This is a genomic window from Paenibacillus camerounensis (assembly GCF_000723885.1).
In the GTDB taxonomy this organism is placed as follows: domain Bacteria; phylum Bacillota; class Bacilli; order Paenibacillales; family Paenibacillaceae; genus Paenibacillus_AQ; species Paenibacillus_AQ camerounensis.
Window position 1 is genome coordinate 1 of sequence record NZ_CCDG010000060.1, and the last position, 55966, is coordinate 55966.

A 55966-nucleotide genomic window follows, 5' to 3' on the forward strand; every position below is an offset into this window, starting at 1 on the left:
AGTAGGACGCTGCCAAGCACTTGAAGTCCACTGTTGAGTAATCGACAGTGGACTTTTTGCGTCCGGTAGAGGCTGTGGAAAAGCTGTGGATAATTCAGAAAATATCCGGAAAATTACACACATGTGGATAGCATTTTTTTATTGCTGATAGACTGCTATTTATGTGGATGGAAAGCATGTTTATGTGGACTAGTCAAGGAAAATCACTAGTAATGCACTGAAATTGTGGATAATTAGTGGAATATGTGGATAGCGTTTGCATAATCGGGGATAAGTATTTTGGGCCGGAGCGTTTTGCTCCGGTTTTTTACGTTGCTGTGTTTATTTTGTGGATAACTAATGGGGACGCACATGAAACCAAGCAAGATATTAGCATACTGCTAACGGGCTTGTTATACTCTCATTAAGCATAAAAATATGTTGGTGAGGTGAACTGAATTGGAACTAAGGCAGCTGAGTATGGAAGAATACGAGTCAAACCTAATCCTTTCTGAATATGCTTTTCAATACAAAGTGTCCGCCGGGGACCGGATAACCGGTAAAGAAAAGTTTAAGCCGGACAGTGTATGGGGCGTTTTTGAGGATAAAGAGCTGAAAGCGGGACTGACGCTGCTCCCCTTAGAGGTATATATTCAGGGAAAAGTCTATTCTATGGGCGGCATTGCCGGAGTAGCCACATGGCCGGAGAACCGCAGACAAGGGTATGTCGCTAGGCTTTTAAAGCATGTTTTGCAGGTGATGAATGAGAACGGCCAGTCACTGTCGATGCTGCATCCGTTTCTGATTCCCTTTTACCGCCGGTTTGGGTGGGAGGTATACTGCGAATTTAAAAAATACACAATTCCTGTTGGAAAATTTCCGGTGAAGACCGAAATAGAAGGCAATGTGCGGCGCGATGCTGAAGATGTGGACACGCTGGATCAGCTGTACGGCCGTTTTGCAGCCCGTTATAACGGAACCTTGAAGCGGAGTAAGGAATGGTGGAAGGAAACGGTTCTCCGTCAAGATATGCACCACGCTGTGTTCAGTTCAATTCAAGGCGAACCTGAAGGGTATGTGCTTTATAAACTGGAGAGCAGGGAGCTTGTTATCAACGAATTTGTTTTTTTGAATGAACAAGCGCGCCGTGGCCTCTGGACGTTCCTCGCCAATCACGATTCAATGGTCACAGGCGCTTCTCTAAGTATGGTGCCTGCTGATGATATGCTGCCGTTTCTGCTGCCGGACCCGCGGATTGCCCAGGAGAATTATCCTTATTTTATGGCACGGATTGTTAATGCTCAGACCTTTGTGGATTCATTTATGTTCAACGAACAGGCAGAAGCCCGGAAATTCACGCTGTACCTTACAGATGAGCATGCCCCATGGAACGACGGAAGCTGGGCGTGGACGGTGAACACAGATGGAACAGCATCGCTAGTCCGCTCTAATGCTGCAGAAGGGCAGCATGATCTGAACTGCAGCATTGGAACGCTTACCGTCCTGTTAATGGGATATAAACGTCCTCACGAATTAGCTAAATACGGGAGCCTGACGGGCAGTCCGGAAGCTCTGAAGCAGCTGGAAGCGGCGATCCCGCAGGCGGATACCGCATTGTTTGACTTCTTTTGATGAACCAAAAGCTCTGCCGCGGTGCGGGCAGCGGCAGAGCTTTATTATTACATAAGAAAAATCCTGGTGTAACAAGAATTAACCGAATACATTGGGCGGAATGAGTAAAAAATAGGAGTAACCCCTTGGCATTCAGTGAGAATGTGTTATAATATGAAAAAAGTCAAAGAAAGTCAAAGTCAACGAAATTCGTTGAAGCTTTTTTTTAATATCTTTAAGGCTGAAATGTCTGAAGCAGAGGATACGGACAGGAAGCATGTGCCAGAGCCGGTACAGGATTCGTACCTACCCTCTCGGGTTAATTTTCTTTAGAGGTTGCTAAGGACGGATGATCAGCAAAGCTGAATACTATTGCATTAAGCACTGGAGGATGAGTGATGCGTAATATCTCTGATATTATCGAACAATATCTGAAGAATATTTTGCATGAAAGTCCCGAAGGTACGGTGGAAATCCAGCGCAATGACCTGGCGGACCAGTTCTCATGCGTGCCGTCACAGATTAATTATGTCATCAGTACACGTTTTACCTTGGAGAAGGGTTATGTGGTGGAGAGCAAGCGCGGCGGCGGAGGCTATATCCGGATTCAGCGTTATGAGCTGCCCCAGAGTGTGGCGCTGTATGCCCATCTCAAATCTACAATCGGAAATGATATTGATCAGAATTCCGCAGAAGGGCTGATATATCAGCTTGAGGAAGCCCGTTTCCTAAGCAAACGTGAAGCGTGTCTCATGCGCGCCGCTGTTTCCCGGGAATGCCTGACGGTTAATCTGCCGTACCGGGATGAGATTCGTGCCAAGATTATGAAGGCGATGCTAATCTCTTTGTTGGGCAAATAATGGTCATCATAAGGGAGGGACTCCGCGATGCTGTGTCAGGAATGCGGCGTCAAACCGGCAACTCTTCATTTCACTAAGATTGTGAGCGGAGAGAAGACGGAATTTCATATTTGTGAAAGCTGTGCTCGTGAAAAAGGGGAGCTGATTCCCGGAACGGCAGGAGGCTTCTCGATTCACAGCCTGTTGTCCGGATTGCTTGATCTTGAGGGGGCAGGCAAGGAGAAGACAGCAGCGACCAAGAATGTGCAGGGTCTGCACTGCGAGAATTGCGGTATGACCTATTCGCAGTTCAGCAAGCTCGGCCGCTTCGGCTGCAGCTCCTGTTATAAATATTTTGACAGCACGCTGGACCCGCTTTTCAGAAGAGTGCACGGCAGCACCGCACATGTGGGTAAGCTGCCCAAACGTGCCGGTGCACAGATTATGTGTAAGCGTCAGGTTAATGAATTAAAGCAGGAACTGCAGGAGAGTATCATCCAGGAAGAATTCGAGACTGCAGCGCAGCTCCGGGACCAAATCCGCAAACTTGAAAAAGAAATGGCACAAGAGTAAAGTCTTTCATATATAGGGGGGATACGACATGTCAAGTCTCCGGTTTACCGAACAGGCGCTTAGCAACTGGATGCGCTGCGGCGGCAGCCACTCTGAAATTGTAATCAGCAGCCGTATGCGTATCGCCCGCAATCTGGAGCATCTGCCGTTTCCGCTGCTGGCTTCAGCAGAGCAGGCCGAGGAAGCGCTGGAACAGCTCGCACCTGTATTTCAGGGGGAAGCCGCTGAAGGCTTTGGCAGCTTCGAGCTGCTGCGGCTGGACGATCTTACAGAACTGGACAAGAAAGTGCTGGTGGAGAAGCATCTGATCAGCCCCAATCTGGCCAATGATTCCCGCGGAGGCGCAGTTATCCTGAATGAGGATGAATCGGTCAGCATTATGATTAATGAAGAAGACCACCTGCGTATCCAGTGTCTGTTCCCCGGCCTGCAGGTCAAGGAAGCCTGGGAAAGGGCTACAGCGATTGATGATATTTTTGAAGCCTCAGTCAATTATGCCTTTGATGACAGGAGGGGATATCTGACCAGCTGTCCTACTAATGTAGGCACGGGCCTAAGGGCTTCAGTGATGCTGCATCTGCCCGCGCTTGTCATGACTCACCAGATTAACCGGATTTTATCGGCTGTTAATCAGGTTGGGCTCACAGTAAGAGGAATTTACGGTGAAGGCAGCGAAGCAGTAGGTAACATCTTTCAGATATCCAATCAGATCACACTGGGGCAGACCGAAAGTGAGATTATTGAGAATCTTCACAGTGTAGTCACACAGATTATCGAGCATGAACGTAATGCCCGTGAACGGCTGCTTAGCGATTCAGCACTGCGGATTACCGACCGGATCAAACGCTCCTACGGTATTCTCGCCTATGCAGCTGTAATGGAGCTTAAGGAATCGGCGCAACGGCTCTCCGATCTGCGGCTGGGCGTAGACCTTGGCATTCTTGAAGGTCCCTCCATCTCCGTATTGAACGAGCTGAACGTTAAGACGCAGCCGGGATTCCTGCAAAAAATGTTCGGTGATGAGCTCTCGGCCACTGAACGCGATATGTACCGGGCAAAGCTGCTCCGGGAAACACTGGGAACACAACATTAATTATAGATATTTATTATCCGTGGAGGTGCAGGAGATATGATGTTTGGAAGATTTACGGAACGCGCACAAAAAGTGCTGGCGCTGGCGCAGGAAGAAGCTGTACGACTGGGACATAATAACATCGGTACAGAACATATTTTGCTCGGACTGATTCGTGAGGGAGACGGCATTGCCGCCAAGGCACTGATTGGACTGGGTCTGGGTCTGGAGAAAATTCAGGATGAAGTGGAAACGCTGATCGGCAGAGGACAGGAACAGCCTACCAACATCGCGTATACTCCACGTGCCAAAAAAGTAATTGAGCTGTCGATGGATGAAGCGCGCAAGCTGGGTCACACTTATGTCGGCACAGAGCATATCCTGCTTGGCCTGATCCGTGAAGGCGAAGGTGTCGCAGCCCGTGTACTTAACAATCTGGGAATCAGCCTTAATAAAGCCCGTCAGCAGGTACTGCAGCTTCTGGGCAGCAGCGAAGCTACTTCAAGCCACAGCGGAACGCCGGCAAATGTCAGCACACCTACGCTGGACGGCTTGGCCCGCGACTTGACAGCTTATGCTAAAGACGGCAACCTTGACCCTGTTATCGGCCGCAGTAAAGAAATCGAACGCGTAATTCAGGTGCTTAGCCGCCGGACCAAGAACAATCCGGTCCTGATAGGTGAACCTGGGGTAGGTAAAACAGCAATTGCTGAAGGCCTTGCGCAAAAAATTATAAACAATGAAATTCCGGAAACGCTGCGCGATAAACGCGTTATGACCCTGGATATGGGCTCTGTCGTAGCCGGAACTAAATACCGCGGTGAATTTGAAGACCGCCTCAAAAAAATCATGGATGAAATTCGTCAGGCCGGCAACATCGTGCTCTTCATCGATGAGCTGCATACTCTGATCGGAGCAGGCGGCGCGGAAGGTGCAATTGACGCCTCTAATATCCTGAAGCCGGCTCTGGCCCGTGGTGAACTGCAGTGCATCGGTGCAACGACCCTTGACGAATACCGCAAATATATTGAAAAAGACGCTGCCCTGGAACGCCGCTTCCAGCCGATCACGGTGGATCAGCCTTCTCCGGAGGAAGCCGTACAGATCCTCTACGGACTGCGTGACCGTTACGAAGCCCACCACCGTGTGAAAATTACGGATGAAGCGATTGTGGAGGCTGTGAAGCTGTCTGACCGCTATATCCCGGACCGCTTCCTGCCTGACAAAGCGATTGACCTGATTGACGAAGCCGGTTCCAAGGTAAGGCTGAACTCCTATACTATTCCGCCGAACCTGAAGGAACTGGAAATGCGTCTGGATGATATCCGCAAGGAAAAGGATTCGGCTGTACAGAGCCAGGAGTTTGAAAAGGCGGCTGCGCTGCGTGATACCGAGCAAAAGATCCGTGAAGAGCTCGATACAACCAAGAACCAGTGGAAAGAGAAGCAGGGCCGTACCGATTCCCAGGTTACACCTGAGGATATCGCACAGGTTGTAGCCAGCTGGACCGGTATTCCGGTCAGCAAGCTGAAGGAAGAGGAGACCGACCGTCTGCTCAACATGGAGGCTCTGCTGCATGAACGTGTAATCGGCCAGGATGAAGCTGTCAAGGCTGTCAGCCGCGCGCTGCGCCGGGCACGTGCAGGTCTTAAAGACCCTAAACGCCCAATGGGCTCATTCATCTTCCTCGGGCCAACCGGGGTCGGTAAAACGGAGCTGGCGCGTGCACTTGCCGAAGCGATGTTTGGTGATGAGAATGCCGTTATCCGCATCGACATGTCGGAATATATGGAGAAGCACTCCACATCCCGGCTTGTAGGGGCGCCTCCAGGATATGTCGGATATGAAGAGGGCGGACAGCTGACCGAGAAGGTTCGCCGCAAACCGTACTCCGTAGTATTGCTGGATGAAATCGAGAAGGCGCACCCTGAAGTATTTAACATTCTGCTGCAGGTGCTGGAAGACGGCCGCCTGACCGATTCCAAAGGCCGCGTAGTCGATTTCCGCAACACCTTGATCATTCTGACCTCTAACGTAGGGGCACAGGCAATCAAGAAAAATTCAACACTCGGCTTTACAGCTGTACAGGATGCCGGTGCAGACTACAGCAATATGAAGGGCAAGGTAATGGAAGAACTGAAGAAGAGCTTCCGCCCTGAATTCCTGAACCGTATCGACGAGATTATTGTCTTCCACTCCTTGGAAGAGAAGCATATCGCTGAAATCGTAACGCTTATGTCCGACGAGCTGCGTAAGCGGCTGCGGGAGTATGACGTGGACTTCGAGCTTACCGATGGCGGTAAAGCCTTCCTCGCCAAAGAAGGATATGATCCGGCGTTCGGTGCACGTCCTTTGCGCCGCGCTATCCAGAAGCATATTGAAGACCGCCTCTCCGAAGAGCTGCTGAAAGGCAACATCAAGAAAGGCGATTTGCTTAAGATTGATGAAGTGAACGGCGAGCTTGTAGTGACCACAGTGGTTGTACCTGCAGCCGCGCTGGAGCAAGAAGCCGAAGCAGACAATAAATAAGTAACGCTGAAACAAAGCTGCCGCTCCTCCGTATAGAGGAGCGGGGCTTTTTTTGTTGAACGGCTGTTTCTTTTCTTGCTCAAATGATTAAACTATCGCTGATTCAGGCAGGTTATAGATGCCAACCAAAACTAGAACCTAAGGAACCTTCCGTTCGGGGGACAGAAATGGTAAACTTTGAATAAGCGTAATTTATCCGCAATTTAAGTAACCTGGACCGTAAGGAGACCACATGGCAAAAGCAAAAACGAAATTCTTCTGTACCGACTGCGGCTACGAATCGCCAAAATGGTTCGGCAAATGCCCGGGCTGCCAGGCATGGAACACCATGGTGGAGGAAACAGAAAGCGTAGTCAAAACTCAAGGAATGAATGCACCTATTTTTCAGAGTAAAGAAAAGGCGCAATCGATCATAAATATAGAAAGTGACAAAGAACCGCGCATCCTGACAGGTATCGGTGAACTGAACCGTGTGCTTGGCGGAGGCATTGTACCCGGCTCTCTGGTGCTTGTCGGCGGAGATCCCGGAATCGGAAAGTCGACCCTCCTGCTGCAGACCTCGCACGCGCTGACTACACAGGGACTTCGTGTGCTATATATTTCGGGTGAGGAATCGGTACGCCAGACCAAGCTCCGTGCTGACCGCCTCGGAGCGTTGTCAGCAGAACTGTACGTGCTGTGCGAAACCAATATGGAGAGCATTGAAGAGGCCATTGAGCAGATTCAGCCCCAGTTCCTGGTCATCGACTCCATTCAGACAGTATTTATGCCTGAAGTAACGAGTGCGCCCGGCAGTGTCACACAGGTACGGGAATGTACAACACGGTTTATGCGCATTGCCAAAATCCGCGGAATTGCGACAGTGCTGGTTGGCCATGTTACCAAGGAGGGTGCTATTGCCGGCCCCCGGATGCTTGAGCATATGGTGGACTGTGTATTGTATTTTGAGGGGGAACGGCATCATACCTACCGGCTGCTGCGTGCGGTAAAGAACCGCTTTGGCTCTACGAATGAGATCGGGATTTTTGAGATGGGTGAGATTGGCCTTACGGAAGTGGAGAATCCTTCAGAGCTGTTCCTGTCAGAGCGGCCGCTGGGAGTCGCCGGTTCTGCCGTTGTGGCCAGCATGGAAGGAACCAGACCGGTGCTGGTTGAGCTTCAGGCACTGGTAGCTGCGACTCACTTCCCTTCACCCCGGCGGATGTGCACCGGGATGGACCATCAGCGGATGGCGCTTATTATTGCAGTTCTTGAGAAGCGGATGGGCATGTTCCTGCAGAATCAGGATGCTTACCTCAACGTTGCCGGAGGTGTAAAGCTGGATGAGCCGGCTATCGACCTGGCGGTTGCGGTCAGCATTGCCTCCAGCTTCCGTGATATATCTACCAAGCCCTACGATGTCTTCTTCGGCGAAGTCGGGCTCACAGGCGAGGTAAGAGGTGTCTCGCGTGCCGAAACGCGGGTCAAGGAGGCAGCTAAGCTGGGCTTCCGGAGGGTAATAATGCCAGAGAAGAGTATGAAGGGCTGGAAGCATCCGCAGGATATCCAGATTATTGGCGTCAGCACCGTAGCAGATGCACTAAAGGTCGCGTTAGATTAGGGGGCTAATAAGGAACATGAAAGAATATACTCAATTAGAAAATATGAACGATCTGCTGAGGATGGCAGCGCCGGGAACACCCTTCCGCGAAGGATTGGAGAATGTGCTGCGTGCCAAGACGGGGGCACTTATCGTAGTCGGTTACAGTCCTGAAGTGATGGAGGTTGTAGACGGAGGCTTCTCCATCAACTGCGATTTTTCGCCCAATTACTTGTATGAGCTGGCGAAGATGGACGGCGCCATTATTCTCAGCGAGGATCTTAAGCGGATTTTGTACGCAAATACCCAGCTGATTCCCGATCCGTCCATTCCTTCAATCGAGACAGGAATCCGCCACCGGACTGCAGAACGTGTTGCCAAGCAGACCGGTAAGCTGGTCGTATCCATTTCCCAGCGGCGGAATATCATTACGCTGTATCAGGGATCTATCCGGTATGCCCTCAAAGAAATCGGAGCCATCCTGGCTAAAGCCAACCAGGCTATTCAGACGCTTGAGAAATACAAAGCAGTACTGACCCAAGGGCTGACTAACCTTTCGGCATCAGAATATGAAGGGCTTGTGACTGTCGCTGAAGTTGTGGGTGTAATCCAGCGGGTGGAGATGGTGCTGCGGATCAAGATGGAAATCAAGCGTTACATCAATGAGCTGGGCAATGAAGGCCGCCTGATCAGCATGCAGATGGAAGAACTGGTGGGAAATACAGAGGAAGAAGCATGGCTCCTGTACAGAGACTATGCAAGAGAAGAGCAGGAGGACAAAATCCGTGAGATCATCGCAGGGCTCAAGCGCAGCAGTGATGATGAGCTGATGGATGACAATCATATCGCCCGTCTCCTGGGCTATTCTTCGACGGCAATCGCCTCAGAAGAAGCGGTTACACCGCGCGGCTACCGTCTGCTGAACAAAATCCCGCGTCTGCCTAATGTTATTATCCATAACCTGGTAGAACGCTTTGAAATGCTGCCTAATCTGATGACGGCCAGCATTGCAGAGCTTGATGAAGTTGACGGAATCGGAGAAGTGCGGGCACGCAATATTCAAGACGGCCTCAAACGTCTGCAGAAGCAAGTTCTTATTGACAGGCAAATGTAAATAACATACAATCACGTAATATTGAAGACTGTAAGGTTCAAAGTAAGCAAACAGAGGTGAAGAAATGATACAAAAATCAATTCCGAGTATTTTTACCATTGGTAATCTGATGCTTGGAATGTTTGGTATCATGATGGCGTTAGACGGCAAGCTCAGCATGGCCGCTATCATGGTGATTATCGCTATGCTTTTAGACGGACTGGACGGCCGGGTCGCTCGTGCGCTTAAATGTGAAAGTGAATTTGGCAAGGAGCTTGATTCTTTATCCGATGTTGTCTCCTTCGGGGTAGCACCGGCGCTGATTATGTATATCACCAGCCTGCAGGATTTGAACTCCGCACTGGGCTGGACGGTCACCGCAATCTTCCCGGTATTCGGGGCGCTGCGGCTGGCACGCTTTAATGTCCGTCCGGGAATTCCCGGATATTTTATCGGATTGCCGATTCCTGCAGCAGGTGGCGTGTTAGCCACACTGGCTCTTTTTCATAAAGATGTCTCTGCTCCGTTCATGATTGTTGCTACCTTGCTCTTATCCTATCTCATGGTCAGTACTGTTAAATATCCTAACTTCAAGAAAGTCGGCCTGCCCAAAAAAGCGGTGCTGATCGCACCAGTAGTCATTGTTGTGGCAGTAGCCGTGGCTGTGATTTTCCCGGAGCAGATTGCCAAAATGATCTTTGCACTGCTGGCGCTATATGCGCTCTATGGCTTCAAGCACAATATTGCCCGGCTGACGGCACGCCGCCGCCACCGCCGCAGAAGACGTTCGGAAGACAAAGTGTATCAATCCAAGAACGGCTAACCGGACTTTTTCCATGATCATACATTCCCAAAAAGGCTTTGCCCTCACTGATTCCAGTGAACGGCAAAGCCTTTGCTGTTGATAAGCCGGAAGCATGACGAAAGGTCAGGATAAATTAAACAGTCCAAGTGTGGCGCATTTCTGTGATTCCTTGGCGACCACCTCGTCCATATTGATGTCAAGCAGATTGCAGAGGGCAGACATATAGAACAGCTCGCGCCCCAGCTCAGAGGCTACCACCTCACGGCAGTTCTCGCACAGCCCACCTTCCAGATGAGTGCCTGCCAGTTCTTTGGCCTGCTCAAGCCCAAGCGACGGTTCGAATACCTGTTTGGTGGCATGCAGCTGGATACAGCCGCACTCCGTAATGGCCTTGACTACAGCACGGTTGACGGAAGCGCTGCTCTGGCCGTTTTTGGACATGACATCCAGCAGACTACGGTGACGGAGCAGCAGTTCGGAGACTTGATCCTGAAAGGCCTGTAAACTTGGTGCGCTCATTTTCCATTCACCCCTGGGTTCTTGATTGAGTTCATTATATGCCAGTACCCCCTTGTTTTCAACGGGAATAAGAGTTCCTGACAACCATGACATTACCTGTAACTTTTTTCTGCATAAAATAAGCGTACCTGCGATTACCGTCCCGGAAATTGGAACATACTGGTGAGGAATACATCATTTCAGGATGAATAAAAGGAGGTGCGTAGGGTTATGTGGAAAAAAATTGTTTTGACGCTTGCCGGGCTGCTTGGAGCCTGGTCCGGTTATTCGCTATACCATACGGCAGAAAGAGGATTCCCGCAGGGGATGGATAAGCTGGCGATGGGTCTGCCTGTGGAAGGAAGCATTTTGTTTACGGTGCTGGGTGCCATTATTTTTTTGATTGCGGGGACTTTATGCGCGGAATGGGGAGGTTCAAAGCTTCGTGAGGCGGTAGTGTACTGTTCGCGTATACCGATGAGTGAGATGGCCGCCGGCGCCGCTGGTCTGACCGGAGGGCTGCTGCTGTCTTTGCTGCTGTATCCGGCGATGGACTGGCTTGGTAAAGCGGGGGACTTGCTGCAGGTAGGGGTTACGCTGGCGCTGGGTTATATGGGGCTGCGAATCGGACTGGAGAAAAAAGAAGAGCTTGGCTCGCTATGGGCAACCGGACGCTGGGGGCAGCAGGATGAGCCGGAAGGGCGCGGTCCCCAGGAGCATAAAATTCTGGATACCAGCGTCATCATTGACGGACGGATCGCAGATATTTGCAAAACGGGCTTTATTGAAGGGACGATTGTCATTCCGGAATTCGTGCTTGAGGAGCTGCAGCATATTGCCGATTCTTCTGACCTGCTGAAGCGTAACCGCGGGCGGCGCGGGCTTGATATCCTCAATAAAATCCAGAAAGAGCTGGATGTGAAGGTGCTTATCTATGAGGGTGATTTTGAAGAAATCTCCGAGGTGGACAGCAAGCTGGTTAAGCTCGCTAAAGTGCTGCGAGGCAAGGTGGTCACGAATGATTTCAACCTGAATAAGGTTTGTGAGCTGCAGGGTGTCTCGGTGCTTAATATTAATGATCTGGCCAACGCGGTCAAGCCGGTCGTACTTCCGGGTGAGGAGATTATCGTGCAGGTAATCAAGGATGGCAAGGAGCATGGCCAGGGGGTGGCTTATCTGGACGACGGCACCATGATTGTCGTTGAAGGCGGGCGCGAATATATTGGTACAACGATGGAAGTGCTGGTGACTAGCGTGCTGCAGACTTCTGCCGGCAGAATGATATTCGCCAAACCGAAGCTGCTGGAAAAGGCGCAATAAGCGTCAAAAGGGAATCCTGTAAGCCTTATGGGTTGGAAATGCCCGCCAAACACGTTATGATGAGGATATACGTGAAGGACAGGAGCCTAAGAACATGTCAAACAGTGTAGGCGCCGTGATTGTGGCGGCAGGCAGAGGGACAAGAATGGGAACCGCAGAGAGCAAGCAGTATCTGCTCCTGCAGGATAAACCGGTTATCGTTCATACGCTTGAGGTGTTCCAGCAGCATGAGCTTATCTCTGAGATCGTGCTGGTAACCGGAGAAGCGGATATCGTCCGCTGCCGGGAATGGGTACAGGCCTATAGGCTGGATAAAGTAAAGGCTGTCATTGCCGGTGGGACGGAGCGGCAGCATTCCGTGTACAAAGGTCTGCAGGCGCTAGAGACAGAATGGGTTATGGTTCATGATGGTGTCCGTCCGTTTGTGCAGGCTGCAGAGATCAGTGCCTGTTACCGGATAGCTGTCCAGTCCGGGGCGTCAGTGCTGGCTGTGCCGGTTAAAGATACAATTAAGCAGGTGAACGGTGCGGGTCAAGTAGTGTCCACACCTGACCGGCGAAGTCTGTGGGCGATTCAGACCCCGCAGACTTTTCGTCTGTCTGAGCTGATGGCCTCCTATGAAGCAGCGGAGCGCGACGGATTTATCGGTACAGATGATTCCAGTCTGGCAGAGCGCAGCGGGATCACGGTCTCTGTGGTGGAAGGGAGCTACAGTAATATCAAGCTGACGACACCGGAGGATCTGGATTTTGCTGAATTCACACAAAGAAGCAGGGGAGAGGGTTAACAGATGATAGCGGTAGGACAGGGCTTTGATGTACACCAGCTGGTGGAGGGGAGACCGTGCATTATCGGCGGGGTTACAATTCCTTATGAAAAGGGGCTGCTGGGCCACTCCGATGCGGATGTGCTGCTGCATGCAGTCAGCGATGCTATTCTTGGGGCTTTGGGGCTTGGCGATATCGGCCGGCATTTTCCCGATACTGATCCCGCATTCAAGGATGCGGACAGCCTGAAGCTGCTTGAGCATGTATGGAGTCTTGCCCGCGAGCGCGGTTATAAGCTTGGCAACATTGATTCCACTATTATTGCACAGAAGCCGAAGATGGCTCCTTATATCCCGCAGATGAGCGAGATTATTGCCAAAGCGCTGGGTGCTGAGGTCTCCAAGGTTAATGTAAAAGCAACAACGACAGAACAGCTCGGCTTTGCCGGACGCGGTGAGGGGATTGCGGCACAATCTATTGTCTGCCTGCTCCAAGATGTGATATCATCTTGAGATGGCTGTATACGGCCTAATTTTAACCATTTTGAAGCGGAGGGATTTACAGTGGCGGATCAAGTCCGGGTGCGTTATGCACCGAGCCCTACGGGACATTTACATATCGGAAATGCCAGAACGGCATTGTTTAACTATTTGTTTGCCCGTAATCTGGGAGGCAAATTTATTATCCGGATCGAAGATACAGACGTAAAGCGCAATGTTGCCGGCGGTGAAGAAAGCCAGCTGAAATATTTGAAGTGGCTGGGCATTAACTGGGATGAGAGCGTCGATGTAGGCGGAGAATACGGACCGTACCGCCAGACGGAACGTCTGGATCTGTACCGCGTATACTGGCAGGATCTGATTGACCGCGGCCTTGCTTACCGCTGCTACTGTACGGAAGAAGAGCTGGAAGCAGAACGCGAAGAACAGACCGCACGAGGTGAAACGCCGCGTTATTCCGGCAAACACCGCAATTTGACTGAAGAGCAGCGCCTTGCCTTCGAGGCAGAGGGACGTGTAGCCAGCATCCGTTTTCTGGTGCCGGAAGACCGCACGTATACCTTTGATGATATCGTCAAGGGCAGCATTTCTTTCACTACGAAGGAAATGGGTGACTTTGTTATCGTGAAGAAGGACGGAATTCCGACCTATAACTTCGCCGTTGCCGTTGATGATCATCTGATGGAAATCTCCCATGTTCTGCGCGGGGAAGACCACATCTCCAATACGCCCCGCCAGCTGATGATTTATGAAGCGCTGGGCTGGGAAGCTCCGCTGTTCGGCCATATGACGCTGATCGTAGGCGATGACCACAAGAAGCTGAGCAAGCGCAACGAATCCATTATTCAATTTATTGAGCAGTATGACCAGCTTGGCTACCTGCCTGAGGCACTGTTCAATTACATCTCTCTGCTCGGCTGGTCGCCGGAAGGGGAAGAGGAGATTTTCAGCCAGGAACAGCTGATCTCTATCTTTACAGCGGACCGTCTGTCCAAGAGTCCGGCAGTGTTCGACAAGAACAAGCTGGCGCATCTCAACAATCATTATATCAAGCATGCAGATCCGCAGCGGATCGCACGCCTTGCCATTCCGCATCTTCAAAAAGCAGGCCGGCTGCCTGCAGAGCTTAATGAAGAGCAGCAGACATGGGCAGAAAGCCTTGTAGCGCTATATCAGGAGCAGATGACTGCTGCATCGGACATCGTTGCGCTGTCTGAGCTGTTCTTCCGCAGCCACCTGGAGCTGGAGACTGAAGCCGCACAGGTGCTTGCTGAAGCGCAGGTTCCGGAGGTGCTGTCCGCGTTCCTGGCCAAGGTAGAGAGCACCGGGGAATTTACCGCTGCGAATATGGCAGTGCTGATTAAGGAAGTGCAGAAAGAAACAGGCCATAAGGGGAAAGGGCTGTTTATGCCGATTCGAGTCGCATTGACCGGCCAGACCCACGGCCGTGATCTGAATGTGACCATTGCCCTTCTGGGACGCGGCCGGGTTATTGAACGGCTGAAGTCACAGATTAAAGGGGCTTAGGCTGTATTAAGCAGCGTATAACCCTTGTCAGTCCAGGTTCTTTTCGCTAAGATAGAAACATATTGTAACAGCTGTGATCAGGAAAAGTATGCGTATAGGGACAATTACCAGAGAGAATAACCGCGGAGGAGAGGTTCACTCCGTGGCTGGGAGTTATTCACTTGTCTTCCGCAGAATATGCGCCTGTGAGCTGTGCGGCTGAGCGGTTCCGTTAAGGAGCGTTAGGCTGTACCGGGAACGTTGCCGTTATTAACGCAAGAGGGATCAGAGGAAGCTGCGGTTAGAAATGGCCGGAGCAATGAAGTATGATCCAAGCAGAGTGGAACCGCGGTTAAACGCCTCTGCAGCTTTGAGCTGCAGAGGCGTTTTTTGTCGAGAGATGCCGGATAAAGACTGCCTGTGCCGCTGCTATATTCAGCAAGGGTGCTTGATAATACCTTCGCCCGGCGCACCTGTTAACAGGAGGCGGCGAAGCCAAGAAGAGGGGAAACGTGATGTTTAAGCATATAAAGTCGGATATCCGGGCAGTATTCGACAACGATCCCGCGGCGCGGAGCAAATTCGAGGTTGTTTTTACTTATGCCGGACTTCACGCGATATGGGCTCACAGAATAGCCCACTCCTTTTACACACGCCGGTGGTTTACACTGGCCCGGATTGTTTCGCAGATCAGCAGATTTATGACCGGTGTTGAGATTCATCCCGGCGCGCGGATCGGCAACCGGCTGTTCATTGACCACGGGATGGGTATTGTCATCGGTGAAACCTGTGAGATCGGTGATGATGTTATCATCTATCAGGGAGTGACTCTTGGCGGTACAGGGAAGGAAAAAGGCAAGCGCCATCCGACGGTAGGCAACAATGTTGTTATTGGTTCCGGGGCAAAAGTACTGGGATCGTTCCGGATCGGCGATAATTCCAATATAGGCTCCAATGCGGTCGTGCTGAGGGAAGTGCCCAACAACAGTACAGTGGTCGGCAACCCGGGGCGTGTAGTCAAACGTAACGGTGAACGGGTGACCGACCGGCTGGATCATACCAAAATGCCCGATCCGCTTATCGATTCCCTGCGGTTTTTGCAGAAGGAAATTGAGGAGCTTCGTGAGCAGATGGGTAATGAGGATAAACAAAAGGCGGAGCAGCGGAGGCTGGAAAGCCAGCAGTATATCGGAGATTATGAAATTTAAAGCTTACCGGTATTCAAATGAATCCGGGGACAACAGAAAGGATTGGGAACAGAAATGGCTTTGCAAATCTACAACACTATGACGCGTGCTAAAGAGGTCTTTGTGCCGCAGGAGCCGGGTAAGGTCAAAATGTACGTATGCGGACCTACGGTTTACGGTTATATGCATATCGGAAATGCCAGACCTGTTATTGTATTTGATATGGTCCGCAACTATCTGGAGGCACTCGGCAATGAAGTCCGTTATTTGACCAATTTCACCGATGTGGATGACAAAATGATCCGCAAAGCGGAAGAGATGAACATCACCGTAGCTGAGGTTGCGGACATGTTTATCGCTGCCTATCAGGAGGATCTGACCGGACTCGGCGTGAAGCCGGCAACGATGAATCCGCGTGTTACGGAGAGTATGGACAAGATTATTGAGTTCATTAAGGAGCTTGAAGAGAAGGGCTACGCCTATGAGAACGGCGGCGATGTATATTACCGTACCGGTAAGTTTGCTGATTACGGCAAGCTGTCCCGCCAGAACCTGGAGGAACTGCGCTTTGGTATCCGTGTCGAGGTAGATCCCCGCAAGGAAAACCAGGAGGATTTCGTGCTTTGGAAGGCAGCCAAGCCAGGTGAAGTGCATTGGGCCAGTCCGTGGGGAGAGGGACGGCCCGGCTGGCATATTGAATGCTCGGCAATGGTCCGCGAATATCTTGGCAAGACTATCGACATTCATGGCGGCGGAGAGGATTTGAAGTTTCCGCACCATGAATGCGAGTGCGCGCAGACAGAAGCACTAACGGGCGCGCCGCTGTCGAATTATTGGATGCACAATGCATTCTTGAATATCGGTGACGAGAAAATGTCGAAATCTCTTGGGAACGGCTTGCTGGTGAAGGATATCCGTGCGCGCTTTAAGGCGGGGACTATCCGTTATTTCATGCTCTCCAGCCATTACCGCAATCAGCTCAATTTCACGGAGGAAGCGCTGCTGTCCGCCGAGAAGAGCGTGGAACGGATTACCCTTGCCGAAAGTAATGTGAAGCACCGTCTCGAACTGGCTCCTGAAGGGGCGGACGGAGAAGTGAGTGCAGCTGTTTCTGAGCGGCTGGCTGCTGTTATTGGCAGCTACCATGCCAGAATGCAGGATGACTTCAATACGCCGGATGCTATCACTGCTGTATTCGACTGGGTAAGCCTGGCGAACCAGACGCTGGCCAGGGAAGACGCGGCGGCTGCTGATTTTGCGGCGCTGCTGAAGACTTTTGGCGAAATGAATGCTGTACTCGGCCTGGCACCTGAGATTGAAGCTGAGGCTGCAACGGAAGAAATTGAGCGCCTGATTGCTGAACGGGCAGAAGCCCGCAAGAACAAGAACTGGGGCCGTTCCGATGAGATCCGTGATGAGCTGAATAGTCTCGGTATCCTGCTGGAGGATACTCCGCAGGGGATGCGGTGGCGGCGCAAATGAGCGGCGGATTTAACTTAGACGAGGCTTGGTTCCCGTATGTACCATCGAAGCCGGCAAGGCTGCTTTCGCCGATTGTACTGGCTTATGCCGGTGATGCCATTTATGAAGTGGCGGTACGGCAGTATCTGATTTCACTGCCGAATCTGCGGCCGAATCATTTGCACCGCACGGCCACCGGCCTCGTATCTGCCAAGGCGCAGAGTACGATTCTTGCCTATCTGGAACCGCAGCTGACTGATGAAGAAAAGGATGTGGCCCGTCAGGGGCGTAATGCCAAGTCGGGAACCATTCCCAAGAATGCTGATGTCCTGGAATACCGCCATGCAACAGCATTTGAATGCCTGATCGGACATCTGTATTACACAGGGCAGCAGAAGAGAATTCAGGAGCTGGTCCACAGCAGTATCGAGTATATGATGAACCGGTCCAAGTGAGGCCGTGTACAGCTATAGAACAGGAGGCAACAACATGGAAGAACTTAGGACGGAAGAGGAAATACTGGCAGGTAAGCATTCGGTGCTTGAAGCGTTGCGTGCCGGCCGTACATTGAACAAAATCTGGATCGCCGAAACGGCACAGAAGCATTTGACCGCGCCGATTATCGCTGAAGCGCGCAAGGCGGGTATTGTAATTCAGCATGTAGACAAACGGAAGCTAGATCAGCTTGCACCGGGAGTGCAGCATCAGGGGGTAGTGGCACAGGCGGCACCTTTTGCTTATACCGAAGTGTCAGATATTCTTGCTGCGGCTGAAGCTAAAGGGGAGCCTCCGTTTCTCATTCTGCTGGATGAAATTGAGGACCCTCATAATCTGGGCTCCATTCTGCGTACTGCAGACTGTACCGGAGTACACGGCGTAATTGTTCCAAAGCGCCGGTCTGCACAGATTACTGCCACAGTCTCTAAAACCTCGGCAGGTGCGGTAGAGTATGTTCCGGTTGCACGGGTCACTAATCTCGGGCAGACTATAGACCGGCTCAAAGAGCTTGGCGTCTGGGTAGTGGGTACAGATGTTGCTACTGATCAGAATCTGTATGAATCAGACATTTTTACAGGACCGGTAGCTGTTGTAATCGGCAATGAGAATAAAGGCATGGGCCGGCTGATCCGTGAAAAATGCGATGTGCTGCTCAAGCTCCCGATGGCCGGCAAGATCAACTCCCTGAATGCATCGGTTGCCGCCGGGGTTATTATGTATGAGGTGCTGCGCCGCCGGCATCAGCAGGGATAGCTATGGCTGACTGGCGCGATGTGCTTCTGGTGGATGGTTATAACATGATAGGCGGCTGGCCGGAACTTGCGGCTCTTTCGCTGACAGGCATGCAGGAAGCGCGTGACCGGCTCCTGGATATGCTGGCTGATTATCAGGCATTCACCGGACGGCGCGTTATCGCCGTGTTCGATGCTTACCGTGTCCCGGGACTCGGGAGGTCTTTTGTGCAGGGGAAGGTTCAGGTGGTCTTCACCAAAGAGAAGGAGACAGCGGACGAATGCATCGAGCGGCTGGTCGGCGAGTTCAGCCACCGGCGCCGGCAGATCTATGTGGCGACAAGCGATTATGTGGAGCAGCATGTCATTTTTGCCCAAGGGGCACTGCGCGTCTCCGCCCGGGAGCTGAAGGTGGAGATTGAAGAAAATCAAAAGCTTGTCAAAAAAGCGATAGAACCCGAACGAATCATCTCCAGGCGCCACTCGCTTGAAGATAAGCTTCCGCCGGATACGCGTAAACGCCTTGAAGACTGGCGCCGGCAGTGAATTGGCAGAACATAAAAGCGCCGAAATTCCATAAATTGTTATAGGTGATTGTTTCTGGACAATATCTGGTTGACGTTGTAAGGTAACATAATATATACTGTTCCTATATTTTAGCGAAGTAACGATGTGTCTTGCGTTGCAGCCGGGGGGATTCTTGGTGAGTGTCGACCTCAAGGAAATAATGCTGTCCGAGTATGATTTCATAAGTGATGAAGAAATTGTCGAGATCTTCCGTGGTGGCGACAGTGGCGCATTGGAACACTTAATTAACAAGTACCGTAATTTCGTACGCGCTAAGGCCCGTTCCTATTTTTTAATCGGTGCTGACCGGGAAGATATTGTACAGGAAGGCATGATTGGCCTGTATAAGGCAATTCGTGACTTCAAAGGTGACAAACTCTCTTCATTCAAGGCGTTTGCCGAGCTTTGCATCACCCGCCAGATTATAACCGCGATCAAGACGGCTACCCGCCAGAAGCATATCCCGCTCAACTCCTACGTGTCCTTGGACAAGCCCATCTATGATGAGGACTCAGACAGGACATTGATGGATGTGATCTGCGGTACCCAGGTGCTTGACCCGGAAGAACTGATTATCAACCAGGAGGAATTCATCGGACTGGAAGATAAGATGGCAGAGATTCTCAGTGATCTTGAGCGTAAGGTGCTGATGCTCTACCTGGACGGACGATCCTATCAGGAGATTGCAGAGGACCTGAAGCGGCATGTGAAGTCGATTGACAACGCATTGCAGCGGGTCAAACGCAAGCTGGAAAGATATCTGGAAGTGCGTGACAATTAATGATATAATGTTAATGAAAGGCTCGGACATCGAGTCTTTTTTTAGTGTTTTGATAGCTTCTGTATTATCAATTGACGGAAATTTGGACGCTAACGGTTACAACAGGTTTACGTACAGTCGGAATGCTCCATAATGTATAGGGAATCACAGCGTTCAGCGTGAAAAAAGGCAGAACGAGGATAACATGCGGCGCACGACTACAAACCCGGATTTACCCAGCGCGATAGGGCAATTCTTTCGTTGACACAGACGTTGACATTATGCTAAAGTGTTTTAGGTAGGCCTAAATTCGCGGGTTTTTTTTAGGATCAATATTTGCGTCTTCTAATTTAACAGTTAGAAGTACGTCTTCGGGAGGTGCACATCATGCGGGTAATTATCACTTTGGCTTGTACAAGTTGCAAACAAAGAAACTATGCGACAACTAAAAACAAGCGAAATCACCCCGACCGCTTGGAGATGAAGAAATTTTGCAAGTTCTGTAACGAGCAAACTCCTCATCGCGAAACCAGATAGTCTTTGGAGGTGTAGTCGGCGTGAAACGTAGTTTCAAGTCTCTGTTTTCCTTTTTCACTGAGAGCTGGAGTGAACTCAAAAAAGTTCGCTGGCCTAGCCGTAAAGAGCTGAAAAACTATACAATGATCGTTCTCGGTACTATTGTAGTTGTGGCTGTTTACTTCTGGGTTCTGGACATCATTATTTCCGCTGCAATTGAAGCGATTATTTAGAGAGGTCCAAGGTGGCTTGGTATGGAAAAAAGATGGTATGTTGTTCATACCTATTCCGGGTATGAGAATAAGGTTAAGGCCAATTTGGAAAAACGCGTTGAGTCCATGGGCATGGAAGACAAAATATTCCGCGTTCTTGTTCCTATGGAAGAGGAATTGGTAAACAAAGACGGCAAGAAAAAAACCGTTATGCGTAAAGTTTACCCCGGTTATGTTTTGGTTGAAATGGTTCAGACTGATGATTCATGGTATGTTGTCCGCAATACGCCGGGCGTTACCGGATTTGTCGGTTCGACAGGTTCCGGATCCAAGCCTACCGCTTTGCTTCCGGAAGAGGTTGAACAAATTCTGAAGCATATGGGCATGGTTGAACCTAAAGCGAAGATTGATTTCGAAATTAAGGAATCCGTACGTATTATGGTTGGGCCTTTTGCGAATTTCGTGGGCTCCGTGGAAGAAATTTTGGCCGACAAGAGCAAGATCAAGGTGCATGTCAACATGTTTGGACGGGAAACCCCGCTGGAGTTGGATTTCACTCAAGTGGAGAAAATATAACAGTGTTAAGGGTTTCTTGTGGGAGAATGCGATAAGCATTCGAATACCACTATTTTTGCAAGGAGGTGTCACTCATGGCTAAAAAAGTAATTAAAATGGTGAAACTGCAGATTCCTGCAGGGAAAGCGAATCCAGCGCCTCCAGTAGGTCCGGCGTTAGGTCAAGCAGGTGTCAACATCATGGCATTCTGTAAGGAATTCAACGCTCGTACTGCTGACCAGGCTGGTCTGATCATCCCGGTTGAAATTACAGTGTTTGAAGACCGTTCCTTTACTTTCATCACTAAAACTCCTCCGGCTGCCGTTCTGCTTCGCATTGCTGCGAAAGTAGAAAAAGGATCCGGTGAACCAAACAAGAAAAAAGTAGCGAAACTCGGCCGCGCAGCGGTTCGTGAAATCGCCGAAACCAAAATGCCTGACCTTAACGCTGCATCTGTTGAAGCTGCAATGCGTATGGTTGAAGGTACTGCCCGTTCTATGGGTATCACAATCGAAGACTAATAGGTACTCGATGAACCGGTCATTTATGACCGCAATATGTGGGAGGAATTTCCGCTAACACCACAAAGGAGGAACATTTTCATGGCTAAACATGGTAAGAAATACCTGGAATCAGCTAAGCTGATTAACAGCGAAGCGACTTACGAGCCTTCAGAAGCTGTAGAGCTTGTGAAAAAGGCGGCAACTGCCAAATTCGACGAAACCGTTGAAGCAGCAGTTCGTCTGGGTGTAGACCCGCGTAAACAAGACCAAGCAGTTCGTGGTGTAGTTGTCCTGCCACACGGCACAGGCAAAACACAACGCGTGCTTGTATTTGCAAAAGGTGAAAAAGCGAAGGAAGCGGAAGCTGCCGGTGCCGATTATGTTGGTGATGCTGATATGATCAACAAAATCCAACAGGGCTGGTTTGAATTCGATGTCTGCGTAGCTACACCTGATATGATGAGCGAAGTCGGTAAACTGGGTCGTCTGCTCGGTGGTAAAGGCCTCATGCCTAACCCTAAAGCGGGTACAGTTACTTTCGACGTTACCAAGGCTGTGCAAGAAATCAAAGCCGGTAAAATCGAATACCGTCTCGATAAAGCAGGTCAAATTCACGCGCCTATCGGCAAAGTGTCATTTGCTCCTGAACAGCTGAACGAAAATCTTAAAGCTCTTATGGACGCTCTGAACCGTGCGAAACCAGCTGCTGCTAAAGGTGTATACCTTAAAGGCATCGCAATTTCGTCCACTATGGGACCTAGCGCTCGTGTAAATGCAGCTGCATTCAGATAATTAGGGGTTGACTCTTTGAGTTATCTTTGATAATCTATAACAGTTGTGAACTTTAAGGTGATCATTCTTGAACTTGAATATGCTTACCGTAGACAGTAGGTGCCGCAAGGCTTAATTCCCTACCGAGGTGTTGTGATAGAAATAAGAAGTGCCGGGCGCTGCCTGAGCTGCTTTCCTTTTATCAAGCCTTCGTGATTCTGCGGAGGCTTTTCTAATGCCTGCGTAGGAACGGCGGAGATTCTTTGGAAGAGAACGCCGTCACATAAATTTTCAGGAGGTGTATACAATTGGCAAATGCAAAAGTAATCCAAGCTAAACAGGATGCGGTTGATGTTGTTACCGGCAAACTGCAGAACAGTATCTCTACTGTTGTTGCGGACTACCGCGGTCTGAACGTTTCGCAAGTAACCGAACTGCGTAAGCAGCTTCGTGAAGCTGGCGTTGAGTTCCAGGTCCTGAAGAACACATTGCTTCGTCGTGCAACTGCAGCGGCTGAACTGACTGATCTGGATGCAGTACTGACTGGTCCTACAGCCATCGCCTTCAGTGAAACTGACGCAGTAATTGCTGCCAAAATTTTGAACGACTTCGCTAAGAAGAACGATGCTCTGAAACTTAAGGGTGGCGTAGTAGAAGGCAAAGTTGTAGATGAGGCGCAAATCAAGGCACTGGCAGAACTTCCTTCCCGCGAAGGTTTGCTCTCCATGCTGCTTAGCGTGCTTCAAGCTCCAATGCGCAACTTCGCGCTTGCAGTTAAAGCTGTCGCAGAGAAAGAAGAACAAAGCGCGTAAGCCTTTGATTCTAGTCTCGTAATCAAGACCACAAACAAATTCTAATATAAAATGGAGGTTCAATCATGAGCAAAGAAACAATCTTAGAAGAAATTAAAGGCATGAGCGTACTGGAACTGAACGACCTGGTAAAAGCAATTGAAGAAGAATTCGGTGTAACTGCAGCAGCTCCAGTAGCAGCTGGCGGTGCAGCAGCAGCAGTAGTAGAAGAGCAATCCGAATTTGACGTAATCCTGACAAGCGCTGGCGCTTCCAAGATCAACGTTATCAAGATCGTTCGCGAAATCACAGGCCTGGGCTTGAAAGAAGCTAAAGACCTCGTAGACAACGCTCCTAAAGCAATCAAAGAAAAAGTAAGCAAAGAAGAAGCCGATGCTACCAAAGCAAAATTGGAAGAAGCAGGCGCTGGCGTAGAAGTGAAGTAATTCGCTTCCATAAGGTAATGCCCCGGGCGGGAGTGATTCTTCCCGGTCTATGCAACCCCCTTGAACTTGTTCAAGGGGGTTGCTGTATAAAGACATCTTTACGGAAATGGAAAGGGAGGATCTTATGTCGCAGCATTATTACTCTCAGCAGCCGGATGCCCGTCATGACAGACGATCAATCGATACGGTACTGAGGGGAAAAAACCTCCAATTTACCAGCGATGCCGGTGTCTTCTCGAAAGGAGATATCGACTACGGGAGTCGTGTTCTAATTGAAACGATGGAAATTGCGGACGGGGCGGCTGTACTTGATGTAGGCTGCGGATATGGCCCTATTGGAATCAGCGCTGCGCTTCTATCTCCTAAAGGTCATGTCACAATGATTGATATCAACAGCCGCGCAGTGGAGCTTGCCCGTGAGAATGCCGTGAACAATGGCGTCAGGAACGTTACAGTAAAAGAGAGCGATGTGCTGTCCGCTGTGCAGGGGCAGAAGTTCGATGTGATTCTGACGAATCCTCCGATCCGGGCCGGTAAAGCTGTAGTGCATCAAATATTTGAACAAGCGTTTGAGCATTTGAACGAGAATGGGATACTCTGGGTTGTGATTCAAAAGAAACAAGGAGCACCTTCGGCGGCGGCTAAGCTGGAAAGCCTGTTCACGGTTGTGGAAGAAGCGGGGAAAGATAAGGGATACCGCATTATTAAAGCTCAGAAATCTGTTAATTAAATATTGACATGGGCTTTTGATAGTGGTATTATTATAAAATGTCAGTATTAACCTAGGCTCCATGTCTTTAGTTTGCTGAAATGTCAAGTAATATATTGTCCCCGGCAAGCGCAAGCCGTTAGGCAAGTTTGTGCGAATTCAGTTCTCTATGTTACTGTCACGGCGATGTCCGCCGGGATAATAGGTAATAGCGCATAAACTGTTGCTTGGTGACGTATAATATGTACGTTTTGGGCAAATCTACTGGATAAGGAGTATTTTGGCCATGGATAGATGCGCTCTTTTTTCGAAGATTTCGATAAGGGCTTTTCTTTATTTATGGTCGAATCCTTATGTTATGGTTCCATTATACGGGTCCAAACAAGGGTTCGCAATCAATTTTTAAGTGAGTAGACATGAGGGGTGAGTAAAGTTGGCAGGACATCTTGTTCAGTATGGTCGACGCACTCGGCGGAGCTATGCGAGAATTAACGAGGTACTCGAGGTCCCGAACCTGATCGAGATCCAACAAAAATCTTATGATTGGTTTTTGGAGGAAGGATTGCGGGAAATGTTCCAGGACATCTCGCCGATCCAGGATTTCACGGGTAATTTGGTACTAGAGTTCATTGATTACAGCCTGGGTGAACCGAAGTATACGGTTGACGACGCTAAAGAGCGGGACGTAACATATGCGGCTCCTCTGCGGGTTAAGGTACGGCTCATTAATAAGGAGACCGGTGAGGTCAAAGAGCAGGAAGTGTTCATGGGAGATTTCCCGCTGATGACGGAGACCGGCACTTTTATTATCAATGGTGCGGAACGGGTTATTGTCAGCCAGTTGGTTCGCTCTCCAAGCGTCTATTTCAGCACAAAAGTGGATAAAAACGGCAAAAAAACCTACACCGCCACAGTGATTCCTAACCGAGGAGCCTGGCTGGAGCTTGAAACGGATGCTAAGGATATTATGTATGTCCGGATTGACCGTACACGCAAAATTCCGGTTACCGTGCTGCTGCGTGCTCTTGGTTTCGGTAGCGATGCCGAGATTCTGGAATTGCTTGGTAATGATGAATATATTCGCAATACGCTGGATAAAGACAACACGGATTCTACGGAAAAAGCGCTTATCGAAATTTATGAGCGGCTCCGTCCGGGCGAACCTCCGACACTTGACAATGCCAAGAGCCTTTTGGTCGCACGTTTCTTTGATCCGAAGCGCTATGATCTGGCCAATGTCGGCCGCTACAAAATCAACAAAAAACTGCACATCAAGAACCGCCTGTTCAATCAGCGTCTGGCTCAGCCGCTCGTTGACGAAGCTACGGGTGAAATTCTGGCGGAGTCCGGTCAAATGGTTGACCGCCGTCTGCTTGATGAGCTGATTCCTTATTTCGAGAAAAACGTTGCTGCCAAGAACTACCGTGTAACGGGCGGGGTTATGGACAGCTTGGATATTCCTCTGCAGACAATCGACGTGTTCTCGCCGATCGAAGAAGGACGGGTTATCAAGCTGATTGCCAACGGTAACATCGACAAATCGGTTAAGCATATTACCCAGGCTGATATTATTTCCTCAATCAGCTACTTTATTAATTTGCTGCACGGTATCGGCAACACGGATGATATCGACCACTTGGGTAACCGTCGCCTTCGCTCCGTGGGTGAACTGCTGCAGAACCAGTTCCGTATCGGTTTATCCCGTATGGAACGCGTAGTGCGCGAGAGAATGTCGATTCAGGATGCCAATGCGATTACTCCGCAGGCTCTGATTAACATACGTCCCGTGATTGCGTCCATTAAAGAGTTCTTCGGAAGCTCGCAGCTGTCCCAGTTTATGGATCAGACGAACCCGCTTGCAGAACTTACGCACAAACGCCGTCTATCGGCACTCGGACCCGGCGGTCTGACCCGTGAGCGCGCAGGCTTTGAAGTCCGCGACGTCCATCACAGTCACTACGGCCGTATGTGTCCAATCGAAACACCGGAAGGTCCGAATATCGGTCTGATCAACTCCTTGTCCACCTTTGCCCGCATCAATGAGTATGGCTTCATTGAAGCACCGTACCGTTGGGTGGATCCTAAGACAGGCAAGGTTACCGAGCAGATTGACTATCTGACTGCCGATGAAGAAGATAACTATGTCGTAGCCCAGGCGAATGTACTGATTGATGAAGATGGTACGTTCAAAGAAGATATGGTTATCGTCCGTTACAACAAAGACTCCGACAACATTACTACAATGCCTAGTAATCGCGTTGACTATATGGACGTTTCACCAAAACAGGTTGTATCGGTCGCTACGGCGCTCATTCCGTTCCTGGAGAACGATGACTCCAACCGCGCACTGATGGGATCGAACATGCAGCGTCAGGCCGTTCCGCTTCTGATTCCGAAAGCACCGCTTGTCGGCACAGGGATGGAGCATAAATCCGCTAAAGATTCAGGCGTATGTATTGTTTCCAAGTATGACGGTATCATTGAACGCTCCTCTGCCAACGAAATTTGGCTGCGCCGTGTTGAGTCTGTTGACGGCAAGGAAGTTAAAGGCGATATCGTTAAATATAAATTACACAAATTTATGCGTTCGAACCAAGGTACCTGTATTAATCAGCGTCCTCTGGCTAAAAGAGGGGATATTGTTAAGAAGGGTGACATTCTGGCAGACGGTCCTTCCACCGAAATGGGCGAATTGGCTCTGGGCCGCAACGTAGTTGTTGCGTTCATGACATGGGAAGGTTACAACTACGAGGATGCCATTCTGCTGAGTGAAAAGCTGGTTAAGGAAGATGTATACACTTCGATCCACATCGAGGAATATGAATCCGAAGCCCGTGACACGAAGCTTGGACCTGAAGAGATTACCCGCGATATTCCTAACGTGGGTGAAGAGGCTCTGCGTAATCTTGACGAGCGCGGTATTATCCGCATCGGTGCTGAAATCAATGCCGGCGATATTCTTGTCGGTAAGGTTACTCCTAAGGGTGTAACGGAACTGACAGCTGAAGAGCGCCTGCTGCATGCGATCTTTGGTGAGAAAGCCCGCGAAGTGCGTGACACCTCACTGCGCGTTCCTCACGGCAGTGACGGTATCATTGTTGACGTTAAGGTCTTCACCCGCGAGAACGGCGATGAGCTGCCTCCGGGCGTTAATCAGCTGGTCCGCGTCTATATCGCCCAGAAACGTAAGATTTCTGAGGGTGACAAGATGGCGGGACGTCACGGTAACAAAGGTGTCGTTGCCCGTATCATGCCTGAAGAGGATATGCCTTTCCTTCCAGATGGCACACCTGTGCAGGTAGTTCTGAACCCTCTGGGCGTACCTTCCCGTATGAACATCGGACAGGTGCTTGAGGTTCATATCGGTATGGCTGCATTGCAGTTGGGTATCCACATTGCTACTCCGGTATTTGACGGGGCACGTGAGAACGACGTATTCGACACTATGGAAGAAGCAGGTATGCAGCGTAACGGTAAGACAGTGCTGTATGACGGACGTACAGGCGAGCGCTTCGAGCGCGAGGTTACTGTCGGTGTCATGCACATGATCAAGCTGGCGCACATGGTTGATGATAAAATTCATGCCCGTTCCACAGGACCTTACTCCCTCGTTACGCAGCAGCCGCTCGGCGGTAAAGCCCAGTTCGGCGGACAGCGGTTCGGGGAAATGGAAGTATGGGCGCTTGAGGCGTACGGTGCTGCATATACGCTGCAAGAGATCTTAACCGTGAAGTCCGATGACGTGGTCGGCCGTGTGAAAACATACGAATCGATCGTCAAAGGCGAAAATGTTCCAGAACCGGGTGTTCCGGAATCGTTCAAGGTACTCATTAAGGAGCTGCAGTCGCTCGGTATGGACGTCAAAATCCTCAGCGGCGACGAGCAGGAGATCGAGATGAAGGAACTGGACGATGAAGACGAGACGTCAGGCGACAAGCTGAGCCTTAATTTAGAGGGTGCAGAAGTCGGTGCCGATTAATCCATAGTCAAGATATACATTGTATTTAAAAGGACCGTGCCCTCTTTTGATGTAACCATCAAGGGAGGGCCTCCGGTACTAATTCAGGATATAGGTTAAGGAGGGTTGCTCCTTGTTGGACGTTAACAATTTTGAATTTATGAAAATCGGGCTTGCTTCTCCGGAAAAAATTCGTTCTTGGTCCCGCGGAGAAGTAAAAAAACCGGAAACCATTAACTACCGCACGTTAAAACCGGAAAAAGAAGGCTTATTCTGTGAGCGTATTTTTGGACCGCAAAAGGACTGGGAATGCCACTGCGGTAAATACAAACGCGTCCGTTATAAGGGCGTTGTCTGCGACCGCTGCGGCGTTGAAGTTACCCGCGCTAAAGTGCGCCGCGAACGTATGGGCCATATCGAGCTGGCAGCTCCGGTATCTCATATCTGGTATTTCAAAGGCATTCCAAGCCGTATGGGTCTTGCTCTGGATATGTCCCCAAGATCGCTTGAAGAGATCATCTATTTCGCATCCTATGTTGTAACAGATCCAGGCGAAACACCGCTGGAGAAGAAGCAGCTCCTGTCCGAAAAAGAATACCGCAGCTACCGTGAGAAATACGGCTACGGATTCCAGGCAGGTATGGGTGCTGAAGCAGTCAAAAAACTGCTCCAGGATATCGATATCGAGAAGGAATTGGAATTCCTCAAAGAAGAACTGCGCACGGCTCAAGGCCAGCGCCGTAACCGGGCAATCAAACGCCTTGAAGTTATTGAAGCCTTCCGTAACTCCGGCAACAAACCTGACTGGATGATCATGGATGTACTCCCGGTAATTCCGCCGGAGCTTCGTCCGATGGTTCAGCTGGATGGCGGCCGGTTTGCTACGTCTGACCTTAATGACCTGTACCGCCGTGTAATCAACCGTAATAACCGTCTTAAGAGACTGCTGGATCTGGGTGCTCCTGATATCATCGTGCAGAACGAAAAACGTATGCTTCAGGAAGCTGTCGACGCACTGATCGACAACGGCCGCCGCGGCCGTCCTGTAACAGGTCCAGGTAACCGTCCGCTCAAATCCCTCAGCCATATGCTGAAAGGTAAACAGGGACGTTTCCGCCAGAACTTGCTCGGTAAACGTGTTGACTACTCCGGACGTTCCGTTATCGTTGTAGGACCTTATCTGAAGATGTACCAATGCGGTCTTCCTAAGAAAATGGCTCTGGAGCTCTTCAAGCCGTTCGTAATGAAAGAACTGGTTAACAAAGGTCTCGCCCACAACATTAAGAGTGCTAAGCGCAAGGTTGAACGCGTAAGCCCTGAAGTATGGGATGTCCTTGAAGAAGTAATCAGAGAGCATCCGGTTCTGCTAAACCGTGCCCCTACGCTGCATAGACTCGGTATCCAGGCTTTTGAACCGATTCTGGTAGAAGGTCATGCGATCCGTCTTCACCCGCTCGTATGTACGGCTTACAACGCCGACTTTGACGGTGACCAGATGGCGGTGCACGTTCCTCTGTCAGCTGAAGCCCAGGCGGAAGCGCGTCTCCTGATGCTTGCATCCGGTAATATCCTTAACCCTAAGGACGGTAAGCCGGTTGTTACTCCTTCCCAGGATATGGTTTTAGGTACATTCTACCTGACTATGGACAACAAGGAAGAAAAAGGCACAGGTATGATCCTGCGTAATGTGAATGAGGCTGTATCAGCTTATCAGCGCGGAACCGCAGGTCTACATGCACGTGTGGCTATTCCTGTTAAAGCACTGGGTAAAACCAACTTTACAGAAGAACAGCAGAATGCAATGCTGATTACAACGATCGGTAAAATTATCTTCAATGAAATTTATCCGAGCAGTTTCCCATATATCAACGAAGCAACCAAAGCGAACCTGCTGCAAGGAACACCTGAGAAATACTTCATCTACGAAAAAGGCGCCGATATCCGTGAGCGCATCATGAGTGCTGAGGATGCAAGTGCTGTAGGTAAGGAATATCTCGGTCTGATTATTGCACGCTGCTTCGAGACCTACCACACAACCAAAACATCGATGATTCTTGATAAGATCAAACAGCTCGGATTCACGTATTCCACACGTTCCGGTGTAACAGTTGCCGTATCAGACGTTGTAGTGCCTGATGAAAAGACTAAGATCCTTGAAGAATCGGATGCTAAGGTTAATGTGGTTGCCAACCAGTACCGCCGTGGCCTGATCACCAATGACGAGCGTTATGACCGTGTTATTGAAATCTGGTCGAAGACTAAGGATGAACTTACGAACATCCTGCTGAAGTCGATGGACCGTTTCAACTCGATCATGCTCATGGTTGATTCCAAGGCGCGCGGTAACAAATCGCAGATCACCCAGCTGGGCGGTATGCGCGGACTGATGGCGACACCATCCGGCCGTATCTTCGAATTGCCGATTAAAGCGAATTTCCGTGAAGGTCTGACCGTCCTCGAGTACTTTATCTCGACGCACGGAGCGCGTAAAGGTCTGGCCGATACAGCGCTGCGTACAGCGGATTCCGGTTACCTGACCCGCCGTCTCGTAGACGTGGCCCAGGACGTAATCGTACGTGAAGAAGATTGCGGTACAGATAAAGGCTTTACAGTAAGCCGTATCCAGGATGGTAAGGAAGTTATTGAGGATCTGTACGACCGTATTGAAGGCCGCTACTCTTTCGAAACTGTCCGTCATCCGGAGACTAAGGAAATCATCGTTCACCGTAACGATCTGATTGACTCTGATAAGGCTGAAGAAATTGTAAATGCTGGTGTAACTAAGCTGCAGATCCGCTCTGTACTGAGCTGCCGTGCCCGTCACGGTGTCTGCAAAAAATGCTACGGACGTAACCTGGCAACAGGTAAATTCGTAGAAATCGGTGAAGCTGTCGGCATTATTGCCGCTCAATCCATCGGTGAGCCGGGAACCCAGCTTACCATGCGTACGTTCCATACCGGGGGGGTTGCCGGTGATGACATCACGCAAGGTTTGCCGCGTATCCAGGAGTTGTTCGAGGCCCGTAACCCTAAGGGTCAGGCTACAATCAGTGAGATCGACGGGGTAATTAAGGAAATCCGTGAAACGAAGGACCGCCGTGAAATCGAGGTTCAAGGTGAAGCAGAATCCAAGACGTACTCCATCACTTACGGTTCGCGTCTGCGTGTCAGTGAAGGCCAGGAGATTGAAGCCGGGGATGAGCTGACAGACGGTTCTATTGACCCTAAAGAAATGCTGCGCATTAAGGGTATCCGCGGGGTGCAGAATTACATTCTGCAGGAAGTACAGCGCGTATACCGTAACCAGGGCGTAGAAATTAACGATAAGCACATTGAAGTTATGATTAAGCAGATGCTGCGCAAAATCCGTATTATCGATGCCGGAGAGACTACTCTTCTTCCGGGTGCCTTTGCGGATATTCAGGAATTTGAAGCAGCCAACAAGGAAGCTATTCTTTCCGGTAAGGAGCCGGCAGTTGCCAAACCAGTACTGCTCGGTATTACCAAGGCTTCTCTGGAGACAGATTCCTTCCTGTCTGCAGCATCCTTCCAAGAAACTACCCGCGTCCTGACCGATGCAGCAATTAAGGGTAAAGTGGATAAACTTCTTGGACTGAAAGAAAATGTTATCATCGGTAAGCTGATTCCTGCGGGAACCGGTATGAACCGCTACCGTAATGTGAAGCTGAGTGATCCGAATGCAGAGAGTGAGCAAGAGGCTCTAGAAACGGTTCCAGCCGAGTAATGTAATAATCACGGCATGCAGATTCCGCGCGCGGAGCGTAATGCTCCGCGCGCGGCTGACTGCTGTGGATTTCTTATAAATTTATTGCTGAATTGCTTGACTTCATCTTCTGATAATGCTAATATGTCTAAGGTGCGTGAGTGGCCTTGTTATTCTTGTTCATTGGAGGTAATGGATATTATGACTGATGACAGAGGATTACAGGATGCTCAGGTCAAGATCGGTACCAAGCAAACCGTTAAGGCGGTGGAATTGGGCCAGGCCGCAGAAGTCTATGTGGCAGAGGACGGAGATCAACGGATTACTTCCAGAATTGTTATGCTTTGCAACAAACAAGGTGTGAAGATCACTTATGTAGATACAATGCTGAATTTGGGCAAGGCCTGTGGTATCGAAGTTGGTGCTGCTATGGCAGCCGTCTTAAAACAATAGCACGAAAGATGTTTTTGTACCGGGGTGTACTTCGGCAGCAAAGACTTTTCATTTGTCTTTTTATGAACCGCCTGGGTCTGTGGACTTAAAGTTCGTAAATGGATTACTATTTCAGGAAGGGGGTGGCACAACAAATGCCAACTATTAATCAACTGGTTCGTAAGGGCCGTCAAGCCAAAATCGAGAAATCGAAGTCTCCCGCTCTTCAAAAAGGGTTTAACGCCCTCAAGCGTGAGAGTACAAATTTGAGCGCTCCGCAGAAACGCGGTGTCTGCACTCGTGTAGGTACTATGACACCACGTAAACCAAACTCCGCACTTCGTAAGTATGCCCGTGTTCGTTTGACGAACCGTCTTGAGGTGACTGCTTACATTCCGGGTATCGGACACAACCTTCAGGAGCACAGTGTAGTATTGCTGCGCGGAGGTAAAGTTAAGGACCTTGCGGGAGTTCGTTATCACATCGTTCGCGGCGCGCTGGATACAGCAGGCGTAGCTAACCGTATGCAGGCTCGCTCCAAGTATGGTGCGAAGCGTCCTAAGGTTAAGAAATAAGATTACAATACCTGAATAATAAACATTTAAGAAAGGGGGATATCCATGCCACGCAAAGGTCCAGTTACTAAGAGAGATGTATTGCCAGATCCATTGTATAATAGCAAGTTGGTTACTCGTTTGATCAACCGCATTATGCTGGGTGGTAAAAGAGGTGTCGCTCAAAGCATTCTGTACAATTCGTTTAAATTGATCCAAGAACGTACTGGTAAAGAACCGATGGAAGTTTTCGAAGCTGCCATCAAGAATATCATGCCAGTATTGGAAGTTAAGGCTCGCCGTGTCGGCGGTGCTAACTACCAAGTACCTATCGAGGTTAAACCTGAGAGACGTACTGCTCTGGGATTACGTTGGCTCGTGAACTACTCACGCAACCGCGGTGAGAAGACTATGGAAGAGCGTTTGGCGGCTGAGATCATCGACGCTTCCAACAACACAGGCGCTTCTGTTAAGAAACGCGAAGATACACACAAGATGGCTGAAGCGAACAAAGCGTTTGCTCACTACCGCTGGTAGGATCATAGCTGTTAAAATAACTCAGATTTTGAAGGGAGACCCATTTCATGGCAAGAGAGTTCTCCTTAAAAAATACACGTAATATCGGGATCATGGCACATATTGATGCTGGTAAAACCACTACCACAGAGCGGATTCTTTTCTACACAGGCCGTACGCACAAAATCGGTGAAGTTCACGAGGGTGCAGCTACAATGGACTGGATGGAACAAGAACAAGAGCGCGGAATCACCATTACATCCGCTGCTACAACTGCTGCGTGGAAAGGTCACCGCATCAATATCATTGATACTCCAGGACACGTTGACTTCACTGTTGAAGTTGAACGTTCCCTTCGTGTATTGGATGGAGCAGTTGGTGTTTTCAGTGCGAAAGAAGGTGTTGAGCCTCAGTCTGAAACTGTATGGAGACAGGCTGACCGGTACGGCGTACCTCGTATCGCATATGTGAACAAAATGGATATCATCGGTGCGGACTTCCTTAACGTTGTTGAAAGCATGCGTGACCGCCTGCAAGCCAATGCAGTTGCAATTCAATTGCCAATTGGCGCTGAGAACGACTTCGTAGGTATTATTGACCTGGTTGAGCAAAAAGCTCACATCTTCAAAGATGATCTGGGTCAAAACATCGAAGTAACGGAAATTCCGGCTGATTATCTGGAACAAGTTGAGGCTCTGCGTCTCGAGCTGATCGAGAAAGTTGCAGAACTTGACGAAGACCTGACTATGAAGTACCTGGAAGGTGAAGAAATTACAGTTGAAGAGATTAAGGCTGCTCTGCGCAAAGGCGTAGTAGAAGTTAAGATCTTCCCTGTAATCGTTGGATCCTCCTACCGCAATAAGGGCGTTCAGCTGATGATGGACGCTGTCGTTGATTACCTGCCATCCCCAGTAGATGTACCGGCTATTCAAGGTCATCTGGATGACGGAACTGAAGCGGTTCGTCACTCTTCGGACGAAGAACCATTCTCAGCACTGGCATTTAAAATCATGACAGACCCTTATGTTGGTAAACTCACGTTCTTCCGTGTATACTCCGGTATCCTGGAATCCGGTTCTTACGTAGTTAACGCTACTAAGGGCAAACGTGAGCGTATCGGCCGTATTCTGCAGATGCATGCTAACAGCCGTCAAGAAATCTCCATCGTTTACGCTGGTGATATCGCAGCAGCTGTTGGTCTGAAGGACACAAGTACTGGCGATACCCTTTGCGATGAGAAGCACCCGGTAATCCTGGAATCCATGAACTTCCCTGATCCGGTTATCGAAATCGCAGTTGAACCAAAAACCAAAGCCGACCAAGATAAATTGGGCGTTGCTCTCGGTAAGCTGACTGAAGAGGATCCAACTCTTCGTGCGCATACTGATGAAGAAACTGGCCAAACCATCCTGGCAGGTATGGGTGAGCTTCACCTTGACATTATCATCGACCGTATGCGCCGCGAATTCAAAGTAGAAACCAATGTGGGTAAACCACAGGTTGCTTACCGCGAAACTTTCAAAGCACCAGCACGTGTTGAAGGTAAATTCGTTCGCCAATCCGGCGGTCGCGGTCAGTATGGTCACGTATGGGTTGAATTCGAACCTCTCGAGCCGGGTACTGGCAGCCAATTCGAAAGTAAAGTTGTCGGTGGTTCTGTACCAAGAGAATACATCGCTCCTGCACTTGCCGGTATTGAAGAGCAAATGAAAAACGGCGTTATTGCAGGCTTCCCGCTTGTAGACGTTAAGGCAACCATCGTTGATGGTTCATACCATGATGTTGACTCCAACGAAATGGCATTCAAAATTGCCGGATCGATGGCGCTCAAAGCAGCTAAAGAAAAGTGTAAGCCAGCTCTTCTTGAGCCAATCATGAAAGTGGAAGTAACTGTTCCTGAGGAATACATGGGCGATGTTATGGGTATGCTGAACTCCCGTCGCGGCAGAATCGAAGGTATGGATTCCCGTGGTGGTGCTCAAATTATTCGTGCTAAGGTGCCTTTGTCCGAAATGTTCGGATACTCCACAACTCTCCGTTCCGGTACTCAAGGACGTGGCGTATTCTCAATGGAGCTTTCTCACTATGAGGAAGTACCTAAATCCATTGCTGAAGAAATCATTTCCAAGAACAAGGGTGGAGAATAATCACTAATTTTAACTTGCCGTCCGGATATCACACTTAAGTCATCTTAGAATTGCATATAGGCGGGCGGCTCAAATATAAGGACCCCACATTAAAGGAGGAACTGTTCAAATGGCAAAGGCAAAGTTTGAACGTAACAAACCACACGTTAACATCGGTACTATCGGTCACGTCGACCATGGTAAAACGACTCTTACTGCAGCAATCACTATTGTATTGTCCAAAAAATACGGCGGTGCTGCTGTAGCTTTCGACCAAATCGATAAAACTCCAGAAGAGCGCGAACGTGGTATCACTATCTCCACAGCTCACGTTGAATATGAAACTCCTAACCGTCACTACGCACACGTAGACTGCCCTGGACACGCCGACTATGTTAAAAACATGATCACTGGCGCAGCGCAAATGGACGGAGCAATCCTGGTTGTATCCGCAGCTGACGGCCCAATGCCACAGACTCGCGAGCACATCCTGCTCTCCCGTCAGGTAGGCGTTCCTTACATTGTTGTATTCCTGAACAAATGCGACATGGTTGAAGACGAAGAGCTCTTGGAACTGGTTGAAATGGAAGTTCGCGACCTTCTGAGCGAATACGACTTCCCAGGCGATGACACTCCAATCATTCGTGGTTCTGCTCGTGAAGCTCTGCAAAACCCTGAAGGTGAGTGGGCTAACAAGATTGTTGAAATGTTCGAAACTATCGACACTTACATCCCACTTCCAGAACGTGCAACTGACAAGCCTTTCTTGATGCCAGTCGAAGATGTATTCTCCATCACTGGCCGCGGTACCGTGGCAACTGGCCGCGTAGAACGCGGAACAGTTAAAGTCGGAGAAGAAATCGAAATCGTTGGTATTCACGAAGAAACTAAGAAATCCGTAGTAACGGGCGTAGAAATGTTCCGTAAATTGCTGGATTCCGCTCAAGCTGGCGACAACATCGGCGCACTGCTGCGTGGTGTTGACCGTAACAACATCGAGCGCGGTCAAGTATTGGCTAAGCCAAACTCCGTTAAGCCACACACTGAGTTCAGTGCTCAGATCTACGTTCTGACTAAAGAAGAAGGCGGACGTCACAAACCATTCTTCACTGGTTACCGTCCACAGTTCTACTTCCGTACAACTGACGTAACAGGTATCATCAACCTGCCAGAAGGTACTGAAATGGTTATGCCTGGTGATAACATCACTGTAACCGTACAACTGATCTCCCCAATCGCGATTGAAGAAGGTACTAAATTCTCCATTCGTGAAGGCGGACGTACAGTTGGTGCAGGTAGCGTAGCTACAATCACTAAGTAATTCGGCACTATCCATTAGGATAGCTCGATTATAAGAGCAGGAGTTCTTCTTCGGAAGAGCTCCTGTTTTTTTATACTACAAAAAAGCTCTACCCAGAGAAGATTCTTCAGCGGGTAGAGCTAGTGTTCAGAGATTTCTAAATGTCTTTGGCGTAGGATGCACTTGGCAGCTTTGAAATAGCGACATAAAGGCTGGCCGGAATATCCCCGCTGTTACGGTATGCAAATACTTCATCGTCGGCAATGTGGATAACTTCGCCTTCTGCAAATTTTTGATCGGCATCATTAACAGTGATGGTGCCTGTACCCTGGATGGCATAAATGTACACATCAGCTCCGGGATGAGTATGCGCCGGAAGTTTTTGACCTGGCATAAAATTAAGTACGAACACTACACTGTCTCCCTTTTGAAACAGCACCTTTTTCGTAAAGCGCTCCTCCAGATGTTGAATAGCTTCGCTGATATTTTTCTTTTCCATAGTAATCTCCTGCTTTCTTCTAATTTTCCCCTAAGGGTTACAGTTTTACTTCATACTCACAATACTCATCACCGGTGGCATTACACTTTATTTCTCTTACACTTACTCTACGGCCATACAATTTAGTCAATGCTCCCTCCAGGATGGCTCCTTCTAAATCACATATCATTTTTTCTTCTTCCAAAGTCGGCAGGCCCTTGCAGAAGCAGTCCTCAACTGCAATGTTTATCTTGTGCTCGTCGGAATAGACGATTTGCGGGATGCCGATTTTCAGCTCCTCAAAAAGAGCCAGCAGCTCATCCACACTTTTTACCGGCAGGCTTTCTCCGATTTTTCTCCCTACAGTAAGAGTTGTGCCTTTTCCGCCCATAGGGAGACCTTGGTTCATACCGATAAGTCTGATTGTCCGGAATAGCTCCAGCGGTACCATGTTGCCTAGTCTGGATCTGTCCATCTTTTGCATATCGTCAAATGTATATTGCTGCATAGCTGTCCATCTCCTCTTCTTCTCTCTCTAACAATATTGTGCAGGAAATGAGCCATAAAATCCTTGATACAGATCAAGTTTTCAACATTATTGTGAGTGGAGTCACCGGGCGGCTTTTGTATTCCTGATATGTTAGCTTCAGGTAGTCAGAGAGGAACGATACGAGATGAAATGCAATATGTGCCATAAAGATTCCTGTATTCGTCAGGTGCCGGTGTTTCTGGCTTTGCCTGATCAAGAGCTGCTTAAGGTCGAATCTATCATAGAGTCTGAATATTATACAAAGGGCAGTGTGGTGTTTAGGGAAGGAGAGCAGTCTGAATCTTTATTTGTTGTTAATAACGGGTTGATAAAATTGACCCAAACCAGCAAAGAAGGGAAACAGCATATTCTCCGATTTCTTTTTCCGGGGGATTACTTTGGCCAGTTTGCCTTGCTTCATAATAAACAGCATTATGCTACAGCTGAGGTGGTGGAGGGCGGATATATCTGCCGGATGCGGAGGGAGGATTTCATGCCGTTGCTGGCAAGCAATGCGGGTCTTGCTTTCAGCTTTCTGAAGTCCGTCAGTGAGCAGCTGCAGCAGGCGGATGAGCTGGCTGGGGCACTGCATATTTTTGAAGCGGAAAAAAGACTTGCACGGTTGCTGCTGCATCTATATTCCAGGCAGTCGCTATCTTCCGGCGGGGAAGAGGAATACCCAATGCTTCATCTGCCGGCCGCCAAAAAAGAGTTCGCAGCGATGATCGGCACGACGCCTGAAACACTTAGCCGTAAGCTGAATCAGCTGGAGTCGCTGGGACTGATTAGGGTAAATAACCGAACCGTAATGATTTTGGATATACTGGCTCTGTCGCGAATTGCTGAAATCTCTCAATAGAACATGCGTTTCTGTTCCTTATGTATATATGATAATCAAATTCTCTCATTCTATAAAACGACAAATTACGACAATATTCAACGTGATTCAGTAGTATATTCAACATTATTCTACAATATAATACTTAAAATTCTTTACAATTATCTCTCCCATAGGTTAGAATATTGCTATATTTGCAATGCTAATATTTAGGAATTCAGGGAGAGTGGAAGTATGGGGAAATGTCCTTTTTCTTTTATGCATGGCATTCAATCAATTAAGAATAATGAGGAATCTCCCGACGCGCACTCCAAGGACAGCAAGCCTATCGCCCCCCTCTCCACACCGGTTTTTCACACCCTGAACGGGCATGATGAGCTGAATGAACAGATGCGAATGATTGACCTTACTGAGGAAGATCTAAACCTCTTACGCTTGATGAAGCCTACGGTGGAAAGAGAAATAGATTATATTACCGACCAGTTCTACAATACTGTACTCGGTGTAGATAAGCTCGAGACGATCATTCTTGAGCACAGCAGCATCGAACGTCTGAAGAAAACATTAAAGCTGCATATTATTGAAATATTCGACGGGAATGTGGATGAACAGTATATTGCCAAACGGCTGACGATAGCCAAGATACATAAAAGGGTGGGTCTAGAGCCTAAATGGTATCTCTCGGCATTTCAGAACCTTCAGAACGTTTTTATAACAGTGATGTATGGAGAGAGTCTTAAGGATAACGAACGGCTCAAAGTAGTTCAGACTCTGACAAAACTTCTTAATCTGGAGCAGCAGCTCGTGCTTGAAGCTTATGAGAAGGAAAACATCAGAGAGAAGGAAGAGCAATACCTTATAGTAAAGAATGAATTAAAGCAGAAGATAGCTGAATTCAGCGGTGAACTGATTGATCTCAGCATGGATACTAACGCCGCTGTAGAGCAGCTGGTGGCCAGCAGCAATGAGTTGAACAATACTTTCCGCCGCACGGCTTCTACAGCTGTGGAGTCACGTGAGATGGCTAAGGATGGACAAGGACAGCTCGGCAGCCTGAGCGGACAGATTAACCTTATATATGAGAGCACGAATGAGATGGAACGTTCAGTGAATGAGCTTAACAGCTCTTCCCGGCAGATTCAGCGGATTGTGGCTGCGGTGCAGGATATCGCTGATCAGACCAAAATCCTTTCACTTAACGCTACAATTGAAGCAGCGCGCGCCGGAGAATATGGCAGGGGGTTCAGTGTAGTGGCAAGCGAAGTCAGCCGGCTGGCTGAGGATACCAAAAGCACTGTTGTGCGGATCGGCGAATTAACTCAGCAATCAGCCGAGCTGACCAACCAGGTAGTCCGGGAGATCCGCAAGGTACAGGAGCTGACAAGGAGCGGCAAAGAGCAGTCAGTCGAGACGAGCAGATTGTTCAGTGTAATCGTTGACTCCATGCAGGCCAGTACACAGGAAATCGTGGTAGTTGAAGAAGAGATCAAAGTATTAATACAGACAATAGAAGGAATAGGCTCAACTACAGCGCAAAGTGCTGCGTCAGCGGAGTATTTTAAGTCGGCTACCGATAATCTATAGTCAGGCATAATGAACCTTATTTATATAGAAGAAAACAAGTTGCAAACTGAACCGGCTGGGGCGTCCTGAAAAGGATGACACAGCCGGTTTTGCAATAAGGAAGGGCCATAAGTCATGCGGTAGAGAGCGGAATTACATTTTGAAAATAAAATCGTACTGTTTTCTTTTTTCGCTTGCAAAGTAGGTAGGTATTATATATAATAATAAATGTTGTTCTGAGACGTTGCGATGATGTGAGAGGTTACTGACACACCCGGCCCCTTTGCCATGAGGTCGACGTCAGAAAATTTTCACGGAGTATGTCCGATAATAAATTGGGCGATAGAAGGAGGGACTAAAATGGCAAAGCAAAAAATTCGTATCCGCTTGAAAGCATACGACCACAGAATTCTTGATCAATCCGCAGAGAAAATCGTTGAAACAGCAAAACGTTCGGGTGCTGGTGTATCCGGGCCGATCCCGCTGCCAACTGAGAAGCAAATCATTACCATTCTCCGTGCGGTACACAAGTACAAGGATTCCCGTGAACAGTTTGAGCAGCGGACTCACAAACGTCTGATCGATATTGTGAATCCAACACCACAAACTGTGGATGCCTTGATGCGCTTGGATCTACCGTCCGGTGTAGATATCGAAATCAAATTGTAATTCCAACAATAAGTAATTAGGAAAAGAAAAGAGGTGTCAACATGAAAGGTATCTTAGGAAAAAAACTCGGTATGACTCAAGTGTTTACTCCAGAAGGTAACGTGATCGCAGTATCGGTTATCGAGGCTGGACCTTGTGTGGTACTGCAAAAGAAAGACCTGAATATCGACGGATATGAAGCAGTGCAGTTGGGTTTTTCCGATAAGAAGGAAAGCCGCTCCAACAAGCCTGAACAGGGTCACGCCAAAAAGGCAAATGCTACACCTAAGCGCTACGTTCGCGAAATTCGCGGTGTTGACCTCGGGGCACTCGAGGTTGGACAAGAGCTGAAGGCTGATATCTTCACTGAAGGCGAATTTGTTGACGTAACTGGTACTAGCAAAGGTAAGGGATTCCAGGGTAACATCAAACGTTGGGGTCAAAGCCGCGGACCAATGTCTCACGGCTCGCGCTACCACAGAAGACCTGGTTCCATGGGTTCCATTCAAGCTAACCGTGTTCCTAAGGGCAAACGCCTTCCGGGTCACATGGGTCACACAACCGTAACGGTTCAGAAGCTTGAAATCATCAAAGTGGATGTTGAACGTAACGTACTGCTGGTTAAAGGTGCAATTCCAGGACCTAAGAACAGCTTCGTGAAAGTTAAAGAAACTGTTAAGAAATAATCATTGAAGAAAGGAGGAACATGAAATGCCAAAAGTAACACTTTTTAATATCAGTGGTAACGAAGTTGGCGAAGTTGAACTGAGTGATTCAGTGTTCGGTATCGAACCGAACGTGCATGTCCTGCACGAAGCTGCACTTATGCAAAGAGCTTCCCTTCGTCGTGGTACACACAAAGTTAAAGGACGTTCTGAAGTTCGTGGCGGCGGACGTAAGCCTTGGAAACAAAAAGGTACAGGTCGCGCTCGTCAAGGCTCCATCCGTTCTCCACAATGGAAAGGCGGCGGCGTAGTCTTCGGACCAACTCCACGCAGCTATTCCTGGAAACTGCCTAAGAAAGTTCGCCGTTTGGCCATCAAATCCGCGTTGTCCTCGAAAGTTATCGGGAACGACATTATCGTACTTGACAGCCTGACATTGAATGCTCCGAAGACGAAAGAATTCGCAGCCATTCTGAACAACCTGAAGGTAGACAGCAAAGCGTTGATCGTAGCTCCAAGCTATGATGATAACGTAGCGCTCTCCGCTCGTAACATCCCTGGGGTGAAATTCGTAGCGGCTGACGGCATTAATGTTCTTGACGTACTGACGTACGACAAACTGATCATCACTAAAGAAGCAGTTCTGAAGGTAGAGGAGGTGTTCGCGTAATGAAAGATCCTCGTGATATTATCAAACGTCCGGTGATTACGGAACGCACATCCGAATACATGAGCGAATTGAAATACGCTTTTGAAGTGGATATCCGTGCTAACAAGACCGAAATCAAAAAAGCTGTCGAGGCTATTTTTAAAGTAAAAGTCGTTAGTGTGAACACAATGCGCGTACCTGGTAAATTGAAGCGTTATGGCAAATACTCCGGATACACTCCAGAGTGGAAAAAAGCCATCGTGAAACTTAGCCCGGACAGCAAACCGCTTGAATTCTTTGAAGCGGTAGAATAATACTCTTGAAGTAAGGAGGAAACTACAGTGCCAATCAAAAAGTACAAACCGACCTCTCCGGCAAGACGCGCTATGTCCGTGTCTACGTTTGAAGAAATCACAACAAACCAGCCAGAGAAATCGTTGCTTGCACCGCTGAGCAAAAAAGCCGGCCGCAACAACCAAGGTAAAATTACGGTTCGTCACCATGGCGGCGGACACAAACGTAAATACCGTATTATCGATTTCAAACGGACTAAAGACGGCATACCAGGTAGCGTTGCTACAATCGAGTATGACCCGAACCGTACTTCCAACATTGCTTTGATCCACTATGCTGATGGAGAGAAACGTTACATTATCGCTCCAAAAGGCCTTAAAGTTGGGGATAAAGTAGAATCCGGCCCTGCAGCGGATATCAAAGTTGGTAACGCACTTCCACTGGCTAACATTCCAGTCGGTACAGTTATCCACAACATTGAGTTGAAACCAGGCAAAGGCGGACAGCTGGTTCGTGCTGCTGGTACAGAAGCTCAATTGCTCGGTAAAGAAGAAAAATACGTATCCGTTCGTTTGAACTCCGGTGAAGTTCGCAGAATTCTGAGCGTTTGCCGTGCAACAATCGGATCCGTAGGTAACGAAGATCATGAATTGATCAAAATCGGTAAAGCCGGACGCAGTCGCTGGCTCGGCCAACGTCCTGAAGTTCGCGGGGTAGTAATGAACCCTAACGATCACCCACACGGTGGTGGTGAAGGCCGCGCTCCAATCGGACGGAAATCGCCTATGTCTCCATGGGGCAAACCAACCCTTGGCTACAAAACGCGTAAGAAAAACAAGGCATCTGATAAATATATCGTTCGCCGCCGCACGAAATAAGACGCTTCTGGCATTAAGACAAGCGCGAAGCGTCGATTCGCGGTTTGAAGAACCGGATGAAGGGAGGATTCATACATGGGTCGCAGTTTAAAAAAGGGGCCGTTTATCGATGGCTACCTGCTGAAAAAAGTTGAGGAACTGAACGCATCAGAGAAGAAAGTTGTAGTAAAAACCTGGTCCCGTCGCTCAACAATTTTCCCTCAGTTTATCGGACATACGTTTGGTGTATATGACGGCCGTAAGCACGTGCCAGTATACGTAACGGAAGATATGGTAGGTCACAAGTTGGGCGAGTTCGCGCCAACACGTACTTACAAAGGCCATGCGGGTGACGATAAGAAAACAAGAAGATAATTACAGGTCTTCGTTCGAGAGGAGGGAAAATAAATGGAAGCAAAAGCACATGCTAGATCGGTGCGGATTTCTGCTCGTAAAGCGAAACTGGTTGTTGACTTGATTCGCGGCAAGCAAGTGGGGGAAGCAATTGCAATTCTTCGCCACACTCCAAAATCCGCTTCTCCGGTAGTTGAAAAGCTGCTTAACTCGGCGATTGCCAATGCTGAGCACAACTACTCCATGGACGTAAACAGTCTGTTCGTTAGCGAGATTTTCGTTAACCAGGGTCCTACTATGAAACGTTTCCGTCCGCGCGCCATGGGCCGTGCAAGCCGGATCAATAAACGTACCAGCCACATTACTTTGGTGGTATCTGAGAAATAAGGAGGGATAACACGTGGGTCAAAAGGTAAATCCAGTCGGACTCCGAATCGGTGTCATTCGCGATTGGGAATCTAAATGGTATGCAGGCAAAGATTTCGGTACTCTTTTAATGGAAGACGTCAAAATCCGTGAATACCTTAAAGGAAAATTGAAAGATTCCTCTGTTTCCCGCATCGAGATCGAAAGAGCGGCAAGCCGAGTGAATGTTACAATTCACACTGCTAAACCGGGTATGGTAATTGGTAAAGGCGGAGCAGAAGTAGAAGTACTTCGCAACGCAGTTACAGCTATCGCCGGTGGCAAAAAGGTTCACATCAACATCAACGAAATTAAGCACCCTGAATTGGATGCTATTCTTGTAGCTGAAAGCATTGCACAACAGCTGGAGCGTCGTGTATCGTTCCGTCGTGCTCTGAAACAAGCAATTCAAAGAACTATGCGCTCCGGTGCAAAAGGAATCAAAACTCAGGTTGGCGGACGTCTTGGCGGCGCTGAGATTGCCCGTTCAGAAGGTTATAGCGAAGGAACAGTTCCACTTCATACGCTTCGTGCCGATATCGACTACGGAACGGCTGAAGCACATACTACTTACGGCCGTATCGGTGTGAAAGTATGGATCTACCGTGGAGAAGTTCTTCCCCCAGCTAAGAAACAAGCTGCTCAGGAAGGAGGCAACTAATCATGTTGGTACCAAAACGCGTTAAACACCGCAAGCAACAACGCGGTCACATGAAGGGTATGGCTAAGGGCGGTACAGAACTTAACTTCGGCGAATTCGGCCTGCAAGCTCTGGAACCATCTTGGATCACTAACCGTCAGATCGAAGCTGCCCGTATTGCAATGACACGTTACATCAAACGTGGTGGTCAGGTCTGGATTAAGATTTTCCCGGATAAGCCAATTACTCAGAAGCCTCTTGAGGTTCGTATGGGTAGTGGTAAAGGTAACGTTGAGAAATGGGTAGCAGTAGTTAAACCGGGTAAGATTATGTTCGAACTCGGAGGCGTGTCGGAAGAAATCGCTCGTGAAGCGATGCGTCTTGCCGCTCACAAGCTGCCTGTAAAGACTAAGTTTGTGAAACGTGAAGAAGTGGGTGGTGAAGCAAATGAAAGCTAATGAACTTCGCAACTTAACCACTGCCGAGATTGAACAAAAGATCGCTGGTTTCAAAGAAGAACTTTTCAATCTCCGTTTCCAATTGGCTACCGGTCAGCTGGATAACCCTACTCGGATTCGTGATGTGCGCAAGGAAATAGCTCGTGCTAAAACCGTTATCCATCAAAGAGTACTTGGGATTAGTTAAGTGAGGGCGGATCACCAGATCCGTAATCAGGAAGGAGGCTAACTATGAGCGAAGAACGTAACGCACGTAAAGTGCTGATCGGTAAAGTAGTCAGCGACAAAATGGATAAAACCATTGTAATTGCTGTTGAAACCTATAAAAAGCACAACCTGTACCACAAACGCATCAAGTCCACGAAGAAATTCAAGGCACATGATGAAGGTAACGTTGCGAAAATTGGTGATGTTGTGAAAGTCATGGAAACTCGTCCATTGTCTAAGGACAAACGTTGGAGACTTGTTGAAGTGGTAGAAGCAGCGGTTATCATCTAAGATAATCAGACAGTTTTTCCGGAAGGAGGAAATTAATAATGATTCAACCATTTACACGTTTGCATGTGGCTGACAACTCTGGTGCGAAGGAACTGATGTGTATCCGCGTACTGGGTGGTACTGGACGCCGTACAGCAGCAATCGGTGATCTGATTGTTTGTTCCGTTAAACAAGCAACACCAGGCGGCGTTGTCAAAAAGGGTGATGTTGTTAAAGCGGTAGTCGTTCGTACTAAACGTTCTGTACGCCGTAAAGACGGTTCTTACATTTCTTTTGACGAAAACGCAGCTGTTGTTGTTAAAGACGACAGAAGCCCACGCGGAACACGTATCTTCGGACCAGTTGCTCGCGAACTTCGCGATAAGGACTACATGAAGATCGTTTCCTTGGCACCGGAAGTAATCTAATAAGTTACCCTACAGTAACGTGAAGTACTGAAAAGGTTAGTCATAGGAGGTGTAATCAATGCCTAGAGTGAAAAAAGTTCTGGAATCCCATAACAATAAACTGCACGTGAAAAAAGATGATGTGGTGCTTGTGATCAGCGGGAAAGACAAAGGTAAAAAAGGCCGTGTCATCGCTGCTTATCCTCGCGAAAACCGCGTTCTGGTAGAAGGCGTAAACATGGTGAAAAAACACCAGAAGCCTAACCAGCTGAATCCGCAAGGCGGAATCATCGAGCAGGAAGCTTCGATCCATGTGTCCAACGTAATGCACATCGATCCGAAGAGCGGTAAAGTAACACGTATCGGTTACAAAGTGCTCGATAACGGTAAGAAGGTTCGGGTAGCTAAGAGATCCGGAGAGATTATCGACTAATTAGTCCTAAAGAAAGGAGGTAAATCTTCATGGCAGCAAGAATGAAAGAACGTTATTTGAATGAAATTACACCTGCTCTAATGCAGAAGTTCAACTATACAACTGTTATGCAAGTACCTAAGATCGAGAAGGTTGTCATCAACATGGGTGTGGGTGACGCTGTTCAGAACTCCAAAGTACTGGATGCTGCAGTTAACGACATGCAATTGATCTCTGGTCAAAAGCCAGTCATCACTAAAGCAAAGAAATCCATCGCCGGTTTCAAACTGCGCGAAAACATGCCGATCGGGGTTAAAGTTACACTGCGCGGCGAGCGCATGTACTACTTCCTGGACAAATTGTTCAACGTAACGCTTCCACGCGTACGTGACTTCCGCGGTGTATCCACCAAAGCCTTCGACGGCCGTGGTAACTACACGCTTGGTCTTAAAGAACAACTGATCTTCCCGGAAATCGAGTATGACAAAGTGGATAAGGTGCGCGGTATGGACATCGTTATCGTAACTACTGCAAAGACGGATGAGGAATCCCGTGAGCTGCTGAATCAGCTGGGAATGCCTTTCGCTAAGTAACAAATATCCATTTTCTCCGAAACTGTTTAGGAGGTGTCAGGCTAAAGTGGCAAAAACTTCGATGAAAGTCAAACAACAACGCGAACCTAAGTTCAAAGTGCGTGCATATACACGTTGTGAGCGTTGCGGTCGTCCACATTCGGTACTGCAAAAGTTCAAAATTTGCAGAATTTGTTTCCGTGAGTTAGCTTATAAAGGCCAGATCCCTGGCGTGAAAAAAGCAAGTTGGTAAGAAGTTTATAACAGGGAAGGAGGTTTACACACATGACTATGTCTGATCCTATTGCAGATATGCTTACTCGTATTCGTAACGCTAACATTGTGCGTCACGAGACAGTAGAAATGCCTGCTTCTACTATGAAAAAACAAATCGCGGACATCCTGAAGCGTGAAGGCTTCATCCGTGATGCGGAATTCGTTGAAGATAGCAAACAAGGGATTATCCGTATCTTCTTGAAATACGGCCCTAGCCAGGAGCGCGTTATCACTGGTCTGAAGAGAATCAGTAAGCCAGGTCTTCGTGTTTACACGAAGAGCAACGAAGTGCCTCGTGTACTTGGTGGCCTGGGAATCGCGATTATCTCCACTTCTAAGGGAGTTATGACCGACAAAGAAGCTCGTCAATCCAAATCCGGCGGAGAAGTTGTCTGCTACGTATGGTAATAAACGTCACAAGATAAGGAGGTGCAACACATGTCTCGTATTGGTCGCAAACCAATCGCAGTACCTAGCGGTGTAGATGTCACTTTAGACAACGCCGTTATTACAGTAAAAGGTCCTAAAGGCACTTTGACTCGTGAACTTCATAAAGACATGAAGGTTACAGTTGAAAATAACGAAATTACCGTTGTTCGCCCGTCGGACAACAAATTGCATCGTTCACTTCACGGCACAACCCGCTCCGTTGTCAACAACATGGTGAGCGGTGTGACTGAAGGTTTCTCGAAATCTCTGGAGCTGGTTGGGGTCGGATATCGTGCAAGCAAATCCGGAGATAAAATCGTTCTGAACGTTGGTTACTCCCACCCGGTTGAAATTACACCGGAAGCTGGTATCGAGTTCGAAGTTCCTGCGAACACGAAAATCATCGTTAGAGGTATCGATAAAGAACGCGTTGGTGCTTATGCTGCTAAGATCCGTTCCGTACGTGAACCAGAACCGTATAAAGGTAAAGGTATTAAGTACGAAGGCGAACGTATTATCCGTAAGGAAGGTAAAGCCGGTAAGAAGAAATAATCGGCTTACTCTTCTTCATAAGATACCCCGTGCATCGTAAAGTGAAGCTGCTATGCAGCAAACTGAAGGGAGTGAAATGGAAGTCATGATTACAAAAGAGGACAAAAACAAGGCTCGTCTCAAAAGACACCTGCGGGTACGTAAAAAGATCCAAGGAACTGTTGAGCGTCCACGTTTGAACGTGTTCCGTTCTTCGAAACACATCTATGCTCAATTGATCGATGACGTGACAGGCGTTACAATCGTATCTGCCTCCACTCAAGATAAAGAACTGAGCGCAACAATCGGCAATGGCGGCAGCGTTGAAGCTGCAAGCAAAGTGGGCAAACTGGTCGCTGAGCGTGCTAAAGCAAAGGGTTATGCAGTGGTTGTATTTGACCGCGGCGGATACTTGTACCATGGACGGATTCAGGCTTTGGCTGATGCAGCTCGCGAAGCTGGTCTTGAATTCTAGAATATTTCTAAAAGGAGGTTAACGACTTGCGTGTAGATCCGAACAGTTTAGAGCTGACAGAAAGAGTTGTACACATTAACCGTGTAGCAAAAGTTGTAAAAGGCGGACGCCGTTTCAGCTTTAGTGCACTTGTTGTTGTGGGCGACGGCAACGGCTATGTCGGTGCGGGTATCGGTAAAGCCGGTGAAGTTCCGGATGCCATCCGTAAAGGCATTGAAGACGCTAAGAAAAACCTGATTCACATTCCAATCGTAGGAACTTCGATTCCTCACCTCGTTACTGGACATTTCGGCGCAGGACGCGTGCTGCTGAAACCAGCTTCCGAAGGTACTGGCGTTATCGCCGGCGGTCCTGTTCGTGCAGTATTGGAATTGGCAGGCGTTGGCGACATTTTGACAAAATCTCTGGGTTCTTCGAATTCCATGAACATGGTCAATGCAACTTTAGAGGGTCTTTCCCGTCTGAAGCGCATTGAAGAAGTCGCGAAACTTCGCGGCAAATCTGTCGAAGAATTACGCGGTTAAGGAGGGGAACGTCAATGGCTAAATTGCAAATTACCCTCGTTCGCAGTGTAATCGGTCGTCCACAGACACAACGTGTTACTGTTAAGACGCTCGGCCTGGGCAAAACCAACTCGACCGTGGTTCACAATGACACTCCTGCAATTCGCGGGATGATCAACAAAGTGGGCCACTTGCTGTCCGTAACAGAAATTGAAGGCTAAATGCCTCGCATAAATTAACAAACATAAGGAGGTGCAAACGATGAAGTTACATGAACTTGCTCCAGCTCCTGGATCCCGTAAAGAACGCAACCGCGTTGGTCGCGGACCAAGTAGCGGTAACGGTAAAACGTCCGGACGCGGTCATAAAGGTCAGAACTCCCGTTCCGGCGGTGGTGTTCGTCCTGGCTTCGAGGGTGGTCAAAACCCGCTCTATCGTCGTCTGCCTAAACGTGGTTTCATCAATCCTACCCGTAAAGAGTATGCGATTGTGAACCTGGAAGATCTGAACAGCTTTGCTGAAGGAACTGAAGTGACTCCACAGTTGCTGATTGAAACTGGTGTTGTCAAGAATTCCAAGAGCGGCATCAAGATCCTCGGCAATGGCGAACTGGCCGTTAAATTGACTGTACAAGCAAATAAGTTCTCTCAATCTGCGGTAGAGAAAATCGAGGCTGCCGGCGGTAAAACCGAGGTGATCTAATGTTCAAGACGCTTAAGAATATATGGCATGTTGAAGATTTGCGCAAAAAGATCCTGTTTACCCTGTTCGTTCTGATCATCTACCGCATCGGTTCGTTTGTACCGGTTCCCGGTGTGAACAAAGAAGTACTGGAGACAGCAAATCAGGGCGGCGAAGCCTTGATGGGTCTTTTGAACACCTTCTCGGGCGGAGCGCTCAAAAACTTCTCGATTTTTGCGATTAGTATTTACCCGTACATTACAGCATCCATCATCGTGCAATTGCTCTCGATGGATGTTGTTCCCAAGTTTGCCGAATGGGCTAAGCAAGGGGAGCACGGGAAAAAACAACTGGCACAAATCACCCGGTACGGTACAGTTGTACTCGGTCTGATTCAAGCGTTTGCGACCTCCATCGGGTTTAACCGGATTTACGGCACTGAGATGATTCCAAATGCAACCTTTGCTGATTACCTGCTGATTGCGATCATACTGACTGCAGGTACATCGTTCCTGATGTGGCTTGGTGAGCAGATCACTGAAAAGGGAATAGGAAACGGGATTTCGATCCTGATTTTTGCGGGGATCGTCGCCGCCATTCCGGGATATATCACGACTACGGCGCAATCAAGCTTTATTCAGCCGGATCAGATGTTCCTGAATATTCTTAAAGTCGTTATCGTACTGATTGTGCTTGTGGCAATTGTTGTCGGAGTTATCTTCGTACAGCAAGGGATTCGTAAGATTCCTGTGCAATACGCCAAACGAGTAGTCGGTAACAAAATGTACGGTGGACAGAATACACATATTCCGCTTAAAATCAATGCGGCAGGTGTTATTCCGGTAATCTTCGCTGTATCATTGCTTCAATTCCCAATTGTAATTTCAAGCTTCTGGTCAACCCATGAATGGGCTAAATGGATCACCAACAACCTTGCTCATGATAAGCCGCTCGGTATGGTCCTTTATGTGATCATGATCATCGGATTTACGTTCTTCTACACGTTTGTTCAGATGAATCCGCAGCAAATGGCTGACAACATGAAAAAGAATGGTGGATACATTCCGGGTATTCGTCCAGGTAAAGCAACTGAGAAATATCTGACTAGAGTAATGTCGCGTCTGACTATGTCCGGTGCGTTGTTCCTGGCAGTGATCTCTGTAATGCCGGTACTCTTTGGTTCACTATCCGGGTTGCCACGTGAAGTACAGATTGGCGGTACCGCACTGCTGATCGTGGTCGGTGTAGCACTGGATACGATGAAACAGATCGAGAGCCAATTGATCAAACGCCATTACAAAGGCTTCATCAACAAATAGGCGATAGGTTCCGGTGAAGCTAAGGTCTACTTACTTGCCGGCACCTATTGTGCTGTTTCTTGCTTGGTGGCGAACTTTTGGGGGGAGAAGAGAGAAACGTGAACATTTTATTCATGGGCCCTCCTGGGGCAGGCAAGGGAACACAGGCAGCTGTTATTGTAAAAGAACTCGGCATTCCGCATATTTCGACAGGCGACGCGTTCCGGTTAGCAATTAAGGAGCAGACACCCGTCGGGCTGAAAGCCAAGTCCTATATCGATCAAGGCTTGCTTGTACCTGATGATGTGACCATTGGAATCGTTGAGGAACGGCTCCAGCAGTCCGATTGCGAAAAAGGTTTCTTATTGGATGGTTTTCCAAGAACCCTTTCGCAAGCGGAAGCGCTGGAAGAGCTTTTAAGCCGTGCCGGCACTTCACTGGATCATGTGATCAACTTGAATGTAGACCGTGGACTGCTGATGGCGCGTCTTACCGGACGCCGGATCTGTAAGGTTTGCGGTGCATCCTACCATCTGATTTTCAATCCGCCGAAGCAAGAAGGCATTTGCGATATTGATGGCGGGGAACTGTATCAACGTCCGGATGACAACGAAGAGAGTGTAGGCAAGCGTCTGGATGAGTATGATAATAAGACAGCGCCTTTGCTTGCATTCTATGAGAATAAAGGTCTGTTGCGCCAGGTAAACGGAGAGAACGAAATCGACGTCGTTACTTCCGAAATTGTATCTTTACTGCGGGGTTAATGTAATGATCATTTGTAAATCCGAACAGGAACTTGCCTATATGAGGGAAGCTGGTCGAATTGTTGCCGAGAGTCACCGGCTGATTGCTGAGGCCATCCAGCCTGGGATCACCACCGGAGAACTCGACAGAATCGCCGATCAATACATTCGCAGTCAAGGTGCAGTGCCATCTTTCAAAGGTTACAACGGTTTTCCTGCCAGCATTTGCGCTTCAGTCAACGAACAATTGGTGCATGGGTTTCCGGGCAAACGCAAACTGATCGAAGGCGACATTGTTACGCTGGATATTGGTGCTGAGTACCGCGGTTATCACGGTGATTCCGCTTGGACCTACGGAGTAGGCAGCATTTCTGATGAGGCCCAGCGTCTGCTGGATGTCACAGAAGGCTCCTTGTACGCAGGACTGGCGTTAGTTAAGCCGGATGTGCGCTTGTTTACAATTTCCCATGCGATCCAGCAGTACATCGAGGACGCCGGATTCTCCGTCGTGCGCGAGTATGTTGGCCATGGCATCGGGGCAAAACTGCATGAAGAACCGCAAATTCCGAACTATGGCATAGCGGACCGCGGGCCACGTCTGAAGCCGGGTATGGTACTCGCGATTGAGCCGATGGTAAACGCAGGGGACAGATATGTCAGAACTCTGGAAGATAACTGGACGGTCGTTACGGTAGACGGTTCACTCTGTGCCCACTTTGAGCATACAGTAGCAGTTACACCGGACGGCATGGAAATTTTCACAAAACTGAATGCGTAGGTGATCTTCACGTGAATACCGGGAGCAGCCCGCAGGTTGGTCAGATCGTGAGAATTCTCAAAGGCAAGGATGCCGGAGAGGCTGCCGTTGTTATCGCAGTTGTTGACAGCAGGTTTGTATTCATTGCTGACGGAGACAAACGAAAGTTTGACGGGCCGAAGAAGAAGAATATTCATCATCTGGAGCTCATACCCTTCATAAGCATTGAGGTTGTGAACAGTTTGGAAGAAACCGGCCGGGTAACCAATGGAAAACTGCGGTTCGCAGTGATGAAATATGGCGATCCAGCTGGAAAAAGTGCTTATGAGAAAGGAGACTAACTGTGGCTAAAGAAGATGTCATTGAGGTAGAAGGAACGGTCATTGAGCCGTTGCCGAATGCAACATTTAAGGTTGAGCTTGAGAACGGTCATCAAATTCTTGCCCATGTGTCCGGGAAATTGCGGATGCACTTTATCCGTATCCTAACCGGAGACAAAGTGGTCGTGCAGTTATCGCCTTATGATTTATCAAAAGGCCGTATAACTTACCGTAAATAGATGGGAACTACAACGAAAGTTTTGCGTCGCAAAACTTTGAGGAGGTAATTAACATGAAGGTAAGACCTTCTGTGAAGCCCATTTGCGAAAAATGCAAAGTCATCCGCCGCAAAGGGACTGTTATGGTAATTTGCGAAAATCCGAAACACAAACAAAAACAAGGTTAAGAAGGGGGTGTAGCGTAAAATGGCTCGTATAGCTGGTGTGGATTTGCCACGTGACAAACGCGTTGAGATCGCCTTGACTTATATTTTCGGAATCGGTAAAACGACTTCCCAGAAAATTCTTAATGAAACAGGCATTAACGTTAACACACGTGTCCGTGATTTGACGGAAGATGAAGTCAGCAAACTGCGTGAAACGATCGACAAATCGGTCAAGGTTGAAGGTGACCTGCGTCGTGAAATTTCCTTGAATATTAAGCGTCTTACTGAGATCGGGTGTTACCGCGGTGTTCGTCACCGTCGTGGATTGCCTGTTCGCGGTCAACGCACTAAAACCAATGCTCGTACCCGTAAAGGCCCGCGCCGTACGGTAGCAAACAAAAAGAAATAAGAAGAGGTGATAAGAGACAATGGCTAAACCGAAAAAAGTCGTACGTACAAAACGTCGCGACCGGAAAAATATCGAGTCTGGCGTGGCACATATCCGTTCCACGTTCAATAACACTATCGTTACGATCACGGACCCTCACGGAAATGCAATTTCCTGGGCAAGCTCCGGTGGTCAAGGATTCAGAGGTTCCCGTAAATCGACTCCATTTGCAGCGCAAATGGCAGCCGAATCTGCTGCTAAAGCAGCTATGGAACACGGCATGAAGTCCGTTGAAGTTATGGTTAAAGGACCGGGTGCGGGCCGCGAAGCTGCCATCCGTTCCCTTCAGGCCGCTGGTCTTGAAGTAAACCTCATTAAAGACGTAACTCCGGTTCCTCACAATGGATGCCGTCCGCCAAAACGTCGTCGCGTATAGTGAAATCAGAATTGTGATTGTGGTATAATTCTGACGCATCTGCTAATAATAGGTGTTTAGGCATACTACATGATGCACCTGATGGGGTGACAGTTTCATATAGGAGCGACGTTTGAAGGAGGGGTACACTCGTGATAGAAATCGAAAAGCCGAAGATTGAGACCGTAGAAGCCAATGATGAAGGAACCTATGGGAAATTCGTAGTTGAACCGCTGGAACGTGGATATGGCACGACTCTGGGGAACTCACTTCGCCGGATTCTGCTGTCCTCCCTGCCGGGAGCCGCAGTGACTTCGGTCCAAATTGACGGCGTTTTGCATGAGTTCTCGACCGTTCCTGGCGTAATGGAAGATGTGACGGAAATCATTCTGAACCTAAAAGCTCTTTCCCTGAAGATTCATTCAGACGAAGAGAAAGTGTTCGAGATTGATGCTGAGGGTGAAGGCATTGTTACCGCAGGTGATATCCGTGCGGACAGCGATGTTGAAATCCTCAACCCGGATCTTCATATTGCAACGCTGGGACCTGGCGCGAGACTTCACATGCGCATTTTTGCAGGCCGTGGTCGCGGCTATGTCCAAGCAGACCGGAACAAACGCGACGATCAGCCAATCGGTGTAATTCCGGTTGACTCTATCTACACCCCGATTTCCCGCGTAAACTATGTCATTGATAACACTCGTGTCGGACAAGTGACTAACTATGACAAGCTGACGCTGGAAGTTTGGTCAGATGGCAGTATCAGACCGGAAGAGGCAGTAAGCCTCGGAGCCAAAATTTTGAACGAACACCTTGTTTTATTCGTAGGTCTTACGGATGAAGCGAAGGACGCCGAAATTATGGTAGAAAAAGAAGAAGACAAAAAAGAAAAAGTGCTTGAGATGACAATCGAAGAGCTTGATCTTTCTGTCCGTTCCTACAACTGTCTCAAACGTGCCGGTATCAATACCGTACAAGAGCTTACTACGAAAACTGAAGAAGATATGATGAAGGTCCGTAATCTGGGCCGCAAATCTTTGGAAGAAGTTCAAGAGAAGCTTGAAGAGCTTGGTTTGGGTCTTCGTACAGAAGAATAGTAATTCAATTGCTTGAGTACTTGAGTGAAGGAGGGAAAACAAATGGCATACCAAAAATTGGGCCGTGATTCCAGTGCGCGTAAAGCATTGTTCCGTGACATGGTAACGGATCTGTTCCTATACGAGCGCATCCAGACAACGGAAGCCAAGGCGAAGGAAGTTCGTTCCATCGCTGAGAAACTGATCACTAAAGCTAAGAAGGGCGATCTTCATGCTCGCCGTCAAGTAGCTGCTTTTGTTCGTCGCGAGACTGTAGATGGTGAACAAGATGCAATCCAAAAATTGTTCTCTGATATTGCTCCTCGTTACACAGAGCGTCCAGGCGGATACACTCGTATCCTGAAGCTGGGACCTCGCCGTGGCGACGCTGCGCCTATGGTTTATCTTGAACTGGTAGACCGCGCGTAAGTATACAAGTCATGATTTCCGATTTG

69 protein-coding genes and 1 other annotated feature are annotated in these 55966 nt (G+C 48.7%); of the genes, 66 read left to right on the forward strand and 3 right to left on the reverse strand.

What is annotated here, in order from left to right:
• Window positions 1-438 precede the first annotated feature (438 nt).
• The 8 genes from BN3772_RS22005 to pssA all read left to right on the forward strand — a co-directional run bounded on the left by BN3772_RS22005 (window position 439) and on the right by pssA (window position 10098).
• Window positions 439-1611, forward strand: coding sequence for a GNAT family N-acetyltransferase (locus BN3772_RS22005; protein ID WP_042202293.1), 1173 nt, complete (start codon window positions 439-441; stop codon window positions 1609-1611).
• Window positions 1612-1988: 377 nt separating this feature from the next.
• A complete protein-coding gene (locus BN3772_RS22010; RefSeq protein WP_042202294.1) occupies window positions 1989-2450 on the forward strand; it encodes a CtsR family transcriptional regulator in 462 nt (153 codons plus the stop codon).
• 27 nt (window positions 2451-2477) lie between these two features.
• Window positions 2478-3002, forward strand: coding sequence for a protein-arginine kinase activator protein McsA (mcsA, locus tag BN3772_RS22015; protein ID WP_042181123.1), 525 nt, complete (start codon window positions 2478-2480; stop codon window positions 3000-3002).
• A 28-nt stretch (window positions 3003-3030) separates the two neighbouring features.
• On the forward strand, window positions 3031-4095 hold the full coding sequence (gene mcsB / locus BN3772_RS22020; RefSeq protein ID WP_042202295.1) for a protein-arginine kinase McsB: 1065 nt from the start codon (window positions 3031-3033) through the stop codon (window positions 4093-4095).
• Between the two features lie 36 nt (window positions 4096-4131).
• Entirely contained in the window at window positions 4132-6603 is a 2472-nt protein-coding gene (gene clpC / locus BN3772_RS22025) for an ATP-dependent protease ATP-binding subunit ClpC (protein ID WP_042202297.1), read from the forward strand.
• Window positions 6604-6835: 232 nt separating this feature from the next.
• Window positions 6836-8203, forward strand: coding sequence for a DNA repair protein RadA (radA, locus tag BN3772_RS22030; protein ID WP_039877431.1), 1368 nt, complete (start codon window positions 6836-6838; stop codon window positions 8201-8203).
• Between the two features lie 16 nt (window positions 8204-8219).
• Complete coding sequence (gene disA / locus BN3772_RS22035) at window positions 8220-9296, forward strand: DNA integrity scanning diadenylate cyclase DisA (RefSeq protein WP_042181117.1); 1077 nt, start codon at window positions 8220-8222, stop codon at window positions 9294-9296.
• Window positions 9297-9360: 64 nt separating this feature from the next.
• A complete protein-coding gene (gene pssA, locus BN3772_RS22040; RefSeq protein WP_042181115.1) occupies window positions 9361-10098 on the forward strand; it encodes a CDP-diacylglycerol--serine O-phosphatidyltransferase in 738 nt (245 codons plus the stop codon).
• A gap of 105 nt (window positions 10099-10203) precedes the next feature.
• On the opposite strand, the gene BN3772_RS22045 is transcribed toward pssA, so the two are convergent.
• A complete protein-coding gene (locus BN3772_RS22045) occupies window positions 10204-10599 on the reverse strand; it encodes a nucleoside triphosphate pyrophosphohydrolase family protein (RefSeq protein WP_042202298.1) in 396 nt (131 codons plus the stop codon).
• Window positions 10600-10809: 210 nt separating this feature from the next.
• On the opposite strand from BN3772_RS22045, the gene BN3772_RS22050 reads away from it, so the two are divergent.
• The 25 genes from BN3772_RS22050 (at window position 10810) to tuf (ending at window position 37009) form a co-directional block, all read left to right on the forward strand.
• Complete coding sequence (locus tag BN3772_RS22050) at window positions 10810-11898, forward strand: PIN/TRAM domain-containing protein (RefSeq protein WP_042202300.1); 1089 nt, start codon at window positions 10810-10812, stop codon at window positions 11896-11898.
• Between the two features lie 94 nt (window positions 11899-11992).
• Window positions 11993-12685, forward strand: coding sequence for a 2-C-methyl-D-erythritol 4-phosphate cytidylyltransferase (gene ispD, locus BN3772_RS22055; RefSeq protein WP_042202302.1), 693 nt, complete (start codon window positions 11993-11995; stop codon window positions 12683-12685).
• A gap of 3 nt (window positions 12686-12688) precedes the next feature.
• Entirely contained in the window at window positions 12689-13177 is a 489-nt protein-coding gene (gene ispF / locus BN3772_RS22060; RefSeq protein ID WP_042202306.1) for a 2-C-methyl-D-erythritol 2,4-cyclodiphosphate synthase, read from the forward strand.
• A 51-nt stretch (window positions 13178-13228) separates the two neighbouring features.
• Window positions 13229-14692: a glutamate--tRNA ligase gene (gene gltX, locus BN3772_RS22065; RefSeq protein WP_042202308.1), complete on the forward strand. Its 1464-nt coding sequence runs from the start codon at window positions 13229-13231 to the stop codon at window positions 14690-14692.
• 494 nt (window positions 14693-15186) lie between these two features.
• Window positions 15187-15879, forward strand: coding sequence for a serine O-acetyltransferase (gene cysE, locus BN3772_RS22070; RefSeq protein WP_042202310.1), 693 nt, complete (start codon window positions 15187-15189; stop codon window positions 15877-15879).
• Between the two features lie 54 nt (window positions 15880-15933).
• A complete protein-coding gene (cysS, locus tag BN3772_RS22075; protein WP_042202312.1) occupies window positions 15934-17340 on the forward strand; it encodes a cysteine--tRNA ligase in 1407 nt (468 codons plus the stop codon).
• Window positions 17337-17774, forward strand: coding sequence for a Mini-ribonuclease 3 (locus BN3772_RS22080; protein WP_042202314.1), 438 nt, complete (start codon window positions 17337-17339; stop codon window positions 17772-17774). The genes cysS and BN3772_RS22080 overlap by 4 nt, the downstream gene beginning before the upstream one ends.
• Before the next feature lie 34 nt (window positions 17775-17808).
• The gene (gene rlmB, locus BN3772_RS22085) at window positions 17809-18570 is read left to right on the forward strand and encodes a 23S rRNA (guanosine(2251)-2'-O)-methyltransferase RlmB (protein ID WP_042181099.1); all 762 of its coding nucleotides are present in this window, start codon (window positions 17809-17811) and stop codon (window positions 18568-18570) included.
• Window positions 18571-18572: 2 nt separating this feature from the next.
• On the forward strand, window positions 18573-19094 hold the full coding sequence (locus BN3772_RS22090) for an NYN domain-containing protein (RefSeq protein ID WP_042202317.1): 522 nt from the start codon (window positions 18573-18575) through the stop codon (window positions 19092-19094).
• Between the two features lie 157 nt (window positions 19095-19251).
• Window positions 19252-19896 carry an RNA polymerase sporulation sigma factor SigH gene (sigH, locus tag BN3772_RS22095; protein WP_019908203.1) on the forward strand — a complete coding sequence of 215 codons (645 nt, stop codon included), beginning with the start codon at window positions 19252-19254 and terminating at the stop codon, window positions 19894-19896.
• A gap of 366 nt (window positions 19897-20262) precedes the next feature.
• Window positions 20263-20412 carry a 50S ribosomal protein L33 gene (gene rpmG / locus BN3772_RS22100; protein WP_074086515.1) on the forward strand — a complete coding sequence of 50 codons (150 nt, stop codon included), beginning with the start codon at window positions 20263-20265 and terminating at the stop codon, window positions 20410-20412.
• 20 nt (window positions 20413-20432) lie between these two features.
• A complete protein-coding gene (gene secE, locus BN3772_RS22105; RefSeq protein ID WP_039877418.1) occupies window positions 20433-20624 on the forward strand; it encodes a preprotein translocase subunit SecE in 192 nt (63 codons plus the stop codon).
• A gap of 21 nt (window positions 20625-20645) precedes the next feature.
• Window positions 20646-21179 carry a transcription termination/antitermination protein NusG gene (gene nusG / locus BN3772_RS22110; protein ID WP_020427084.1) on the forward strand — a complete coding sequence of 178 codons (534 nt, stop codon included), beginning with the start codon at window positions 20646-20648 and terminating at the stop codon, window positions 21177-21179.
• 74 nt (window positions 21180-21253) lie between these two features.
• Window positions 21254-21679 carry a 50S ribosomal protein L11 gene (gene rplK / locus BN3772_RS22115; protein WP_019908208.1) on the forward strand — a complete coding sequence of 142 codons (426 nt, stop codon included), beginning with the start codon at window positions 21254-21256 and terminating at the stop codon, window positions 21677-21679.
• Window positions 21680-21760: 81 nt separating this feature from the next.
• Window positions 21761-22453, forward strand: a complete 693-nt coding sequence (gene rplA, locus BN3772_RS22120) for a 50S ribosomal protein L1 (protein WP_042181094.1) — start codon at window positions 21761-21763, stop codon at window positions 22451-22453.
• A 68-nt stretch (window positions 22454-22521) separates the two neighbouring features.
• Window positions 22522-22675 (forward strand) — a sequence feature (ribosomal protein L10 leader region).
• 65 nt (window positions 22676-22740) lie between these two features.
• Window positions 22741-23244 (forward strand): 50S ribosomal protein L10, encoded by a 504-nt coding sequence (rplJ, locus tag BN3772_RS22125; protein WP_042202325.1) that lies wholly within the window; start codon window positions 22741-22743, stop codon window positions 23242-23244.
• Between the two features lie 65 nt (window positions 23245-23309).
• Window positions 23310-23669, forward strand: coding sequence for a 50S ribosomal protein L7/L12 (rplL, locus tag BN3772_RS22130; RefSeq protein ID WP_042202326.1), 360 nt, complete (start codon window positions 23310-23312; stop codon window positions 23667-23669).
• A 124-nt stretch (window positions 23670-23793) separates the two neighbouring features.
• Complete coding sequence (locus BN3772_RS22135) at window positions 23794-24399, forward strand: class I SAM-dependent methyltransferase (RefSeq protein WP_042202362.1); 606 nt, start codon at window positions 23794-23796, stop codon at window positions 24397-24399.
• A gap of 412 nt (window positions 24400-24811) precedes the next feature.
• Window positions 24812-28357 (forward strand): DNA-directed RNA polymerase subunit beta, encoded by a 3546-nt coding sequence (rpoB, locus tag BN3772_RS22140; RefSeq protein WP_042202327.1) that lies wholly within the window; start codon window positions 24812-24814, stop codon window positions 28355-28357.
• A gap of 112 nt (window positions 28358-28469) precedes the next feature.
• On the forward strand, window positions 28470-32081 hold the full coding sequence (gene rpoC / locus BN3772_RS22145; protein WP_042202328.1) for a DNA-directed RNA polymerase subunit beta': 3612 nt from the start codon (window positions 28470-28472) through the stop codon (window positions 32079-32081).
• Between the two features lie 180 nt (window positions 32082-32261).
• The gene (locus BN3772_RS22150) at window positions 32262-32513 is read left to right on the forward strand and encodes a ribosomal L7Ae/L30e/S12e/Gadd45 family protein (RefSeq protein ID WP_042181085.1); all 252 of its coding nucleotides are present in this window, start codon (window positions 32262-32264) and stop codon (window positions 32511-32513) included.
• Between the two features lie 134 nt (window positions 32514-32647).
• Window positions 32648-33067: a 30S ribosomal protein S12 gene (gene rpsL / locus BN3772_RS22155; RefSeq protein WP_039877409.1), complete on the forward strand. Its 420-nt coding sequence runs from the start codon at window positions 32648-32650 to the stop codon at window positions 33065-33067.
• A 45-nt stretch (window positions 33068-33112) separates the two neighbouring features.
• Window positions 33113-33583, forward strand: a complete 471-nt coding sequence (gene rpsG, locus BN3772_RS22160; protein ID WP_020427074.1) for a 30S ribosomal protein S7 — start codon at window positions 33113-33115, stop codon at window positions 33581-33583.
• Window positions 33584-33630: 47 nt separating this feature from the next.
• Window positions 33631-35709: an elongation factor G gene (gene fusA / locus BN3772_RS22165; RefSeq protein WP_042202329.1), complete on the forward strand. Its 2079-nt coding sequence runs from the start codon at window positions 33631-33633 to the stop codon at window positions 35707-35709.
• Window positions 35710-35818: 109 nt separating this feature from the next.
• A complete protein-coding gene (gene tuf, locus BN3772_RS22170) occupies window positions 35819-37009 on the forward strand; it encodes an elongation factor Tu (RefSeq protein WP_042202330.1) in 1191 nt (396 codons plus the stop codon).
• Window positions 37010-37145: 136 nt separating this feature from the next.
• On the opposite strand, the gene BN3772_RS22175 is transcribed toward tuf, so the two are convergent.
• Both BN3772_RS22175 and BN3772_RS22180 read right to left on the reverse strand, forming a co-directional pair.
• Window positions 37146-37487: a cupin domain-containing protein gene (locus BN3772_RS22175; protein ID WP_042202332.1), complete on the reverse strand. Its 342-nt coding sequence runs from the start codon at window positions 37485-37487 to the stop codon at window positions 37146-37148.
• Between the two features lie 37 nt (window positions 37488-37524).
• On the reverse strand, window positions 37525-37974 hold the full coding sequence (locus BN3772_RS22180; protein ID WP_042202333.1) for a V4R domain-containing protein: 450 nt from the start codon (window positions 37972-37974) through the stop codon (window positions 37525-37527).
• A gap of 178 nt (window positions 37975-38152) precedes the next feature.
• On the opposite strand from BN3772_RS22180, the gene BN3772_RS31590 reads away from it, so the two are divergent.
• The 33 genes from BN3772_RS31590 (at window position 38153) to rplQ (ending at window position 55940) form a co-directional block, all read left to right on the forward strand.
• A complete protein-coding gene (locus BN3772_RS31590) occupies window positions 38153-38854 on the forward strand; it encodes a Crp/Fnr family transcriptional regulator (RefSeq protein WP_280114395.1) in 702 nt (233 codons plus the stop codon).
• Between the two features lie 213 nt (window positions 38855-39067).
• Complete coding sequence (locus tag BN3772_RS22190; protein ID WP_052380645.1) at window positions 39068-40417, forward strand: globin-coupled sensor protein; 1350 nt, start codon at window positions 39068-39070, stop codon at window positions 40415-40417.
• A gap of 339 nt (window positions 40418-40756) precedes the next feature.
• Window positions 40757-41065, forward strand: coding sequence for a 30S ribosomal protein S10 (gene rpsJ / locus BN3772_RS22195; RefSeq protein ID WP_017692074.1), 309 nt, complete (start codon window positions 40757-40759; stop codon window positions 41063-41065).
• Window positions 41066-41106: 41 nt separating this feature from the next.
• Window positions 41107-41730, forward strand: a complete 624-nt coding sequence (gene rplC, locus BN3772_RS22200; protein ID WP_039877401.1) for a 50S ribosomal protein L3 — start codon at window positions 41107-41109, stop codon at window positions 41728-41730.
• Window positions 41731-41755: 25 nt separating this feature from the next.
• On the forward strand, window positions 41756-42379 hold the full coding sequence (gene rplD / locus BN3772_RS22205) for a 50S ribosomal protein L4 (protein ID WP_039877400.1): 624 nt from the start codon (window positions 41756-41758) through the stop codon (window positions 42377-42379).
• Window positions 42379-42672 (forward strand): 50S ribosomal protein L23, encoded by a 294-nt coding sequence (rplW, locus tag BN3772_RS22210; protein ID WP_019908225.1) that lies wholly within the window; start codon window positions 42379-42381, stop codon window positions 42670-42672. The genes rplD and rplW overlap by 1 nt, the downstream gene beginning before the upstream one ends.
• 27 nt (window positions 42673-42699) lie before the next feature.
• Window positions 42700-43530, forward strand: a complete 831-nt coding sequence (rplB, locus tag BN3772_RS22215) for a 50S ribosomal protein L2 (protein ID WP_039877399.1) — start codon at window positions 42700-42702, stop codon at window positions 43528-43530.
• A gap of 75 nt (window positions 43531-43605) precedes the next feature.
• On the forward strand, window positions 43606-43884 hold the full coding sequence (gene rpsS, locus BN3772_RS22220; RefSeq protein ID WP_039877398.1) for a 30S ribosomal protein S19: 279 nt from the start codon (window positions 43606-43608) through the stop codon (window positions 43882-43884).
• 33 nt (window positions 43885-43917) lie between these two features.
• A complete protein-coding gene (rplV, locus tag BN3772_RS22225) occupies window positions 43918-44250 on the forward strand; it encodes a 50S ribosomal protein L22 (protein ID WP_039877396.1) in 333 nt (110 codons plus the stop codon).
• A gap of 13 nt (window positions 44251-44263) precedes the next feature.
• The gene (gene rpsC, locus BN3772_RS22230) at window positions 44264-44929 is read left to right on the forward strand and encodes a 30S ribosomal protein S3 (RefSeq protein WP_039877395.1); all 666 of its coding nucleotides are present in this window, start codon (window positions 44264-44266) and stop codon (window positions 44927-44929) included.
• Window positions 44930-44931: 2 nt separating this feature from the next.
• Window positions 44932-45366: a 50S ribosomal protein L16 gene (gene rplP, locus BN3772_RS22235; RefSeq protein ID WP_039877394.1), complete on the forward strand. Its 435-nt coding sequence runs from the start codon at window positions 44932-44934 to the stop codon at window positions 45364-45366.
• Window positions 45356-45553 carry a 50S ribosomal protein L29 gene (gene rpmC, locus BN3772_RS22240; protein ID WP_019908232.1) on the forward strand — a complete coding sequence of 66 codons (198 nt, stop codon included), beginning with the start codon at window positions 45356-45358 and terminating at the stop codon, window positions 45551-45553. The genes rplP and rpmC overlap by 11 nt, the downstream gene beginning before the upstream one ends.
• A 44-nt stretch (window positions 45554-45597) precedes the next feature.
• Window positions 45598-45864, forward strand: coding sequence for a 30S ribosomal protein S17 (rpsQ, locus tag BN3772_RS22245; RefSeq protein WP_039877393.1), 267 nt, complete (start codon window positions 45598-45600; stop codon window positions 45862-45864).
• Window positions 45865-45902: 38 nt separating this feature from the next.
• A complete protein-coding gene (gene rplN / locus BN3772_RS22250) occupies window positions 45903-46271 on the forward strand; it encodes a 50S ribosomal protein L14 (protein WP_020427062.1) in 369 nt (122 codons plus the stop codon).
• Window positions 46272-46329: 58 nt separating this feature from the next.
• A complete protein-coding gene (rplX, locus tag BN3772_RS22255; RefSeq protein ID WP_019908235.1) occupies window positions 46330-46683 on the forward strand; it encodes a 50S ribosomal protein L24 in 354 nt (117 codons plus the stop codon).
• Between the two features lie 29 nt (window positions 46684-46712).
• On the forward strand, window positions 46713-47255 hold the full coding sequence (gene rplE, locus BN3772_RS22260) for a 50S ribosomal protein L5 (RefSeq protein WP_042181069.1): 543 nt from the start codon (window positions 46713-46715) through the stop codon (window positions 47253-47255).
• Window positions 47256-47301: 46 nt separating this feature from the next.
• Window positions 47302-47487 carry a type Z 30S ribosomal protein S14 gene (locus tag BN3772_RS22265; protein WP_036589425.1) on the forward strand — a complete coding sequence of 62 codons (186 nt, stop codon included), beginning with the start codon at window positions 47302-47304 and terminating at the stop codon, window positions 47485-47487.
• 32 nt (window positions 47488-47519) lie between these two features.
• Window positions 47520-47918, forward strand: coding sequence for a 30S ribosomal protein S8 (gene rpsH, locus BN3772_RS22270; RefSeq protein ID WP_042202339.1), 399 nt, complete (start codon window positions 47520-47522; stop codon window positions 47916-47918).
• Between the two features lie 30 nt (window positions 47919-47948).
• Window positions 47949-48491 (forward strand): 50S ribosomal protein L6, encoded by a 543-nt coding sequence (rplF, locus tag BN3772_RS22275; protein ID WP_042181065.1) that lies wholly within the window; start codon window positions 47949-47951, stop codon window positions 48489-48491.
• Window positions 48492-48576: 85 nt separating this feature from the next.
• Window positions 48577-48945: a 50S ribosomal protein L18 gene (rplR, locus tag BN3772_RS22280; RefSeq protein WP_081947898.1), complete on the forward strand. Its 369-nt coding sequence runs from the start codon at window positions 48577-48579 to the stop codon at window positions 48943-48945.
• A gap of 26 nt (window positions 48946-48971) precedes the next feature.
• Entirely contained in the window at window positions 48972-49469 is a 498-nt protein-coding gene (gene rpsE, locus BN3772_RS22285) for a 30S ribosomal protein S5 (RefSeq protein WP_036652980.1), read from the forward strand.
• A gap of 14 nt (window positions 49470-49483) precedes the next feature.
• Window positions 49484-49669 (forward strand): 50S ribosomal protein L30, encoded by a 186-nt coding sequence (gene rpmD / locus BN3772_RS22290; protein ID WP_039877387.1) that lies wholly within the window; start codon window positions 49484-49486, stop codon window positions 49667-49669.
• A 40-nt stretch (window positions 49670-49709) separates the two neighbouring features.
• Window positions 49710-50150: a 50S ribosomal protein L15 gene (rplO, locus tag BN3772_RS22295; RefSeq protein WP_020427058.1), complete on the forward strand. Its 441-nt coding sequence runs from the start codon at window positions 49710-49712 to the stop codon at window positions 50148-50150.
• Window positions 50150-51448 carry a preprotein translocase subunit SecY gene (secY, locus tag BN3772_RS22300; protein WP_042181063.1) on the forward strand — a complete coding sequence of 433 codons (1299 nt, stop codon included), beginning with the start codon at window positions 50150-50152 and terminating at the stop codon, window positions 51446-51448. Before rplO ends, secY begins: the two co-directional genes overlap by 1 nt.
• A gap of 98 nt (window positions 51449-51546) precedes the next feature.
• Entirely contained in the window at window positions 51547-52191 is a 645-nt protein-coding gene (locus BN3772_RS22305; RefSeq protein WP_042181062.1) for an adenylate kinase, read from the forward strand.
• A 4-nt stretch (window positions 52192-52195) separates the two neighbouring features.
• Window positions 52196-52948, forward strand: a complete 753-nt coding sequence (gene map, locus BN3772_RS22310; RefSeq protein ID WP_042202341.1) for a type I methionyl aminopeptidase — start codon at window positions 52196-52198, stop codon at window positions 52946-52948.
• A gap of 11 nt (window positions 52949-52959) precedes the next feature.
• Window positions 52960-53268: a KOW domain-containing RNA-binding protein gene (locus tag BN3772_RS22315; protein WP_042202343.1), complete on the forward strand. Its 309-nt coding sequence runs from the start codon at window positions 52960-52962 to the stop codon at window positions 53266-53268.
• A gap of 2 nt (window positions 53269-53270) precedes the next feature.
• Window positions 53271-53486: a translation initiation factor IF-1 gene (gene infA, locus BN3772_RS22320; RefSeq protein ID WP_018753971.1), complete on the forward strand. Its 216-nt coding sequence runs from the start codon at window positions 53271-53273 to the stop codon at window positions 53484-53486.
• A 53-nt stretch (window positions 53487-53539) separates the two neighbouring features.
• Window positions 53540-53653, forward strand: a complete 114-nt coding sequence (gene rpmJ / locus BN3772_RS22325; protein ID WP_003322638.1) for a 50S ribosomal protein L36 — start codon at window positions 53540-53542, stop codon at window positions 53651-53653.
• A gap of 19 nt (window positions 53654-53672) precedes the next feature.
• Window positions 53673-54041, forward strand: coding sequence for a 30S ribosomal protein S13 (gene rpsM / locus BN3772_RS22330; RefSeq protein WP_042181056.1), 369 nt, complete (start codon window positions 53673-53675; stop codon window positions 54039-54041).
• A 19-nt stretch (window positions 54042-54060) separates the two neighbouring features.
• On the forward strand, window positions 54061-54456 hold the full coding sequence (rpsK, locus tag BN3772_RS22335; protein WP_039877381.1) for a 30S ribosomal protein S11: 396 nt from the start codon (window positions 54061-54063) through the stop codon (window positions 54454-54456).
• A gap of 131 nt (window positions 54457-54587) precedes the next feature.
• Window positions 54588-55532, forward strand: coding sequence for a DNA-directed RNA polymerase subunit alpha (locus tag BN3772_RS22340; protein ID WP_042181054.1), 945 nt, complete (start codon window positions 54588-54590; stop codon window positions 55530-55532).
• Window positions 55533-55574: 42 nt separating this feature from the next.
• Window positions 55575-55940, forward strand: coding sequence for a 50S ribosomal protein L17 (rplQ, locus tag BN3772_RS22345; RefSeq protein ID WP_019908254.1), 366 nt, complete (start codon window positions 55575-55577; stop codon window positions 55938-55940).
• Window positions 55941-55966: the final 26 nt, after the last annotated feature.

Coding starts and splice junctions, on each gene's coding strand:
- rpsQ (WP_039877393.1), top strand. CDS start 45,598: ATGAGCGAAGAACGTAACGCACGTAAAGTGCTGATCGGTAAAGTAGTC.
- rplO (WP_020427058.1), top strand. CDS start 49,710: ATGAAGTTACATGAACTTGCTCCAGCTCCTGGATCCCGTAAAGAACGC.
- cysE (WP_042202310.1), top strand. CDS start 15,187: ATGTTTAAGCATATAAAGTCGGATATCCGGGCAGTATTCGACAACGAT.
- fusA (WP_042202329.1), top strand. CDS start 33,631: ATGGCAAGAGAGTTCTCCTTAAAAAATACACGTAATATCGGGATCATG.
- mcsA (WP_042181123.1), top strand. CDS start 2,478: ATGCTGTGTCAGGAATGCGGCGTCAAACCGGCAACTCTTCATTTCACT.
- rplN (WP_020427062.1), top strand. CDS start 45,903: ATGATTCAACCATTTACACGTTTGCATGTGGCTGACAACTCTGGTGCG.
- ispF (WP_042202306.1), top strand. CDS start 12,689: ATGATAGCGGTAGGACAGGGCTTTGATGTACACCAGCTGGTGGAGGGG.
- ispD (WP_042202302.1), top strand. CDS start 11,993: ATGTCAAACAGTGTAGGCGCCGTGATTGTGGCGGCAGGCAGAGGGACA.
- rplW (WP_019908225.1), top strand. CDS start 42,379: ATGAAAGATCCTCGTGATATTATCAAACGTCCGGTGATTACGGAACGC.
- rplD (WP_039877400.1), top strand. CDS start 41,756: ATGCCAAAAGTAACACTTTTTAATATCAGTGGTAACGAAGTTGGCGAA.
- rpmG (WP_074086515.1), top strand. CDS start 20,263: ATGCGGGTAATTATCACTTTGGCTTGTACAAGTTGCAAACAAAGAAAC.
- rplP (WP_039877394.1), top strand. CDS start 44,932: ATGTTGGTACCAAAACGCGTTAAACACCGCAAGCAACAACGCGGTCAC.
- rplA (WP_042181094.1), top strand. CDS start 21,761: ATGGCTAAACATGGTAAGAAATACCTGGAATCAGCTAAGCTGATTAAC.
- BN3772_RS22175 (WP_042202332.1), bottom strand. CDS start 37,487: ATGGAAAAGAAAAATATCAGCGAAGCTATTCAACATCTGGAGGAGCGC.
- rpsM (WP_042181056.1), top strand. CDS start 53,673: ATGGCTCGTATAGCTGGTGTGGATTTGCCACGTGACAAACGCGTTGAG.
- BN3772_RS22190 (WP_052380645.1), top strand. CDS start 39,068: ATGGGGAAATGTCCTTTTTCTTTTATGCATGGCATTCAATCAATTAAG.
- radA (WP_039877431.1), top strand. CDS start 6,836: ATGGCAAAAGCAAAAACGAAATTCTTCTGTACCGACTGCGGCTACGAA.
- mcsB (WP_042202295.1), top strand. CDS start 3,031: ATGTCAAGTCTCCGGTTTACCGAACAGGCGCTTAGCAACTGGATGCGC.
- rpsJ (WP_017692074.1), top strand. CDS start 40,757: ATGGCAAAGCAAAAAATTCGTATCCGCTTGAAAGCATACGACCACAGA.
- cysS (WP_042202312.1), top strand. CDS start 15,934: ATGGCTTTGCAAATCTACAACACTATGACGCGTGCTAAAGAGGTCTTT.
- rplE (WP_042181069.1), top strand. CDS start 46,713: ATGGCAGCAAGAATGAAAGAACGTTATTTGAATGAAATTACACCTGCT.
- BN3772_RS31590 (WP_280114395.1), top strand. CDS start 38,153: ATGTGCCATAAAGATTCCTGTATTCGTCAGGTGCCGGTGTTTCTGGCT.
- map (WP_042202341.1), top strand. CDS start 52,196: ATGATCATTTGTAAATCCGAACAGGAACTTGCCTATATGAGGGAAGCT.
- rpsK (WP_039877381.1), top strand. CDS start 54,061: ATGGCTAAACCGAAAAAAGTCGTACGTACAAAACGTCGCGACCGGAAA.
- BN3772_RS22010 (WP_042202294.1), top strand. CDS start 1,989: ATGCGTAATATCTCTGATATTATCGAACAATATCTGAAGAATATTTTG.
- BN3772_RS22045 (WP_042202298.1), bottom strand. CDS start 10,599: ATGAGCGCACCAAGTTTACAGGCCTTTCAGGATCAAGTCTCCGAACTG.
- rplV (WP_039877396.1), top strand. CDS start 43,918: ATGGAAGCAAAAGCACATGCTAGATCGGTGCGGATTTCTGCTCGTAAA.
- clpC (WP_042202297.1), top strand. CDS start 4,132: ATGATGTTTGGAAGATTTACGGAACGCGCACAAAAAGTGCTGGCGCTG.
- BN3772_RS22080 (WP_042202314.1), top strand. CDS start 17,337: ATGAGCGGCGGATTTAACTTAGACGAGGCTTGGTTCCCGTATGTACCA.
- pssA (WP_042181115.1), top strand. CDS start 9,361: ATGATACAAAAATCAATTCCGAGTATTTTTACCATTGGTAATCTGATG.
- rpmC (WP_019908232.1), top strand. CDS start 45,356: ATGAAAGCTAATGAACTTCGCAACTTAACCACTGCCGAGATTGAACAA.
- rplL (WP_042202326.1), top strand. CDS start 23,310: ATGAGCAAAGAAACAATCTTAGAAGAAATTAAAGGCATGAGCGTACTG.
- rpsL (WP_039877409.1), top strand. CDS start 32,648: ATGCCAACTATTAATCAACTGGTTCGTAAGGGCCGTCAAGCCAAAATC.
- rpmD (WP_039877387.1), top strand. CDS start 49,484: ATGGCTAAATTGCAAATTACCCTCGTTCGCAGTGTAATCGGTCGTCCA.
- rpsH (WP_042202339.1), top strand. CDS start 47,520: ATGACTATGTCTGATCCTATTGCAGATATGCTTACTCGTATTCGTAAC.
- tuf (WP_042202330.1), top strand. CDS start 35,819: ATGGCAAAGGCAAAGTTTGAACGTAACAAACCACACGTTAACATCGGT.
- rpsS (WP_039877398.1), top strand. CDS start 43,606: ATGGGTCGCAGTTTAAAAAAGGGGCCGTTTATCGATGGCTACCTGCTG.
- BN3772_RS22150 (WP_042181085.1), top strand. CDS start 32,262: ATGACTGATGACAGAGGATTACAGGATGCTCAGGTCAAGATCGGTACC.
- rplX (WP_019908235.1), top strand. CDS start 46,330: ATGCCTAGAGTGAAAAAAGTTCTGGAATCCCATAACAATAAACTGCAC.
- rlmB (WP_042181099.1), top strand. CDS start 17,809: ATGGAAGAACTTAGGACGGAAGAGGAAATACTGGCAGGTAAGCATTCG.
- BN3772_RS22050 (WP_042202300.1), top strand. CDS start 10,810: ATGTGGAAAAAAATTGTTTTGACGCTTGCCGGGCTGCTTGGAGCCTGG.
- rpmJ (WP_003322638.1), top strand. CDS start 53,540: ATGAAGGTAAGACCTTCTGTGAAGCCCATTTGCGAAAAATGCAAAGTC.
- nusG (WP_020427084.1), top strand. CDS start 20,646: ATGGAAAAAAGATGGTATGTTGTTCATACCTATTCCGGGTATGAGAAT.
- rplQ (WP_019908254.1), top strand. CDS start 55,575: ATGGCATACCAAAAATTGGGCCGTGATTCCAGTGCGCGTAAAGCATTG.
- rplF (WP_042181065.1), top strand. CDS start 47,949: ATGTCTCGTATTGGTCGCAAACCAATCGCAGTACCTAGCGGTGTAGAT.
- rplR (WP_081947898.1), top strand. CDS start 48,577: ATGATTACAAAAGAGGACAAAAACAAGGCTCGTCTCAAAAGACACCTG.
- rplK (WP_019908208.1), top strand. CDS start 21,254: ATGGCTAAAAAAGTAATTAAAATGGTGAAACTGCAGATTCCTGCAGGG.
- rpsG (WP_020427074.1), top strand. CDS start 33,113: ATGCCACGCAAAGGTCCAGTTACTAAGAGAGATGTATTGCCAGATCCA.
- BN3772_RS22090 (WP_042202317.1), top strand. CDS start 18,573: ATGGCTGACTGGCGCGATGTGCTTCTGGTGGATGGTTATAACATGATA.
- BN3772_RS22135 (WP_042202362.1), top strand. CDS start 23,794: ATGTCGCAGCATTATTACTCTCAGCAGCCGGATGCCCGTCATGACAGA.
- rplC (WP_039877401.1), top strand. CDS start 41,107: ATGAAAGGTATCTTAGGAAAAAAACTCGGTATGACTCAAGTGTTTACT.
- disA (WP_042181117.1), top strand. CDS start 8,220: ATGAAAGAATATACTCAATTAGAAAATATGAACGATCTGCTGAGGATG.
- secY (WP_042181063.1), top strand. CDS start 50,150: ATGTTCAAGACGCTTAAGAATATATGGCATGTTGAAGATTTGCGCAAA.
- BN3772_RS22180 (WP_042202333.1), bottom strand. CDS start 37,974: ATGCAGCAATATACATTTGACGATATGCAAAAGATGGACAGATCCAGA.